Source organism: Mycobacterium sp. NGS27, from assembly GCF_059813005.1.
Genome location: NZ_JCALDT010000010.1, coordinates 1 through 57,671 on the forward strand (window position 1 = coordinate 1; position 57,671 = coordinate 57,671).

General features: G+C 65.6%; 50 protein-coding genes and 3 pseudogenes (1 of these 53 running past the window's edge). 29 read left to right on the forward strand and 24 right to left on the reverse strand.

Going from position 1 to position 57,671, the window contains the following annotated elements:
- Positions 1-481: 481 nt before the first annotated feature.
- A pseudogene (locus AC5Y30_RS22555) lies at positions 482-874 on the forward strand (IS21 family transposase); the annotation flags it as partial.
- A gap of 105 nt (positions 875-979) precedes the next feature.
- Here the strand turns inward: AC5Y30_RS22555 and AC5Y30_RS22560 are convergent.
- The gene (locus tag AC5Y30_RS22560; protein WP_499921136.1) at positions 980-2,131 is read right to left on the reverse strand and encodes an MFS transporter; all 1,152 of its coding nucleotides are present in this window, start codon (positions 2,129-2,131) and stop codon (positions 980-982) included.
- 335 nt (positions 2,132-2,466) lie between these two features.
- The gene (locus AC5Y30_RS22565) at positions 2,467-2,982 is read right to left on the reverse strand and encodes a Chromate resistance protein ChrB (RefSeq protein WP_499921137.1); all 516 of its coding nucleotides are present in this window, start codon (positions 2,980-2,982) and stop codon (positions 2,467-2,469) included.
- A 1,050-nt stretch (positions 2,983-4,032) separates the two neighbouring features.
- Between AC5Y30_RS22565 and AC5Y30_RS22570 the strand changes: the two genes are divergently transcribed.
- From AC5Y30_RS22570 to AC5Y30_RS22595, 6 genes and pseudogenes are all read left to right on the forward strand, one after another.
- Positions 4,033-4,296 carry a hypothetical protein gene (locus tag AC5Y30_RS22570; RefSeq protein ID WP_499921138.1) on the forward strand — a complete coding sequence of 88 codons (264 nt, stop codon included), beginning with the start codon at positions 4,033-4,035 and terminating at the stop codon, positions 4,294-4,296.
- A 321-nt stretch (positions 4,297-4,617) separates the two neighbouring features.
- A complete protein-coding gene (locus tag AC5Y30_RS22575; RefSeq protein ID WP_499921140.1) occupies positions 4,618-6,006 on the forward strand; it encodes an SIR2 family protein in 1,389 nt (462 codons plus the stop codon).
- A gap of 173 nt (positions 6,007-6,179) precedes the next feature.
- A complete protein-coding gene (locus tag AC5Y30_RS22580) occupies positions 6,180-8,072 on the forward strand; it encodes an ATP-binding protein (protein ID WP_499921141.1) in 1,893 nt (630 codons plus the stop codon).
- Between the two features lie 191 nt (positions 8,073-8,263).
- A pseudogene (locus tag AC5Y30_RS22585) lies at positions 8,264-8,464 on the forward strand (NAD(P)-binding domain-containing protein); the annotation flags it as partial.
- A gap of 568 nt (positions 8,465-9,032) precedes the next feature.
- Positions 9,033-10,445 carry a hypothetical protein gene (locus AC5Y30_RS22590; RefSeq protein WP_499921143.1) on the forward strand — a complete coding sequence of 471 codons (1,413 nt, stop codon included), beginning with the start codon at positions 9,033-9,035 and terminating at the stop codon, positions 10,443-10,445.
- Positions 10,442-10,618: a hypothetical protein gene (locus AC5Y30_RS22595; RefSeq protein WP_165576450.1), complete on the forward strand. Its 177-nt coding sequence runs from the start codon at positions 10,442-10,444 to the stop codon at positions 10,616-10,618. The genes AC5Y30_RS22590 and AC5Y30_RS22595 overlap by 4 nt, the downstream gene beginning before the upstream one ends.
- Before the next feature lie 232 nt (positions 10,619-10,850).
- Here AC5Y30_RS22595 and AC5Y30_RS22600 read toward each other — a convergent pair whose 3' ends face one another.
- The 3 genes from AC5Y30_RS22600 to AC5Y30_RS22610 are packed head-to-tail and all read right to left on the reverse strand — an operon-like array spanning position 10,851 to position 12,635.
- Entirely contained in the window at positions 10,851-11,243 is a 393-nt protein-coding gene (locus AC5Y30_RS22600; RefSeq protein ID WP_499921144.1) for a ubiquitination-like system serine protease family protein, read from the reverse strand.
- A complete protein-coding gene (locus tag AC5Y30_RS22605; RefSeq protein WP_499921146.1) occupies positions 11,240-12,358 on the reverse strand; it encodes a ThiF family adenylyltransferase in 1,119 nt (372 codons plus the stop codon). Before AC5Y30_RS22605 ends, AC5Y30_RS22600 begins: the two co-directional genes overlap by 4 nt.
- Positions 12,359-12,377: 19 nt before the next feature.
- Complete coding sequence (locus tag AC5Y30_RS22610) at positions 12,378-12,635, reverse strand: multiubiquitin domain-containing protein (protein ID WP_042792271.1); 258 nt, start codon at positions 12,633-12,635, stop codon at positions 12,378-12,380.
- 145 nt (positions 12,636-12,780) lie between these two features.
- Between AC5Y30_RS22610 and AC5Y30_RS22615 the strand changes: the two genes are divergently transcribed.
- On the forward strand, positions 12,781-13,155 hold the full coding sequence (locus AC5Y30_RS22615; RefSeq protein ID WP_042792272.1) for a helix-turn-helix domain-containing protein: 375 nt from the start codon (positions 12,781-12,783) through the stop codon (positions 13,153-13,155).
- Entirely contained in the window at positions 13,156-13,740 is a 585-nt protein-coding gene (locus tag AC5Y30_RS22620) for an ImmA/IrrE family metallo-endopeptidase (protein ID WP_499921148.1), read from the forward strand.
- Positions 13,741-13,999: 259 nt separating this feature from the next.
- Here the strand turns inward: AC5Y30_RS22620 and AC5Y30_RS22625 are convergent, their stop codons facing one another.
- The gene (locus AC5Y30_RS22625) at positions 14,000-15,367 is read right to left on the reverse strand and encodes an FAD-binding oxidoreductase (RefSeq protein ID WP_499921149.1); all 1,368 of its coding nucleotides are present in this window, start codon (positions 15,365-15,367) and stop codon (positions 14,000-14,002) included.
- Positions 15,364-16,629, reverse strand: a complete 1,266-nt coding sequence (gene tap / locus AC5Y30_RS22630; protein WP_499921150.1) for a multidrug efflux MFS transporter Tap — start codon at positions 16,627-16,629, stop codon at positions 15,364-15,366. The genes AC5Y30_RS22625 and tap overlap by 4 nt, the downstream gene beginning before the upstream one ends.
- Positions 16,630-16,691: 62 nt before the next feature.
- Here tap and AC5Y30_RS22635 point away from each other — a divergent pair, with 62 nt between their 5' ends.
- Genes AC5Y30_RS22635 through AC5Y30_RS22645 form a run of 3 tightly spaced genes read left to right on the forward strand, consistent with a single transcriptional unit; the run spans position 16,692 to position 19,721 of the window.
- Complete coding sequence (locus AC5Y30_RS22635) at positions 16,692-17,519, forward strand: uracil-DNA glycosylase (RefSeq protein ID WP_499921152.1); 828 nt, start codon at positions 16,692-16,694, stop codon at positions 17,517-17,519.
- A complete protein-coding gene (locus tag AC5Y30_RS22640; RefSeq protein WP_499921153.1) occupies positions 17,516-18,646 on the forward strand; it encodes an FAD-binding protein in 1,131 nt (376 codons plus the stop codon). The genes AC5Y30_RS22635 and AC5Y30_RS22640 overlap by 4 nt, the downstream gene beginning before the upstream one ends.
- 43 nt (positions 18,647-18,689) lie before the next feature.
- Positions 18,690-19,721, forward strand: a complete 1,032-nt coding sequence (locus AC5Y30_RS22645) for an LLM class flavin-dependent oxidoreductase (RefSeq protein ID WP_499921154.1) — start codon at positions 18,690-18,692, stop codon at positions 19,719-19,721.
- A gap of 33 nt (positions 19,722-19,754) precedes the next feature.
- On the opposite strand, the gene AC5Y30_RS22650 is transcribed toward AC5Y30_RS22645, so the two are convergent.
- Complete coding sequence (locus tag AC5Y30_RS22650; protein ID WP_499921386.1) at positions 19,755-20,189, reverse strand: HIT family protein; 435 nt, start codon at positions 20,187-20,189, stop codon at positions 19,755-19,757.
- Between the two features lie 83 nt (positions 20,190-20,272).
- On the opposite strand from AC5Y30_RS22650, the gene AC5Y30_RS22655 reads away from it, so the two are divergent.
- Positions 20,273-21,658 carry an amidase gene (locus AC5Y30_RS22655; RefSeq protein ID WP_499921155.1) on the forward strand — a complete coding sequence of 462 codons (1,386 nt, stop codon included), beginning with the start codon at positions 20,273-20,275 and terminating at the stop codon, positions 21,656-21,658.
- A gap of 84 nt (positions 21,659-21,742) precedes the next feature.
- On the opposite strand, the gene AC5Y30_RS22660 is transcribed toward AC5Y30_RS22655, so the two are convergent.
- A complete protein-coding gene (locus tag AC5Y30_RS22660) occupies positions 21,743-22,267 on the reverse strand; it encodes a DNA-deoxyinosine glycosylase (RefSeq protein ID WP_499921157.1) in 525 nt (174 codons plus the stop codon).
- Positions 22,268-22,307: 40 nt separating this feature from the next.
- Here AC5Y30_RS22660 and AC5Y30_RS22665 point away from each other — a divergent pair, with 40 nt between their 5' ends.
- The gene (locus AC5Y30_RS22665; protein ID WP_499921159.1) at positions 22,308-23,429 is read left to right on the forward strand and encodes an adenylate/guanylate cyclase domain-containing protein; all 1,122 of its coding nucleotides are present in this window, start codon (positions 22,308-22,310) and stop codon (positions 23,427-23,429) included.
- Positions 23,430-23,761: 332 nt separating this feature from the next.
- Complete coding sequence (abmR, locus tag AC5Y30_RS22670) at positions 23,762-24,343, forward strand: ATP-binding transcription factor AbmR (protein WP_499921161.1); 582 nt, start codon at positions 23,762-23,764, stop codon at positions 24,341-24,343.
- 29 nt (positions 24,344-24,372) lie between these two features.
- Here the strand turns inward: abmR and AC5Y30_RS22675 are convergent, their stop codons facing one another.
- The 5 genes from AC5Y30_RS22675 to AC5Y30_RS22695 all read right to left on the reverse strand — a co-directional run bounded on the left by AC5Y30_RS22675 (position 24,373) and on the right by AC5Y30_RS22695 (position 31,872).
- Positions 24,373-26,247: a serine/threonine-protein kinase PknH/PknJ gene (locus tag AC5Y30_RS22675; protein ID WP_499921163.1), complete on the reverse strand. Its 1,875-nt coding sequence runs from the start codon at positions 26,245-26,247 to the stop codon at positions 24,373-24,375.
- A gap of 172 nt (positions 26,248-26,419) precedes the next feature.
- Entirely contained in the window at positions 26,420-27,601 is a 1,182-nt protein-coding gene (locus AC5Y30_RS22680) for a BTAD domain-containing putative transcriptional regulator (RefSeq protein WP_499921165.1), read from the reverse strand.
- Between the two features lie 124 nt (positions 27,602-27,725).
- Positions 27,726-28,070 (reverse strand): DUF732 domain-containing protein, encoded by a 345-nt coding sequence (locus tag AC5Y30_RS22685; protein ID WP_499921167.1) that lies wholly within the window; start codon positions 28,068-28,070, stop codon positions 27,726-27,728.
- Positions 28,071-28,213: 143 nt separating this feature from the next.
- Positions 28,214-30,109 (reverse strand): ABC transporter ATP-binding protein, encoded by a 1,896-nt coding sequence (locus tag AC5Y30_RS22690; protein WP_499921169.1) that lies wholly within the window; start codon positions 30,107-30,109, stop codon positions 28,214-28,216.
- Entirely contained in the window at positions 30,106-31,872 is a 1,767-nt protein-coding gene (locus tag AC5Y30_RS22695; protein WP_499921171.1) for an ABC transporter ATP-binding protein, read from the reverse strand. Before AC5Y30_RS22695 ends, AC5Y30_RS22690 begins: the two co-directional genes overlap by 4 nt.
- Before the next feature lie 182 nt (positions 31,873-32,054).
- Between AC5Y30_RS22695 and AC5Y30_RS22700 the strand changes: the two genes are divergently transcribed.
- Entirely contained in the window at positions 32,055-32,612 is a 558-nt protein-coding gene (locus AC5Y30_RS22700) for a DUF3558 domain-containing protein (protein WP_499921173.1), read from the forward strand.
- An 8-nt stretch (positions 32,613-32,620) separates the two neighbouring features.
- The gene (locus AC5Y30_RS22705; RefSeq protein ID WP_499921175.1) at positions 32,621-33,181 is read left to right on the forward strand and encodes a DUF3558 domain-containing protein; all 561 of its coding nucleotides are present in this window, start codon (positions 32,621-32,623) and stop codon (positions 33,179-33,181) included.
- Between the two features lie 27 nt (positions 33,182-33,208).
- On the opposite strand, the gene AC5Y30_RS22710 is transcribed toward AC5Y30_RS22705, so the two are convergent.
- Complete coding sequence (locus AC5Y30_RS22710; protein ID WP_499921177.1) at positions 33,209-33,712, reverse strand: SixA phosphatase family protein; 504 nt, start codon at positions 33,710-33,712, stop codon at positions 33,209-33,211.
- Positions 33,713-33,728: 16 nt separating this feature from the next.
- Positions 33,729-35,099: an HNH endonuclease signature motif containing protein gene (locus AC5Y30_RS22715; protein ID WP_499921179.1), complete on the reverse strand. Its 1,371-nt coding sequence runs from the start codon at positions 35,097-35,099 to the stop codon at positions 33,729-33,731.
- Positions 35,100-35,338: 239 nt separating this feature from the next.
- On the opposite strand from AC5Y30_RS22715, the gene AC5Y30_RS22720 reads away from it, so the two are divergent.
- The 3 genes from AC5Y30_RS22720 (at position 35,339) to AC5Y30_RS22730 (ending at position 40,450) form a co-directional block, all read left to right on the forward strand.
- Entirely contained in the window at positions 35,339-36,490 is a 1,152-nt protein-coding gene (locus AC5Y30_RS22720; RefSeq protein WP_499921180.1) for a metallophosphoesterase family protein, read from the forward strand.
- Positions 36,487-39,105, forward strand: coding sequence for an AAA family ATPase (locus AC5Y30_RS22725; protein WP_499921182.1), 2,619 nt, complete (start codon positions 36,487-36,489; stop codon positions 39,103-39,105). The genes AC5Y30_RS22720 and AC5Y30_RS22725 overlap by 4 nt, the downstream gene beginning before the upstream one ends.
- A gap of 100 nt (positions 39,106-39,205) precedes the next feature.
- Positions 39,206-40,450, forward strand: coding sequence for an alpha/beta hydrolase (locus tag AC5Y30_RS22730; RefSeq protein ID WP_499921185.1), 1,245 nt, complete (start codon positions 39,206-39,208; stop codon positions 40,448-40,450).
- On the opposite strand, the pseudogene AC5Y30_RS22735 reads toward AC5Y30_RS22730, so the two are convergent.
- From AC5Y30_RS22735 to AC5Y30_RS22745, 3 genes and pseudogenes are all read right to left on the reverse strand, one after another.
- Positions 40,437-43,953: pseudogene (locus tag AC5Y30_RS22735) on the reverse strand (dipeptide ABC transporter ATP-binding protein). The gene AC5Y30_RS22730 and the pseudogene AC5Y30_RS22735 sit on opposite strands and share 14 nt — an antisense overlap.
- Entirely contained in the window at positions 43,950-44,876 is a 927-nt protein-coding gene (locus AC5Y30_RS22740) for an ABC transporter permease (RefSeq protein ID WP_499921187.1), read from the reverse strand. The pseudogene AC5Y30_RS22735 and the gene AC5Y30_RS22740 overlap by 4 nt, the downstream one beginning before the upstream one ends.
- Positions 44,873-45,850: an ABC transporter permease gene (locus AC5Y30_RS22745; protein ID WP_499921190.1), complete on the reverse strand. Its 978-nt coding sequence runs from the start codon at positions 45,848-45,850 to the stop codon at positions 44,873-44,875. The genes AC5Y30_RS22740 and AC5Y30_RS22745 overlap by 4 nt, the downstream gene beginning before the upstream one ends.
- A 211-nt stretch (positions 45,851-46,061) precedes the next feature.
- Between AC5Y30_RS22745 and AC5Y30_RS22750 the strand changes: the two genes are divergently transcribed.
- Positions 46,062-46,553: a beta-class carbonic anhydrase gene (locus tag AC5Y30_RS22750; protein WP_499921192.1), complete on the forward strand. Its 492-nt coding sequence runs from the start codon at positions 46,062-46,064 to the stop codon at positions 46,551-46,553.
- Between the two features lie 112 nt (positions 46,554-46,665).
- On the opposite strand, the gene AC5Y30_RS22755 is transcribed toward AC5Y30_RS22750, so the two are convergent.
- Complete coding sequence (locus tag AC5Y30_RS22755; protein ID WP_499921194.1) at positions 46,666-47,091, reverse strand: PaaI family thioesterase; 426 nt, start codon at positions 47,089-47,091, stop codon at positions 46,666-46,668.
- Between the two features lie 197 nt (positions 47,092-47,288).
- On the opposite strand from AC5Y30_RS22755, the gene cysD reads away from it, so the two are divergent.
- Genes cysD through AC5Y30_RS22770 form a run of 3 tightly spaced genes read left to right on the forward strand, consistent with a single transcriptional unit; the run spans position 47,289 to position 50,602 of the window.
- Positions 47,289-48,218, forward strand: coding sequence for a sulfate adenylyltransferase subunit CysD (gene cysD / locus AC5Y30_RS22760; RefSeq protein ID WP_499921195.1), 930 nt, complete (start codon positions 47,289-47,291; stop codon positions 48,216-48,218).
- Positions 48,218-50,059 (forward strand): adenylyl-sulfate kinase, encoded by a 1,842-nt coding sequence (cysC, locus tag AC5Y30_RS22765; protein WP_499921197.1) that lies wholly within the window; start codon positions 48,218-48,220, stop codon positions 50,057-50,059. Before cysD ends, cysC begins: the two co-directional genes overlap by 1 nt.
- Positions 50,060-50,116: 57 nt before the next feature.
- The gene (locus AC5Y30_RS22770; protein WP_499921199.1) at positions 50,117-50,602 is read left to right on the forward strand and encodes an Rrf2 family transcriptional regulator; all 486 of its coding nucleotides are present in this window, start codon (positions 50,117-50,119) and stop codon (positions 50,600-50,602) included.
- A 17-nt stretch (positions 50,603-50,619) separates the two neighbouring features.
- On the opposite strand, the gene AC5Y30_RS22775 is transcribed toward AC5Y30_RS22770, so the two are convergent.
- Both AC5Y30_RS22775 and AC5Y30_RS22780 read right to left on the reverse strand, forming a co-directional pair.
- A complete protein-coding gene (locus tag AC5Y30_RS22775; RefSeq protein ID WP_499921201.1) occupies positions 50,620-51,009 on the reverse strand; it encodes a VOC family protein in 390 nt (129 codons plus the stop codon).
- Positions 51,010-51,056: 47 nt separating this feature from the next.
- Positions 51,057-51,470: a VOC family protein gene (locus AC5Y30_RS22780; protein ID WP_499921203.1), complete on the reverse strand. Its 414-nt coding sequence runs from the start codon at positions 51,468-51,470 to the stop codon at positions 51,057-51,059.
- Positions 51,471-51,536: 66 nt separating this feature from the next.
- Between AC5Y30_RS22780 and AC5Y30_RS22785 the strand changes: the two genes are divergently transcribed.
- A complete protein-coding gene (locus AC5Y30_RS22785; protein WP_499921388.1) occupies positions 51,537-52,415 on the forward strand; it encodes an LLM class flavin-dependent oxidoreductase in 879 nt (292 codons plus the stop codon).
- 33 nt (positions 52,416-52,448) lie between these two features.
- On the opposite strand, the gene AC5Y30_RS22790 is transcribed toward AC5Y30_RS22785, so the two are convergent.
- A complete protein-coding gene (locus AC5Y30_RS22790) occupies positions 52,449-54,179 on the reverse strand; it encodes an NAD-binding protein (protein WP_499921205.1) in 1,731 nt (576 codons plus the stop codon).
- A gap of 329 nt (positions 54,180-54,508) precedes the next feature.
- Here AC5Y30_RS22790 and AC5Y30_RS22795 point away from each other — a divergent pair, with 329 nt between their 5' ends.
- From AC5Y30_RS22795 to AC5Y30_RS22805, 3 genes are all read left to right on the forward strand, one after another.
- Positions 54,509-55,519 carry a sensor domain-containing protein gene (locus AC5Y30_RS22795; protein WP_499921207.1) on the forward strand — a complete coding sequence of 337 codons (1,011 nt, stop codon included), beginning with the start codon at positions 54,509-54,511 and terminating at the stop codon, positions 55,517-55,519.
- 158 nt (positions 55,520-55,677) lie between these two features.
- Positions 55,678-56,160, forward strand: a complete 483-nt coding sequence (locus AC5Y30_RS22800) for an NUDIX domain-containing protein (protein WP_499921390.1) — start codon at positions 55,678-55,680, stop codon at positions 56,158-56,160.
- Positions 56,161-56,235: 75 nt separating this feature from the next.
- A complete protein-coding gene (locus tag AC5Y30_RS22805; protein ID WP_499921209.1) occupies positions 56,236-56,745 on the forward strand; it encodes an Rv2253 family sensor-like surface protein in 510 nt (169 codons plus the stop codon).
- Between the two features lie 14 nt (positions 56,746-56,759).
- On the opposite strand, the gene AC5Y30_RS22810 is transcribed toward AC5Y30_RS22805, so the two are convergent.
- Positions 56,760-57,434, reverse strand: coding sequence for a VldE C-terminal domain-containing protein (locus AC5Y30_RS22810; protein ID WP_499921392.1), 675 nt, complete (start codon positions 57,432-57,434; stop codon positions 56,760-56,762).
- A gap of 100 nt (positions 57,435-57,534) precedes the next feature.
- On the opposite strand from AC5Y30_RS22810, the gene AC5Y30_RS22815 reads away from it, so the two are divergent.
- Positions 57,535-57,671 carry the 5' portion of a nitroreductase family deazaflavin-dependent oxidoreductase gene (locus tag AC5Y30_RS22815; RefSeq protein ID WP_499921211.1) on the forward strand. The gene runs 364 nt beyond the window's last position, so only the first 137 of its 501 coding nucleotides appear in the window; it begins with the start codon at positions 57,535-57,537; its stop codon lies off the right edge, out of view.

Here is a 57,671-nt window from a genome sequence, read left to right on the forward strand (position 1 = left end):
ATCGTCCGCCGGAATTTGTCCCTCATGACTTGCGCGATGTCGAGCGCGTTCGTGCTGATCGCCACGTTCTCGAAGCGGGCAGGTGTGAATCGTTGCCCAAAAAGTCTGCTTCGGCTTCGAGACAATTGTCGCGCACGCCGTTGGGCCCGCGCGGCCAGGAATGGCAACCACGAGAAGGGGGATGGGCGAGTCCAACTTGAGCGACATAGTCGCCGCGAGAACCGAAGCGGCGATTTGTACGCCATGGACCTTCACGTTGAGCCTGCACGCCCACTCGATTCCCTTAGTCGGACCTGGTGAGGGTGAGAGGTTTGTCCATGGCCATGAGAAAGTCCCCATCTGTGGCCAGTAGGAAGTCCCCACTGGTGGCCATGTAGAAGTCCCCACTCCTTTGCGGGCTCGCGTGTCATTTCCGGGAGCTGAGGGCCTGGGCGGTGACGGTGATAGCGCCAACTGTCACCACACCGCCCAGGGAGCTCTATTGAAGTCTGCAAGGGAGCATATGAACATCATTTCGGCGTATCACCAGGTCGGGTCGTATCGCGGCGCGGCCGAGCTGTGCGGCACGACGCATAAGACGGTCAAGCGGGTCTTCGAGCGAGCCGAGGCCGGCGGGCCGCGGTCACGGGAACCGCGACCACGCAATGTCGATGCGTTCACCGAGCTGGTCGCTACCCGGGTTGAGAAGTCGAAGGGCAAGATGTCAGCCAAGCGGACGTTGCCGATTGCTCGTGCGGCCGGGTATCAGGGCTCGGCGCGTAACTTCCGCCGATTGGTGGCTGAGCAGAAAGTGTTGTGGCGCAACGCTAACCGGCATCAGCGGCGTCCTGCGGTGTGGTCACCAGGTGACTATCTGGTGATGGATTGGGCCGAACGGGTGGGGACTTTCCCTGGCCACCAGCGGGGACTTCTACTTGGCCATTGACAGAGGTTGGTGGTTGCTCGATCCGACATACGCTGGGGCTGTGCGGACCGACTGTCAGTGGTTCGGCAAGGCTGTGCTTGTGTGCTCGCGAAATACCACCAGCAGAGCAAGGACAGCCGCCAGTTCGGTGGCGACACTGAAGGCAACCACTGCCCCGAGCGAGACGCTGAATAAAGCCCCGATGGCGGTGCTGCCGGCGAACCAGGCGACACCATAGATCCCGGTGAAGAGTCCGTATGCCGAGGAACGTCGGCTAGGCGCGACCATCGGTGCGACTGCGGCGGGGATGATGGACTCGTGCACTCCCATGCCAAGGCCCCACAAGCATGATCCTGACAATGCTGCCCAGAAGCCGCCCAGGAAGGCAAGCGGTGCGTAGGCCGCGGTGATGACAGTGAGGGGCACCAGCAGCCCGATCCCGAATCGGTCGAATAAGCGACCGAATACGAGTGAGCCTGCGCCGGAGACCGCCATGGCCGTCGCGTAGAAGATGGCGGTTGTGTCGGTGGAGACCGTTTGGGTTTGTTGAAAGTGGTAAGCGATGACCGGGAAGTCGGCGAAGCCAGCCGCCACGAGCGCCGCGGCCGCCAGATAGATCCAGAATCTCACCGGGTACTTTCCGCTGTGCGGTGTGATGTGTTCAGGTTCGAGATCTTGAGGCCTGGGATAGAGCAACCTCGCCACCGTCAGCAGCAAAAGCATTATTGCGGCTGGAACTGCGAGGGCAGCAAAGGCCAACTTGTAGTTGTGCTGAGTGGTCGCGAGGATCAGTGCGACCAGAAGCGGGCCGAACATGGCGCCGAATTGGTCGAGCGCTTCGTGCACACCGAAACCCCAGCCGTAGCCCATCGATTTTGCCGCGTGCGAGAGCATGGCATCTCGGGGTGGGTTGCGAATGGCTTTGCCCACGCGTTCGAGAATGATCAGGACGGCGGCCAGCTGCCACGAACCTGCCAGCGCTAGAAGCGGAACGACCGACATTTGCAGGATATAACCGCTGATGGTGATGGGCCAGTACAGTCCGGTGCGGTCGGCGCCTCGCCCGGAGAAAAGCCGCAGCCCATAGCCGAGCAACTCACCGAAGCCGGTGATCATGGCAATGGCCAACGCCCCGGCTCCCAGCAGACCGAGGTATTGGCCGATGATGCTGCGGGCCGCCTCGTAGGTGAAGTCGGCGAAAAAGCTCATCACGCCAACGATCAGCACGAACTTCAGCGCTGGGGACCACCTGTTGGCGGGGTGGCGAGGGTGCTCCTTCCGCGCAGTCCCAAAGAACGCCGAGCGTTCTGGTATGCGAGTTTTTCGTTGTCCGTCTGGATTGTCGTTGTCGTGGCCACGGTTGAGGGCCCTGGATCTCCTCACCCACATGCCTGTCTGCACGCGTCCGCAGTTAATAACCTCACCGAAGCGGCAGTCACAGTTAAAAGCATAACCATGGTTAGGAACCATTCCCAACCCGCGTGACACATAAACGAGGATTACGACTCATCCTGCGCGGTTGCTGGGCTCACGGACGCCATGCCACGATGGTCGCTCGGAGGCTATTGTCGATCCTCGGCGAGGTAGACATTGTGGGCGAACCCCTCGAGTGCAGCGCGGCATTCGTCGAGTGCGGCTGCAGCATCGTTGCGCCGTGACGCGCCGAGTGTGTCCCGCTTAGTAACCTTGGCCAACCATGTGTTGAGCTTGATGAGATCTTCCTCGTTCTCTTCGAGCTCAGCATAGGTGAGATGACTTGCAGTAGTTTCCTTTTCGATCTCGTCCAGGAAGTCGCCGCATTTGTCGATGATTTCGGTGTACTCCTCATCACGGGCGGAGTTATACATCTCGACAAGATCGCCGGCACCGGCGAGGGCCTTCGCGCGCATAACCTGGCTAGCGCCGCCGAATTCAACAATCTCGCGGCGCAGCGAGCGCATCGCCCTTTCGTTGGCGGGAGAGTCGGGTAGCGCAGCGACGGAGTTTTGCACGTAGACCGCGCCTAGGGATTTGATCCTGCGCCAGACGGTGGCACGCAGCCGGGTCGGTTCACGGGGTACCCGGTAAGTCAGCAACAACCACCCAGTGTCATCTGTACTCGGTGACCCCATGCCCTCATGATCACATGGTTAAGAGCTTCCGTAGTACGCACATGACCCAATCTGCGGCCTCTTCTATCGGCGCTTCGCACTTAGCCGCGGGCATGAAGTGGCCCAACTGCGTGTCACGTCTGGACGCCATCATCTGCCTGGCCCAGAGCCGATTACCGTTGCAGCACCACATGCTTCGGTTCCGCAGTGCTATTGCCCGAAGGGATCGCTGTTGAGGTCCACGGTTTTGACAACCACGCTGACACGATCAATGCCCAACTCCGGCTGTAGTCCGATCAATCTCTAGACATGATGAGCCACTAAGTGAGGCAGCCCATTTCCGCCGCCTAGCTCACCCTGAGATTCGTTGGAACTAATCGGTGGAGTCGGTCATCGCCATCGACGAAGCTTTCTGTCTGTCGCGGGCTCGGCGTGACAACCAAGTCGCCGCGGCCGCACGAACAGACCCGTCGCGGTGGCCTGAAGGAATCGCAGGCGGCGCTGGTGCCTTTGTACCGCCATTAACAGCGAGCTTTTGATGTTTGGCCTTGAGTCTCATGCTAAGGCTTATCGACATTTTGCTGCTCGAAGATGGTAGTTCTGCGTAGAAATTGCGAGCCGAAAGTCGCGGCGATCGTTCGTCGGCACCTCAAGAGCGCTGCCGCGGCCCGTCGGCAGCCCTGCGTCACAGGGAGATTCAGAACCCCGTTGACGCTATTAGAACTTGCTGTTGGCTGCGGCCCGGTGAGGAGCGTCCTAGCTCTGTTAGCATCGAGTTTGGCGGATGGCATTCGGGATGCCCAAGACCGTCGTTTGTTCAAACGACCACGGCTCTGAGCTCGCACGCGACAGTGAGAAAAGAGCTGTATATTCTGGCCTCACACTGGTCCTTATTTTAGTGCTGACCGTGGTTTCGCCGAGAGCCCCGGGGGCTCAGGTCGTCTGAATTCGCTGCTGTCGCTGAATAAGCGGAGGAGTTCGACTTTGCCGCAAACGTTTGAGTGTTACAGGCCCACCCGGCTCGATCCAAGATGTTCGGTGGCTGAACAACGGCTTGAGCGCAGAACTCACGTCATCGCTCAGGTGCGAAAACACGCTGCGCGCGCGATCGTCGAAGCGTTCCCCGATCTCGACGGCGTTCGCTATAACAGCCGATTCGCCGGCCACCCCTGCACAGCCCTCTACTTGCCCGCCGCCACCGCCATGCCCCAACGGCCGACCATCTCCCTGCCCCTGACCCACCCCGCCTTGGTCTCGCGGCTCGCCGGCACCGCGGAACGGCTCGGCTACTCCGTCATCTGACCGTGCGCCCGAGCCGATAATCCGCCGGTTCTCCGGCCGCGTTGGGTTGACCATAGCTCAGGTATCGGCGTTCCCGAGTGGTGACCATGCCCATCAGCGTGAACCGTACTTGGCAGCGCCTCGCCGGCCACCGGGCCGCGGCGGCGCAAGCCTGTGGGCGTCGTCCGCCTCGTCGAAATCACCGCAGAACCAGAACTTGCGACGTGTCGGTCATACGTTGAGACGATTGAGTCGGACTAGCATTTCGAGGTTGAAGGGAGTGCGATGCCTGAGGCGCGAGAGTTGCCGGAGTCGGATACACGCGTCGGGGCAGACTGTGCCGTGTCTTCGGACGATGACTTATCGAATGTGGTCGCCCATCCCCGCGGACTCTTCTTAATCGGTGGAGTCGTAAAGCAGCTGATCACGACGGACAATGCCAATGTGGTACGTGAGCATCTGAGCTTACTGTTGCAAGTGCAGAACCTCGTCGTCCTTTTGGGATCAGGGGCGTCGTTTCACCTTGGGTCTCCGCAGACGCGCAACCTTAGCAATGAGAAGGTGCTCGAATTAATCACTATTGCCGGCGGCGAACCAACCGCTGCCGATAGCGAGCTCCTGAGCGTCATTAACCCCGCTGACAGTGGTGACTTGGAGCAGCTGCTGAATGGATTGCAACTTGCCGCCTCACTCGCAAGGCAAGCTGGCCAAGACGCGGTTGCGCTGGGGGCTTCCAAGACTTACCCGAGGCAGCTGGTCGAGAGTCTGCGCCGCAAAATCAACCGCGCGCTAGCGGGAGCTTGCCGCCTACCCGCGGGCGCACTCGAAGCGCCGTTCGATGTAGACCCGCTCCGCGCGCACCGCACATTCCTATCGCGGATTGTGCGCAATCGGCGGTCCAACCTTCCGCGCCCGCGCATATTCACGACTAATTACGATCTCGTGATTGAGCGAGCTCTAGACCAACTCGGTTTTCCCTATATCGACGGATTCAGCGGGACAGTGGATCGACGCTTGAACCTTGCCTTCTACGGGCTGGACTTTCATAGAGTCGAAACGACTACGCAAGCGGTAGTTGCACGAGCAGAGGGAGCCGTCTACCTCCACAAAGTGCATGGCAGTCTCAACTGGCGTTCATCTTTTGAGCAGGACCCGCTAACTGGTCTTGAATCGCTGGAAGTCAAGCAGAGTTCGGAGGAGACCGCAGGCGGTGAACTCGTGCTGATTTATCCGACGGCTGCCAAGGAGGCTGACTCCTTGGCCTACCCGTACTCCGACCTACTGCGTCTACTAGGAGATGCTGTACAGCAGGAGGACACCGCGGTCCTTGCGATTGGGTATGGGTTCGCTGACCCTCATATCAATCGTCTGTTGTTGCGCAGCCTTGCGAGCAATCCGGCGCTGAACGTTTTCGTCGCCGACCCGAAGGCGGTTCTCGGCGATGACGACTTGCTGACACTGAAGGACAAATCAGATGCTGTTGGAAAGCCGCTACTAGAAAGTGATGTGACACTAAAGTCGACCGCGATCGCAGCACTTGCGACGAGTTCCGACTCCCGGATCGCTGTTCTTACTGGAGATCTTGGCAAGTTCTCTGAATTAGCTGAACTAATGCCGGACGCCAGCACACATGGAAGCGCAAGTTCACCTGCAGCAATCACGAGTCTCATTCAGACTTTGGGCGAGGCGGGAAGTGGAGCAGCTCAAGTTCTTAGAGGTGATGTTGTTTGAGGGCTGTCGGTGTGATCGGCCGAGTCATCGATGTCCGAAGCACTACGATCCGTGTCGCGTTGGACGTGGGTGCAAAGGGATTCACCAAGGTCGGTCCCGATGGTCTGCAGACAGTAGGCGTAGTGAACTCCTACGTCACAGTGCCTGCGGGGGCGCACCGTGTAGTCGGAATCGTGACAGCCGTCTATATAAGCGGTCGTCATGAGGCCACAAACCGAGTTGAACTGCTTAGTCAAGACGACACGGCCACCTACGAGCTCGAAGCCACGGTGGTGGGCCGGTTTGAAGCGGATGCCTTCAAATCCGGGCTAACCGGTTACCCACCCCTGCATGCTCCCGTGCAGGCGGCGACTCCCCAGGAAGTCACGAACATCTTCCATCCGAAGAGCGGGCCAGCTTTGCGCATAGGGACGTCGGCTGTGGCCCCTGAGCAATCGGTCTACCTCGACGCGAATCTGCTACTCGGACACCATTGCGCGGTCGTCGGATCCACTGGGTCGGGCAAGTCGTGCACCGTGACGGCGGTCATCGATGGCTTGCTGGATCACCCAATACCCAACGGTCACATCGTAATTCTCGATATCAACGGGGAGTACGCTCAGTCGTTTCCCGCGTCGGCCAGCCGCGGCAAGCGGACGCGGCCCCTAATTCTCGGCCCGCGACCTGGAACATCGAGTGGACTATTCCTTCCGCATTGGTTTATGAACAACGAAGAGCATCTGGCCTTGTTCAAGGCAAGCGAAGGAGTTCAAGCGCCGGTTCTGCAGCGCTCGATCGCAGATGCACGAGTTGCCGGCGTATCAACGAATATTGAGATGCTCCGGCTCCAGAATCTTCTGAGCTCGTTGGCGATCATCGAGGGAGCCTTTGCCAATACTAGAGGAGGTTCCGACACCGCGTTTGCGCAACTTGCCGGACTGCAGAACTTAGTGGAGGACCAGGCTGGCCGGACGAGCGCCTGCTCAGCGCAGTGGTCGCAGATCAAGGTAATCCTCGACGCAGGCATCCCTCAGGCCGACGTCCGCAACGTCCAGTGGACGCCCCTTACGGCGCCGCAGCGGGACATTCTCGCGCGCATGTTTGTGGCCATTCGAAGGGAAGTTTCTGCCGCCTTCGGGGCTCTGGGTATGGGAAGCGCCCGGGCGATGGCTGACTTCGATGCGCCTGTGTACTACTCGCTCCAGGAGCTATGCGACTTCTTCCTTCCCAACCGAATTCAGCTAGAACAGGCGGCAGATAACAAGATTGCCGGCTACGTGTCAACGCTCCAGATGCGTCTGAGCCGGCTTCTCGCTGACGGGCGCTATGACTTCATGACTCGTATCGAGAAGCATGCCGATCCGCTAGGCAATTACCTTAAGGCGCTCATGGGTGTCGATCCGACTGCGGGAGAGGAGAATTCGGACTGGCCTGCGACAATCGCTTACCAATCGCAAGCGACACACCACGACTCGGGACCGTCAGTGACGATCTTCGACCTGAGTCTCGTCGCGAACGATGTGCTTGAAAACGTCACCGCATTGCTCGGTCGGATTCTGTTCGACTTCGCAGTGCGAAGCAAGCCTCGTGCAGAACATCCACTCTTGCTGGTCCTAGAGGAGGCCCACCGGTTCATTCCATCGCGGCGAGACGCGAGTGGGACTAGCACCCGGTCAGCATCGGTATTCGAGCGGATAGCGAAGGAGGGCCGCAAGTTTGGGCTGTCCTTACTGCTAGCGAGTCAGCGACCGAGCGAATTAAGCGAGACAGTCGTCGCTCAATGCGGCACCGTGATTGCACACAGACTCACTCATGAAGCGGACCAGAGCTTGTTGCGTCACGCGACAGCATTGAGTTCCCGCGCGCTGCTCGATCAACTACCCAGCCTGGCGCAACAACACGCTCTTGTGACCGGCGTTAGCAGTGGCGTGCCAGTCGCCGTCCGGGTTCGCGATGTCAATAACCCCCCAAAGAGTGACGATCCAGACTTCATCACTATTTGGGGGGATGCCGGCAGATTGCCGCTGCTCGCGGAGCATATCGATCGGGTAGTCGAGGACTGGCAGGGAGACGCACCGTCGACGTAAGGGTCTGCGATCTGGTCGGCTCGGCGTCGCGGTGCTGGGCATGCTCGACCGTGCGTGGCACGCGGTGCAGGAGCAGGCAGTGCCGGTCGAAAAAGACGAGGTGATCACCGCGCTCGCGAACATGATCAACCGACTGGTCCACCGTTAACCGGCATCGTGACGATCGGTTTCCTCGCGCCGGCCAGCTTGGAGAGCCCATGGTTCGGCGTCTCCTGGCTGCCGGGCACGACCTGGCCGTGTACGCCCGCCGCGATGAGGTGCGATCACGTTTGCGCGACGGTGGCGCATTGCTGGCGGAGTCGGTGGCCGAACTCGCCGAACGCAGCGGCATTTTGATCTGCTGCTTGTTCTCACATGCCCAGCTGCGCGAAACAGGCACGGGGCCAGACTGATTCATTGTGCAAACCAATCCCGCCTGTGGTCGTCTCGCAACACAACCGGCGCCATTGCCACGTTGACGGAACTGATGAACAGCTCACAGAGGCCGCCGGTCATTCTGGATGCTCCAGCAGCCCTAACCCACCAGGTCGAGGCAGCTAGTCACTTGACCCGGACGCCACCATATTTATGGAAACTGACGATTATCCATCAGTCCACATCGAATGTGCTGTCGTACAATATCTTCAATACCGCAGCAATCGCTTATCGGCGCAGGACTTTGCCGGCCCCGGGGGAAAGGCGCAATTATCGGCGAATTCGGTTGTGCAGCAGAGGTGATAGTGATTGTCGGCGCCGGCCGCACAACCACATGCGACACAAGGTTCGATCTGTTGCGATAGGCCTGCAACGCGACGCCGTCAAACTTCTACCCTCGACGGCATCAGTGTGGCGCCGTTTTGCGGTGTACCGAGAGTCGCAGCATCGGAAGGCTCTGATTGCGGCGCGCGGCCGTTCTGGTCGCTACGTGTGTCCGCACGAGTGACAGTAATTGGTCCGCTATTGGTTGGGTACGCTGCGGTCATGGCTACCAATGATCCGGAGCTGGTCATCGGTTTAGTGGCGCCGCTGGGAACGAGTACCACCGATCTGACTAAAGAGATCCGAGGGTCGTTGTCGCGCTTCGGCTATAAGGCTGTACCGATCAAGGTGTCGGAGCTACTACCGACTGCTGTGCCGGCGCCTACCGGTGAGGCCGAGGATCTGCGGATCCGGCGGCTGATCGATGCTGGTAACCAATTTTGCCGGGTCAACGAGGATGCCGCCGCGGTTGCGCGTTTGGCGGTGAGCGCCATTCGAGCTCGACGGATCGAGCTGATTCGGGCGGACGGCGATCACCGGCCGATCGACGAGATCGCCGGTCGGCCGCGGACGGCCTATGTTGTGCAGTCGCTAAAGCGGCGGGAGGAGGTGCAGCTACTGCGAGAGGTCTACGGCAGCCGGTTCATTCTGGTCGGCAGCCAGGGAAGTGTCGCCGAGCGCACGGGGAGCCTGCTGCAACTCAATCTGTCCTCGGCTGATGACGCGGAGAAGAATGACATAGTCGAGAAGCTGATCGAAATCGACGCCGACGAGCGGGAACAGCTGGGGCAGAACGTCAACCGCACCTATCCGCAGGCTGACTTCTTCATCCGAAACAACGAACGCGCGGATATCGACCGAATGTTCGACTTGCTGTTCCAGAAGCCTGAGGCGCCAACGATCGGCGAGTACGCGATGTATGTGGCGTTGGCCAGCAGCGCCCGCTCCCTGGCCGCCAGCCGCAAAGTCGGCGCTGCGATCGTCGTCGACGACGCGGTCATTGCCACCGGATACAACGATGTGCCCCACGGTCAGGTTCCAGACGTCTTGGAGGGTGAAGACACCAGCGAACTGTTCAAGCGCGAAAACCTACGGGATACCCTGAAACGATTGAAGGAAGCCGGTCTTCTCGCAGACACGCTTGACGCCGATGACGAGGGGGTGACGCATGCGGCAGCGGCGCTCGATAAGGGCGAGTTGCTGAGCGTCATTGAGTACCAGCGTGCGGTGCATGCTGAGGCCAGGGCGATCGACGACGCCACAGTCCGTGGAGTATCACCTGCTGGTGGAACCCTCTTCGTCACCACCTATCCATGCCACCTGTGCTACAAGCACGCATTATCGGTGCGCCTGGACCATATTGAGTACATCGAGCCGTACCCGAAGAGTCGCGCGGTTGCGATGTTTTCCAAGGGGGCCGAGGACAAGTTGGTCCCGTTCGCCGGCGTGGCGCCGCGCCGCTACATGCAGATTTTCGGCGACCGCCCAGCGTTTGTCGCAGATGCCTCTGGGAAATTCCCCACGTATGACCGGAGGGCCGCACAGCCACTTGTCGGTCAGGTGCGAGAAGATGAGGACCAAGCCGATAGGGAGCGTCGAGCGATTAACGCTTTGAAGAAGGAGTTCCGGATATGACCTCACCGTTGTCGCGATTGACACCAGAAGATCGTGCGGCCCTGAGTAGGTCGGCCGATGACCTCAGCGACATTGATGATCGCCGCCTGGCGCGCATCGACGCAGGGTTCGAGCGCGCATACGAGACGGCACGAGGTATCGCCAACGACACCCTCAACCCGCTTACACACTGAACCGGCGGTGTTTGCGGGGCAGAAGTGTCACTGGAATGCCGGGCATGCGTCGATCATTGGGGTCATTGAATCCACCTGCACTGTCCTGTCAGCGGTTATCGATGAAAAGAGACTCTCTACGGCATGGTAAACGTGTTGCAGGACAGTATCTTTAACGTCAACTCAACGGTCGGGTCGTCAGTGACCGCACGCTGACATTACGCTGAGGTGCCGCAGAATCGTTGACTACGTGTTATCGCCGCATTCGCAGACGCCGCCAGAGCCGCTTTGCGAAGCCTTCGTTTCTCGTCCGGTGGCTGTCTACTGCATGCCTATCGGCTTCCCGCGCCCGTGCTGTCTGGATACTGGTGAGGTTATGGCGCCAGTCGACTTCACCACGAGTAATGAAGTAGTGGGAGTTACACGGCAGCCCGGTGGCTGCCACCGATGGCCAGAGTGACACTTCGCCGTCGAATGTGATTCGCCATCTGGCAGGGGAAAGCTTCGTGACGACTTCGCGGCTGCATCCGCATGGGCAGAGGTGGCCTGCGGTGGAGTACTTGCTGGAGATATAGAGGATGCCGGGTTCCATTGGCGTGGGGAATTTCTCGACGAATTCGGCGGCGTAGCGCGGTGTGCGACTCATATCGCGTCGCCGTTTCGAAGTTCGTTGAGGTATAGCTTGTAGACCGTCTCGTTGGCCAGGCTATGGGTTGCGTAGAAACCGAGATAGCGCTTCCAGCCGATCACTGCGAGCAGTGCGTTGAGGGCGTTGAGGTCTGCAACTTGGATGTTGGTGCTGTACTCGTCTTCGCCGGGCGTCGGCGCCGGCTTTGTCGGCAAGCCGATGCTGCCGCCCGGAAGGTACGTGGTGGATTTCAGGAGCCCGGTGAGGCCCCCGTCTACCTGATGGAGTCCCATGCCGACATCGATAAAGGGGATGTCGTGATCGCGCAGCCATGCCATAATCATCGGCCGCTCGTGAGCGTCCGCCGCTGCGAGGAAGACAAACGTGGCGTTTGCGAGTAGGTGGATGTTGTCCAGGCTGAGGTGTTCGGGATGGGCGGTGATCCCGGTGTGCATGCGGGAGTACTCCTCGGCGAAGTACTCCGCCTTGTTCCGCCCAGCCTGAAGCGTCTCGTGTGCGGCAGCGCCGGGTGCGCGGAACGCGTTGTGGTTCTCGAACACGTCACCGTCGAAGAGGTCGATGCAGTCAACCCAGGTCTTGGCGACTTGGTCGAGGATGTAGCTGCCGCTGCCGCCGACGCCGACAATGGCGATTCGGTGGCCGCGGAAGACAGTGTTGAGTGCCGTGAGTCCCGCGCGAGTCGTGTTGGTATCGCGGTACACCAGCGGCAGGTCGTCTTCGACGACCTGGAAGGCCGCTCCGGGTGTCGCGGTCAGCGTCGGGTCGATGCCTCGAGCCGGAGTGCTGAGAATGCTGGCATAGGTTCGCACCTTCTCGTACAGGCTGGCATAGCTGCCGCCAGGCGGCTTGAAGGACAACATGAAGCTGACTTTGTCCCCATCGCCGATATCACGCACACTTGCACTGCCGAGAGGTGCGCTGCGTTCGTCGCGGGGTTCTTCGCCGGCGAACCAGATGGTGTGATCGCCGATGGCATCAGCCATCACACCACCGCTGTCATTCACGGGTAGAACCAACCGTCCGTCGGTGCGCGCCCCGCTGGGCGCGAGATAGGGAATGCGACGGACGATAAGGTGCCCGTTCTGCATTACCAGGTCGTAGCCGTCGGTCAATAAGCCACTAACGGGGTCCTCAGGACCGGTTGGTGGGTTCGACATCGAAGATCATTCCATCCTTGACGTGAACGCTTTGGCCCGGGCGCAGCGACTTGTCGGGACCATGACCGCGGCTGTACTCCACCGTGGTGCCCGCCGGGTCGTACGGCTGCCCTGGGGAGGCGAGTTCGACGACCTGCTCGAACGTGATGTCTTTTTCGCTCCACCTGTGTGCCTTTGTGTTCACGATGATCGTCACCGTCTTGGTCTTTTCGGCTGCCTCGACTGCGGTCATGTCGTAGTTCTCCTGTCAACGTTCGCTAGTTAACAACTGCTGTGTGTCACTTTCGACCCACCATTTCGAGTTTAGAATATTAACGCGTCGAGTTTCAAGCAGTGCGCCGGAAGTGCGACACTGATGGCGACGATAGAGGAGACCCATGACAAGAACGCGAATCAACGTGGAGGGCCTGTACGCCGCATTGGATGCTGAGCGCACTACCCGTGGCCTGTCTTGGCGCCAGCTCGCGAAGGAGATCGGAGTTAGCCCATCCCTGTTGTCGCGCCTGGGCAACAACCTTCGTCCGGACGCCGACGGATTCGCGACGCTGGTCCGCTGGCTGAACATGCCGGCCGAGCAGTTCATGGTCGACATCGACGCTGAGTATCGCCCACAGTCTGAACCCGACCTGGTCACGCAGTTGGCACCGTTACTGCGCGCGAGTCGCGACCTCGGCAAGCGCGATGTCGCCTACCTCGAAGAAGTTATCCGGGCAACAATCCGTCATGCCCACGCGTCACGGGAGGAAGCCTGAGTGTCCAGAAGCCGCAGTTTCAACAAGGCCGCTTGTAAGCGGCTTGCTGCTGAGCTGCGCTCCGAAGTCGGCCTGCACCCGATGGACGCCCTCGATCCTTGGAAGCTCGCTCAGTTGTACGGGATCGATGTGATCCCACTGAGCAGTCTTGCCATTAGCGGCGATATCCGCGACCACTTCACTCTGGCCCGTCCCGAAGTGTTTTCCGGTGCGTTAGTGCCAGTCGGTAACGGTGCAATCATCGTCGAGAATGATTCGCACCCTCCGGTACGCAGACGTTCAACGATGGGTCACGAATTGGCACATGTGTTCGGCGAGCACAAGTTCGATACCAGCCTCGTGAACGAGCGGGGCTGCCGGCTAGCGAACCAGGTCCAAGAGGACGAAGCGGCTGAGATCGCCGGCGAGCTTCTCGTCCCATTCGAATCTGCCAAGCTGCTCGCCAGACGGAAGGCGACGAATGAAGAGGTCGCGCTCCAGTTCGGCGTCAGCGTCGATCTGGCGCGCTGGCGAATGGACGCAACAGGTGCGCGCCTGATTGCACGGCGCCGTGCGGCAGCGCGGAGCCGGGTCAGCGGCGGTTAACACCAGTTCGCGGCTGGCCGCAGCGGACGTGTGCGGATCAGTGTCGGGTCGGCGGCACCACTCTTTGAAGTACTTCAGGGAAAGCGGGACTGCGCATCCACATGGTTCTAGGATCCGCCACGAAGATGAGAAAAATGCCTCCGCCATTTTGTTGAGAATTCAGCAAACTCGCAGCTAGGGGCATCGCAATCCGCCACATCAGATGGGAACCTACAGCTCGGCGGCGGACGCCACGCTGGCGTGACGCTCGGTGAACGAATTAGATACCCGCGCCGGGATTGAGGATGCCCTGCGGATCCAGCGCCTCTTTGATCCGCCGGTTGAGGTCCATCACGTCGGGTCCCAGATAGCCGGCCAGCCACGGCCGCTTCAGCCGGCCGACGCCGTGTTCCCCGGTGATCGTGCCGCCCAGTCCGACGGCGAGATCCATGATCTCGCCGAACGCCAGGTGGGCGCGCTCGGTCATGTCGGCATCGGCGGGGTCGTAGACGATCAGCGGGTGGGTGTTGCCGTCGCCGGCGTGCGCGATCACCGAGATCATCAGGTCACGCTCCGCGGCGATGTGCGCGATCCCGGTCACCAGCTTGCCCAGCGCCGGAAGCGGCACCCCGACATCCTCGAGCAGCAACGACCCCTTGGCCTCGACGGCCGGGATGCAAAACCGCCGTGCGACGACGAACGCCTCGCCCTCGTCGGGATCGTCGGTTGAAAACACCTCCGTCGCAGCGTGTTCCGCGAAAACCTCGGCCATGATTTCGGCGTCCTCGCTGCCGGCGCGGCCGCGCTCGTCCGATCCGGCCACCAGCATGGCGGCCGCCCCGCGGTCCAGATCCATGCGCAGGGTGTCCTCGACGGCGTTGATCGCCACCGAGTCCATGAACTCCAGCATCGACGGACGAAGCCGCGCGGTGACGCCGAGCACCGCCTCGACCGCGTCCTCGACGGTCGCGAAGCTGGCCACCACAATGCTGGACGCGTTCTGCTTGGGCACCAGCCGCAGCGTCACCTCCGTGACGACGCCCAGCGTGCCCTCGCTGCCGACGAACAGTTTGGTCAACGACAACCCCGCGACATCCTTCAGACGCGGGCCGCCCAGCCGCACCGCGGTGCCGTCGGCCAGCACCACCTGCATGCCCAGCACGTAATCGGTGGTGACGCCGTACTTCACGCAGCACAGCCCGCCGGCGTTGGTGGCGATGTTGCCGCCGATGCTGCAGATTTCGAACGACGACGGGTCCGGCGGATACCACAGGCCGTGCTCGGCCGCGGCCTTCTTCACCTCAGCGTTGAACAGCCCGGGCTGGCATACCGCGGTCCGCGTGACCGGGTCGACGGCGATGTCGCGCATCTTCTCGGTGGACAGCACGATCCCGTCGTCCAGTGCGGTCGCCCCGCCCGACAGGCCGCTGCCGGCGCCGCGCGTCACCACGGGCACCCGGTGCGCGGCGGCCCAGCGCAGCACCTTCTGCACCTCTTCGGTGTGCCGCGGCCGCACCACGGCCAGCGGCTTGCCGGCCGCCGGGTCGAAGGCGCGGTCCTGCCGGTAGCCCTCGGTCACGGTCGGGTCGGTGACCACCATCCCGTCGGGCAGGTCGGCGATCAGGCTGGCCAGGGCGTCAGAGCTCACGGCCCGATACTAAGCCCGCCTGACGGGCCGGGGTCTTGCGCGAGCTCCGGCGCGCGGTCCAGTTCGTGCAGCGACGGCAGGCGGCAGGCGACGAGGCCGATCAGCAGGATCGGTACCGCCAGCACCAGGAACGTGACCTTGAGCCCCGCCGCGTCGGTCAGCGGACCGGCGACCACCAGGCCCAACGGGCCCGCCGCGTAGGTCAGCCCGGTCATCACCCCGACCACCCGGCCGCGCAGCCGATGCGGGGCCCGCGTCTGCATCATGTAGTTGTAGATCGGCTGGATCGGCCCGTAGACCACGCCGGTGACCGCGCACAGCACCAGGATCACCGGCAACGGCGGCAGGAACGCGATTCCGACGGTCGCCGCCCCGAAGGTGAGGGTCGCCGTCAGCACGGCCGTGCGCCGTCGCAGGTGTTTCGACAGCGCCGCATATCCGAGAGCCCCCGCCACGCCGCCGAACCCGATCGCCATCAGCGCCCATCCCAGTTGCGCCGGTTGGTGGTGGTCGGAGAAGTACTTCGGAAACAGCACGCTTTCCATCGGCAGGTAGAGCGCGGTGACGGCCAGGTCGATCAGGCCGAGCGTCCGGAGCACCCGCAGGTTCCAGACGAAGCGCAATCCTTCGGCGATGCCGGACATCCACCCGCCGGGCCGGGTCGCACGCTCGGGCTTTCCGCTGCCCTCGAGCCGCAGCGACCCGATCGTCAGGATGGACAACCCGAACAGCCCGGCCGTCATCCACATCGTGGTGATGCCGCCGACGGTGGCGATCATCAGGCCGCCGATGCCCGGGCCCACGATGAACCCCAGGTTGAGAATCGCCTCGTACATGCTGTTGGTTCGGGCCAGCGACCAGCCCGCGCGGGCGGCGGCCTCGGGCAGCATCGACTCGCGCGCCGTCGTCCCGGCCGGGTCGAACGCGGCCGCGAAGAAGGCGAGGACGGCCAGGACCGCCAGGTTCAGCGCGTCCGCGCCGAGTCCCCACGCGATCAGCGGCACCGCGGTCACCGCCGTCCCGGACAGCGCATCGGAGACCAGCGACACCCGGCGGCGGCCGAAGAAGTCGACCGCGGCGCCGGCGACGAGGGTGGACAGCACCAGCGGCAGCGTCATGGCCAGGGCCACGGCCGAGGCGTCGCGCGCGCTGTTGTGGTGCTGCAACGCCAGCCACGGAAACGCGACTATCGAGATGCCGCTGCCCGCCGTCGCCATCAACGTGGCGAACAGGATCAGGAATGCTGGGCCGCCGCTTTTCATTGGAAGATCGCCGCTGAATGTATGCCAAAGCGGTATTTGCGGCGACCGAATTTTTTCGACTCGTGCAGGATGTTCGTGTGCTCGCCCACCCACGTACCGGCCAGGCGTTCAGCTCTCCGGTCGGCGCCGGCACCGGATGGCCCAGCGATCCGGCAACACCGCAGACGCCCGTGGCGGCCGACGCCGCCGCGGTTGTCGACCTCGCCGAGCGCGCCGGCTCGATTCCCGAAATCGATGCGCTGGTCAGCGTCTGCCGGGCCTGCCCGCGCCTGGTCGGCTGGCGCGAGGATGTCGCGGTCGTCAAGCGCCGAGCGTTTGCCGATCAACCGTATTGGGGGCGGCCGGTACCGAGCTGGGGGTCGGCGCGGCCGCGGCTGCTGATCGTCGGATTGGCGCCCGCCGCGCACGGTGCGAACCGCACCGGACGGATGTTCACCGGCGACCGCTCGGGGGACCAGTTGTACGCGGCGCTGTACCGGGCCGGACTTGTGAACCAACCGACGAGTGTCGACGCCGCGGATGGGTTGCAGACCAAGAAGATTCGCATCGTCGCCCCGGTGCGGTGCGCGCCCCCCGCCAACGCCCCGACGCCGGAGGAGCGGGACACCTGCTGGCCGTGGCTGCAGGCCGAATGGCGGTTGGTGTCCGAGGATGTTCGCGTGGTCGTGGCCCTGGGCGGATTCGGCTGGCAGATCGCGCTGCGGCTGCCGGGCACCTCGACCGGGCGCAAGCCCCGGTTCGGCCACGGCGTCGTTGCCGACCTGGCGCCCGGTGTGCGGTTGCTCGGCTGCTACCACCCGAGCCAGCAAAACATGTTCACCGGTAGGTTGACACCAGCAATGCTCGACGACGTCTTCCGCGACGCAAAGGAACTGGCAGGGATCACGTGACCGAGGTTCTGGTATCCGGCGCCAGCGTGGCGGGTACGGCGGCGGCTTTTTGGCTTGGGCGGCATGGGTTTTCGGTGACCGTGGTCGAGCGGCATCGGGGGCCGAGGCCGGGCGGTCAGGCGATCGACGTGCGGGGGCCGGCGCTGACGGTGCTCGAGCGCATGGGGCTGTTGGGCGCGGCCCAGAAGCGCAGGACGCAAATCCGGGGCTCGTCCGTCGTGGACCGCGACGGCAACGAGCTGTCCCGGGACACCGAATCGACACCGACCGGTGGGCTTATCGATAGCCCCGACATCGAGCTGCTGCGCGACGATCTAGTCGAATTGCTTTACGGCGCAAGCCAATGGACGGCCGAATATGTTTTCGATGACACCATCACAGCCCTCGATGACGACGGCGAGGCGGTCCGCGTCACCTTCGAGCGCGCCGCGCCGCGCAGTTTCGACCTGGTCATCGGCGCCGACGGATTGCACTCCAATGTGCGGCGTCTGGTGTTCGGCCCCGAAGAGAATTTCATCGAGAGGCTGGGCACGCACGCGGCGATCTTCACCGTGCCCAACTTCTTGGACCTGGACTACTGGCAGATGTGGCACTACGGGGACTCCACCATGGCCGGCATCTACAGCGCCCGCAACAACGCCGAGGCGCGGGCCATGGTCGGCTTCATGGACACCGACCTGCGGATCGACTACCGCGACACCGAGACCCAATTCGCCGAGCTGGAGCGGCGGATGGCCGGCGACGGCTGGGTTCGCCCGCAACTGCTGGAGTACATGCGCGGCGCGCCCGATTTCTATTTCGACGAGATGGCGCAGATCAAGATGGATCGCTGGTCGCGGGGGAGGGTGGCGCTGGTAGGCGACGCCGGATACTGCTGTTCGCCGCTGTCGGGTCAGGGGACCAGCGTCGCGCTGTTGGGCGCCTACATCCTGGCCGGTGAGCTCAAGGCGGCCTCCCAAGACGGGACCGTCGACCACGAAGCCGGCTTTGCCAACTATCACCGCGAGTTCAACGACTACGTCAAGCGCAATCAGTGGCTGGTCGTGGACAACATTCCGGGCGGTGCGCCGATACCGCAAGAGGTATTCGACCGGATCGTCGCCTCGATCACGCTCAAGGAGTACTGAGCCGGGCGGGAACGTTTGCGGGCCCGCGCGCGTTGACGCGATCGTGCGTCTTTCCGTCCTCGATCTCATTCCGGTGCGCACCGACCAGACGACCGCTGCCGCGCTGGCGGCCACCGTGCAGCTCGCGCAGGCCGCGGATCGGCTGGGTTTCACCCGTTACTGGGTGGCCGAGCACCACAACATGCCGTCGGTGGGTGCCACCAGCCCGCCGGTGGTGCTCGCCTACCTGGCCGCGCAGACCTCGCAGCTGCGGCTGGGCTCGGGTGGTGTGATGCTGCCCAACCACGCGCCGCTGGCGGTGGCCGAGCAGTTCGCGCTCTTGGAGGCCGCCGCCCCGGGCCGGATCGACCTCGGCATCGGCCGGGCGCCCGGCTCGGATCCCGTGACCTCGTATGCGTTGCGCGGCGGCCGGGACGACCGCGACATCGAAAACTTCCCGGAGTATCTCGACGACGTGGCCGCGCTGATGGGCGCACGCGGCGTGCGGGTTCCGTTGCGCTCGGGTGATTACACGCTCAAGGCCACCCCGGCCGCGGCCGGCGAACCGCGCCTGTGGCTGCTGGGGTCGTCGATGTACTCGGCGCATCTGGCCGCCGCCAAGGGGTTGCCGTATGTGTTCGCACATCACTTCTCCGGCAACGGAACCGAGGAGGCGCTCGAGGTCTACCGTTCGCGATTCAAGCCGAGTGCGCTGACGGATCAGCCCCTGACCTTTTTGACGGTGAACGCCGCGGTGGCCGAAACCCGGGAGGAGGCAACGGCATTGATGTTGCCCAACCTGCAGATGATGGCCCGGATTCGGACCGGGCAACCGCTCGGGCCGGTGCCGCTGGTCGAGGAGGCTGCGGTTGCCGAATTGACCGGACAACAACAGCGGATCGTCGAAAGCGGCTTCCAGCGTGCCGTTTTGGGGGCGCCGGCCGAGGCCGCCGATCAGATCCGAGCGCTGGCCGACCGGTTCGGCGTCGACGAAGTCATGGTGAACCCGGTGGCCTCGGCCCGCCGCGGAACCGAACCCGACACCGCGCCGGGGCGGGTCGCGACGCTCGAGCTGCTGGCCAAAGAGCTGTTCTAGCCCTCGTCCGATCGCGCCGCCACAACGCCGGGCTCAATCCGACCGACTCGCATCGATACGGGCCAGTGCGGTGCGAAGAATCTGGCCGGTGGCCTCCCGGTCGGGGTCGCGGCGCAGCACCAATCCCTTGGCCACCGACAGCTTGTCGCCGTTGCGGCGGGGCAAAACGTGCAAGTGAATATGGAAGACGGACTGGAAAGCGGCGCTGCCGTCGTTGACGGCGATATTGGTAGCGTCGGCCAATTCGGTGGTGCGCGCGGCTCGGGCGATGCGTTGGCCCAAGGTGACCATCCCGGCCAGCGTTTCCGGCGCGGTGTCGGTGAGATCGACGCTGTGCCGTTTGGGCACGACCAACGTGTGGCCCCGGGTGAATGGGCGAACGTCGAGGATGGCCAGGTAGTCGTCGTCTTCGAAGATCCGGATGGCCGGGGCCTCGCCGGCGACGATCGCACAGAACACGCAGGACATGTCGCCCACGGTACTGGTTGCCGCGTCATGGCGGCGCCGAGACCAGTCGGGGTCTGCCACGATTGGCGGGATACGCTGCCGCGATGGACGATCTCGCCTTCGCAGGCGCGGCTGCACACGCGCGCATGCTCGCCGACGGTGAACTGACCGCGCCGGAGTTGCTCGAGGTCTACCTGGAGCGGATCGCGAGGCTGGACGCCCAGCTGCGCTGCTACCGAGTGGTGCTCGCCGACCAGGCTCGGTATGAGGCCGCGGCGGCGCAGGAGCGCCTTAATGCGGGCGAGCGGCTGCCGCTGCTCGGGGTGCCCATCGCGATCAAAGACGATGTCGACGTCGCCGGCCAGGTGACGACGTTCGGCAGCGGCGGTCACCGGCCCGCCGTCACCTCCGACGCGGAGGTGGTCCGCCGGTTGCGTACCGCTGGCGCGGTGATCATCGGCAAGACCAATGTGCCCGAGCTCATGATGCTGCCCTACACGGAGTCGACATCCTTCGGAGCCACCCGTAATCCGTGGAATCTCACCCGCACTCCGGGCGGCAGTAGCGGCGGCAGTGCCGCCGCGGTCGCTGCCGGATTGGCTTCCCTGGCATTGGGATCCGATGGGGGCGGGTCGATTCGCATCCCGGCGACCTGGTGCGGTCTGTTCGGCCTGAAGCCACAACGCGACCGCGTGTCGCTGGAGCCGCACGACGACGCCTGGTACGGGCTGAGCGTCAACGGCCCGATCGCGCGAACGGTGATGGACGCCGCCGTCTTCCTGGATGCGACGTCGACGCTGCCCGGTCCCGAAGGCGAGTTCGTGAGTGCGGCGGGGCGCAGTCCCGGCCGGTTGCGAATTGCGTTGAGCACCAAGGTTCCAACCCCGCTGCCGGTCAGGGTCGGCAAGGCGGAGTTGACGGCGGTCGACCAGGCCGGCGCCTTGCTTCGCGACCTCGGCCATGACGTCATCACCGCCGACCCCGAATATCCGATTTCGACGATGGTCACCAACTATCTGCCCCGCTATTTGCGCGGTATCTGCGACGACGCGGACGCCCTCGCCCACCCGGAGTGGTTGGAACCGCGCACCCGCACCATGGCCCGCTTGGGGTCTTTCTTCTCGGACAGGCGAATGGAGGCCATCCGGGCGAACGAGGGCGCCGTCGTCTCGCGGATTCAGGCGATCTTCGACGATGTCGACGTCGTCGTCACCCCCGGGACCGCGACAGGCCCGTCCCGGATCGGTGCGTATCAACGCCGCGGCGCCGTGTCGACGCTGCTCAGGGTGGGACAGTACGTTCCCTACCAACAGGTTTGGAACCTGACCGGACAGCCCGCGGCAGTGGTGCCGTGGGACTTCGACGGGGACGGCCTGCCGATGTCGGTCCAACTCGTCGGCAGGCCATCCGACGAAGCGACCCTGTTGTCGCTGTCGGCGCAGATCGAAGCGGCTCGCCCGTGGGCCGTTCACCGGCCGCCGGTGTCATAGTCTCGCGCTCGCGATCACGCGCTGGGTCTATGGGCGGTGACCCGCTTCGCCCGGCTGCGCCGCGCTCGCGATCACGCGCTGGGTCTATGGGCGGTGACCCGCTTCGCCCGGCTGCGCCGCGCTCGCGATCACGCGCCAGGCCGCCAGCTTGGCACCCGACCGCATCGCGTTGGCCGGGCTGGTCGACGGCAGGCGCTCATACCGGATCCGATCGGGCGCCTCCGCCAGCCGAGCGAATAGGCCGGCGGCCTTGGCTCCGTTGAAGTACACCGTCGTAATGGTCGGATGCTGCGCGAACAACTCATCAAAATCGTTGATGGTCAAACTCTTTGGCTCGATCGCCGAGTCCGCGCTGCCGACCCGCCGGCACGCGTGAAGCACATCCCAAAGCGCGACACCATGGGACTGCAGGGCCGCCACCCGTCTGTCGTAGGGTGCGGTCGCGTCGAAGCCGAACAGTTCACCGGTGATCGCCCAGAACGCATTGCGGGGATTGGCGTAGTACTGGCCCGCCGCCAGTGATTGCGCGCTGGGAAACGAACCCAGGATCAGCGTCCTGGCGCGCTCATCGACGACCGGCGGGAACCCCCGCAGCAGCGGTGTGCTCATCACCTCACATCATCGCTTGCCCGCGTTGTACGTTTGCGAAGTGCAGGACGGGGCCGACGACAATATCGACGAACTGCTGGAGGGACTCGAGGGGAGCGCACGCACCGAACGGGCCGAGCTTGTGAAATGGCTGTTAGAGCAGGGCGTGACCGCCGACGAGATCCGCGCGACGAATCCGCCCCTGCTGCTGGCCACGCGCCACCTCATCGGCGACGACGGCACCTACGTGTCCACCCGCGAGATCAGCGAGTCCCACGGCATCGACCTTGGGCTCTTGCAACGCGTGCAACGCGCAATCGGCCTGGTCCGCGTGGACGACCCCGACGCCGCGGTCCACATGCGCGCCGACGGTCAAGCCGCCGCCTTCACCCAACGGTTCGTGGAGCTGGGACTGGATCCCGAACAGCTGGTTCTGGTAGTCCGGGTGCTGGCCGAGGGCCTGTCGCGGGCGGCTGAGGTCATGCGGTACACGGCGCTTTCGGCGATCATGCGGCCTGGTGCCAGCGAGCTCGAAATCGCCAAGGGTTCAAAGGCTTTGGTGACCGAGATCGCGCCCCTGCTGGGCCCGATGATCGAGCACATGTTGTTCATGCAGTTGCGGCACATGATGGAGACCGAGGCGGTCAATGCCGCCGAGCGCGCGGCCGGTAAGCCACTTCCCGGAGCCCGCCAGATCACCGTCGCGTTCGCGGACCTGGTCGGCTTCACGAAGATCGGCGAGGCGGTGTCGCCCGAGGAGCTTGGGCACCTGGCCAATCGGCTGGCGATCCTCGCGCGGGACATGACCGTGCCTCCCGTGCGCTTCATCAAGACCATCGGTGATGCGGTGATGTTCGTCTGCCCCGATCCGCTGCCGTTGCTCGACGTCATCCTCAAACTCGTCGAAGCCGTCGACACCGACAACGACTTTCCCCGATTGCGAGCGGGGTTGGCCTCCGGCATGGCGGTGAGCCGGGCCGGAGACTGGTTCGGCAGTCCGGTCAACGTGGCAAGCCGCGTCACCAATGTGGCGCGCCCAGGCACCGTCCTGGTCGCGGATTCGGTCTGGGACGACATCGGCGACAACGGTCAGTTCTCCGCGTCGTTCGCCGGCGCCCGTCACCTCAAGGGCATCAAGAACGAGGTGAAACTCTTTCGCGTCCGGCGGGGCAACGGCGACTGACGAGACGCTGTCCAGCCGGCCAACGGCGTCCACACATGGGCAGGCCCGGCGCGACTCTAGGGGGCGTCTGACTCCGTCTTACGCGTGTCCTACGCGGCCGGATTCCTACCCCGTGTTCCGGCACTTCGAATTGGTCGCTTCCGGGCCTGCTTCGCCACCCAAATTTACGCCGTCGAACAGCCCAGATCAACGGGTTTCCCCGGTCGGCTTCTGTCCTCGGGACGCCCCTTGACCGGGAAGCGAACCGCCCGAGGCGGCTGCTTCTCTGGTCCGTTGTTCGCCGCCGGTGAAACGCTGTTTCCCTAACGTTGTAACGGTGTAATCATGTAATCATGAAAGCTCATCACGCACATAGGCGCTACGGCCGGCCCGGGGGCTGGCAGCAAGCCCAGCAGCCCGACGCCAGCGACGCCGCGGAATGGTTCGCCGGACGTCTTCCGGATGGTTGGTTCGACGGCGACCCCACGGTGGTCGTGGACCGCGAAGAAATCACCGTCATCGGGAAGCTCCCGGATCCGGCGAGCACCGAAAGCGAAGCGAGCGAGGCCCGTGCGGCCGGGCGAGCTTCACGGTTCCGCGAGGACACCCGGTCCGAGCGAATGCACATCGCCGACGAAGCGCAAGATCGATACGGTCGCAAGGTTTCCTGGGGTGTGGAGGTCGGCTCCAAGACGGGCACCGAGCGAATTCTGTTCACCCACATCGCCGTTCCGGTCATGACGCGGCTGAAGCAGCCCGAACGCCAGGTGCTGGACACGTTGGTCGATGCCGGTGTGGCCCGCTCCCGCGCCGACGCCCTCGCGTGGTCGGTGAAACTGGTCGGTGAACACGCCGACGAGTGGCTGGCCAAATTGCGCGACGCGATGTCGGCGGTCGACGACCTCCGCGCGCAGGGGCCTGACCTTCAGTCGTGACCGAGCCGCCGCCGTAGCGGCGCGGCCGGTCAGCCTTCCGGCTTCTCGGCGTCGATCTTGGTGACGATCTTGTCGGCGATCTGGCCGCCCTGGTCGCTGATGTGGTACCCGCACGCGTTGATGTCGACGACCACGTTGTTGGCCACGCTGAGCGCGCGCTGGCACTCCCAGCCGTCCGCGGCCTCCTGGGTGTCCATCAGGGTTATTTTCGGTGGGGCGCCCTGAACCTGGGCGAACGTCCACCGATAGGTCTTGTTCTTGTTGGTGACGGTCACCGTTTTTCCGGCGCAGCCCTTCCATTTCTCCGCGGAGTTCTCGACGAAGCTTTTGGCCTTATCGGCGGACGGGAACAACACGACGGCCTGGTTGACCCAGTGATCGTAGTTATCGCCCGCCTCCGAAGACACCAGTCCGCTCACCGCCGAGTAACCGGTGCCCGCATAGACCGGATCCTGGGTGGTGTAGAGCGCGCCCTGGCAGTCGGGCACGGACACCGTCACCGAGGAGGTATCCGTCGACGTGATCGGTTTGCCCGGCTGCATCGATGACGAGCCCATCACGGTGTTGACATCGGCGGGGCTGAGCAGCAGTCCGCTGAGGCGTTCGGGACCCAGCGGCGCGGCCTGGGGTGGTTCCGGTTTGGGCCGAACCACCAGCCAGATACCCACCCCACTCGCGATGACCACGAGCACCACGGCGACGGCCGCAACGATGGGCCAGACATTGCGGTGCGGCTTGGGCGCGGGCTGACCCCAGGGCGTCGAGCTGGTGAACTGTGGCGGGCCGCCCCAATTGGCATTGCCGCCTTGGTAGTAGGGCGGCGCGGGCTGTCCGGCCGACGGGATCGGGCCGCTGGTGGGGGTCCACGATTGAGCGCTCTGCGACGGTATCGGACCGGAAGTGGCCGCCGACGGCGGATCGAATGGCGATGGCGGCGGTGTGTTGAACGTGGGCTGGTACGCCGGCGGAGGCGCCGCGGCGGCGTGGGCCTGCGCGCCGGGGAATTCCGCGGTGGGCAGTGCGGCTTCCTGGCTGCGGCGCAAGATGGTGGCGGCGCGGTCTTGATCGGGGTTGCTGAGCGCTTCCTTGGCGGCCAGGGCCAAGTCGCCCGCGCTGGCGTAGCGGTCCTCAGGCTTTTTGGCCATGCCGCGGGCGATCACCGCGTCGAAGGCCTTGGGGACGCCCGGGCGCTGCTCGCTGGGCGCGGGGATGGGGTCCATCATGTGGGCGGAGACCAGGACGCCCGCGCTGTCGGCCCGATAGGGCGGGGATCCGGTCAAGCACTCGAACAGCACGCAGGCCAGTGCGTAGATGTCGGCACGGTAGGTGACTTCTGCGTCGGAAAACCGTTCTGGCGCCATGTATTTCCAGGTGCCGACCGCGGTGCCGAGCTGCGTGAGCTTCTCGTCGGTGGTGGCGCTGGCGATGCCGAAGTCGACCAGGTAGGCGAAGTCGTCGCGGGTGACCAGAATGTTCTGCGGTTTGATGTCGCGGTGCATCACCCCGGCGGCGTGGGCGGCGTCGAGCGCGGAGGCGATCTGGGTGATGATGGCGACCGCGCGGGGTGGGGTCAGCGGGCCGAAGCGTTTGAGCACGCTGTCCAGGTCGGTGCCCTCGACCAAGCGCATCTCCAGAAACATCTGGCCGTCGATCTCGCCGTAGTCGTGCACCGGCACCACGTGCGGTTCCTGCAAACGACCGGCGGTGCGGGCTTCGCGCTTCAACCGCTCGCGAAACACCGGGTCTCTGCTGAAGCTTTCGGAGAGAAGTTTGACCGCAACCGTCCACTCCTTGACGGTGTGTTCGGCCTCGTAGACCTCACCCATGCCACCGCGGCCCAGCAGCCGCTTTAGGTGGTAAGGGCCGAACATCGACCCCGCCCGTGAGGACTGCTCGTCACTCATTCCTCATCCTTCCAACCCAACCCCTGGCCCGCCGGTCTCATCCGAGACTTTGCGGACCGACACATGATCGCAACCGTGACTGAGCAATCATGACGGTAAGCGCGCAGGCGTCCCACCGCACGATAACGGGAACAATTGCCGCTCGTGTCAGCGCGGGTCGGCTTGCCGGGGGCTATCCCTCGTCGCCGTTGTCAGCGGCGATCTGGAAGGTGAACACGCGGTCGCAGATGCGGACGCGGTCGCCGTCTTGCAAGGTCGCGGCCGAGCGGATTCGTTGGTCCTGCACGTGCACGCCGTTGGAGGACCGCAGGTCGTCGATGATGTAACCGGTTCCGGTATCGACGATGACGGCGTGGTGGCGACTCACCTTGGGGGAGTCCAGGACGATGTCGTTGTCGCCAAGCCGCCCAATCGTTGTCGACCCGTGCAGCGGATACCGGCGGCCGGACGGCTCGTGCAGATAAGCGACGGCTTTGTTGTCTGACGTGTATTGCTCGAGCACGGTGATCTCGACGGCCGCGGTCGTCATGGCGTTCTTCTTGGCGTCCAGCGGTTCTTGGCGCAGGATCCGGTCATTGAGGGTCCGCAAATTCTGGCCCGGGTCGATTCCGAGGTCATCGGCAAGCGACTTCTGCACGCGGCGGTAGGCCGCCAGCGCATCGGATTGGCGATCGGTGAGGTAGTAGGCGGTCATCAACTGAGCCCACAGCTGCTCGCGGTAAGGATGTTCTGCCGTCAGGGCTTCCAATTCGGCGATCACGGTAGCGGCGCGTCCGCAGGCGATTTCGGCCTCGGCTTGCGCCGTGTGGGCCAGCACCTTCTCCTCGATGAGGGAAGTGGTGAAGGCGTTGACGAAACGGAAGTCTTCCAGGTCGGCGAGCACCGGGCCGCGCCATTCGGCCAGGGCGGCCGACAGGTGCCGGCTGGCCTGCTCGAAGCGGCCCGCGGCTATCGCGTGCACGCCGGCGGTCTTTTCGGCGGTGAAGCGGTCGAGATCGCAGGCGTCATTGGGGATATTGAGCCGATAACCCGGCGGCGCCGCGAACAACACCGTGCGCGAGTCGACGCCGGCGCCGGTCAGCAGCTTGCGCAGGTTGGACACGTACGAGTGAATGCTGGCTCGCGCGCCCGACGGCGGCGACTCGTCCCAGAGCGCGGTGATGAGCCGGTCGACGCCGACCGGGCTGTTGCGGTTGATCAGCAGCATGGCCAGCACCGCCCGCTGTTTGGGCGTGCCCAACGGCACCACAGCACCGTCAACGCTCATCTGTAACGGTCCGAGCAGGCCGAAGTCGAGACGTTCGTCCGCCATCGCGCTTACCAGCCTTTCCCAGTACGCGGCGTCGGATGCCATGAGGTCACTTGTGTGATTGTGACGCCAAGTGCGCGGATTCGTTGACGATCCCGGCAAACCACCGTGCTGAAATGTGTTCTGACGCAGCGTGAAGCGCGAGTTTGCTCCAGTGCCTGTTGATCGCCTAGGCGGGCTGGCCGGAGAATTGCGGGCAGTAGGCGTTGGTCGCCGCGGCCACCAGGCCGGCCGCCTGCGGGGGAGTCAGGTTGGTGTGGCGGAAGATCTGGACGGTGACGGCGGTCGGGGTCTGTCCGGCGGCCAGTTCGGTGCACACCTGGTGGCCCGCTCGCACGGCGGCTTGCGTCGACGGGAAAGTGACGCCGAGGCTTTGCATCTGGCCCAGGAACGCCTGATCGGCGGTCTGAACTGACATCGCTGCTGCGGTGCCGGCCATGCCGACGGCCCCAAGCCCGATGGCGGCGGTGCCGATGGCGGTGCTGGCCATTGTGATGATGCGGCGGGAGAACATTGCTGCCACCCCTTTCAAGTGCGTTACCGAGTAGGACGATCCCAGGGTTTCGTTTGTTCCGTGGTGTCTTCTCAATAACTTCTCGGTAGCGATCGCGACCGCTTATCATTTGCTTTTCTCCGGGCGCCCGCCGACGCGCGGCGTTACGCCTGAGTCATCGCGTAGTACGCGCCGTGGCGCGCCAGCAGCTCGGCGTGATTGCCCTGTTCGACAATCCGGCCGGCCTCGACCACCAAGATCCGGTCGGCATCGCGGATCGTCGAAAGCCGGTGCGCGATGAGGAAACTCGTGCGATCACGACGCAGCTCACACATCGCGTGCTGGATAAGCGCCTCGGTGCGGGTATCGACCGAACTGGTTGCCTCGTCGAGGATCAACAATTGCGGCCGCGCGAGAAATGCCCGCGCGATGGTGATCAGTTGCTTTTCCCCGGCGCTGATGTTGCCGCCGTCGCCGCTGATTCGGGTCTCATAGCCGGCCGGTAACGTTCGCACAAAACGGTCGACGTAGGCGGCCTTGGCGGCGTCGAGAACCTCGTCCTCGCCGGCGTCGGGGCGACCGTAGGCGATGTTCTCCGCGATCGTCCCTTCGAAAAGCCAGGTGTCTTGGAGCACCATGCCGATTCGCGACCGCAACGACTGGCGGTCCATCGTGGTGATGTCGACACCGTCGAGCAGGATCTGGCCCGCGTCGACGTCGTAGAACCGCATCAGCAGGTTCACCAGCGTGGTCTTGCCCGCCCCAGTCGGACCGACGATCGCCACCGTGCTGCCAGGTTCGGCGACCAAGGACAGGTCCTCGATCACCGGGGTGCCCGGGCGGTAGGCGAAGCTCACGTGGACGAATTCCACGCGGCCACCCGGCTGCGGGGTGCTCGCCGGGCCCGGTTGGGCGAGGGGCGCCGGGGATTCCTCGGGTTCGTCGAGCAGCGTGAAGACGCGTTCGGCGCTGGCGGCCCCGGATTGCAGGGTGTTGTACATCCCGGCCAACTGGTTCAGGGGTGAATTGAATTGCCGCACATACTGAATGAACGCCTGGATGTTGCCCAGGGTGATCTGGCCCGTGGCGACCTGCAGACCGCCCACCACGGCGACGGCGACGTAGCCGAGGTTGCCGATGAATGTCGTCGCCGGCCCCACCAGCCCGGAGAAGAATTGAGCGCCGAAGCTCGCGTCGTAGACGTCTTCGTTGAGGGCGCGGAATTGCTCGCGCGCCGCGGCCTGGTGGCCGAACGTGGTGACCACGGTGAAACCGCTGTAGGTCTCCTCGATGTGGGCGTTGAGGCGGCCGATGCTGGTCCACTGTGCGACGAACAGCCGTTGGGAACGTCGCGCGATCGCCCGCGTCGCCAACAATGACAACGGCACCGTCAACACCGTGATCACCACCAGCAGCGGCGAGATGGAGAGCATCATCGCCAGCACCGCCACCACGGTCAGCACCGCTGTCAGCAGCTGGCTGATCGTCATCGACAACGACGATTGGATGTTGTCGATGTCGTTGGTGACGCGGCTCAGCACTTCACCACGCTGACGTCCGTCGAAATAGGACAGCGGCAACCGGTGAATCTTGTCCTCGACATCGGCACGCAGCGCCACCATGGTGCGCTGCACGGTGACGTTGAGCAGCCGGGCCTGCGCCCAAATCAGCACCGCGGAAACAAGATAAAGGCCCAGAGCCAGCGCCAGGGTCCGGGCGACAGCACCGAAGTCCACGCCGTGGCCGGGCACCACGTTCATTCCCGACAACAAGTCGGCGAAAGTGTTGGCGCCTCGGCTGCGTGCGGCGGCGACGGCCTGCGCCTTGGTGATTCCGGCCGGGAGCTGACGCCCGATGACGCCGTTGAACAGCAAATCGGTGGCATGCCCCAGGATTCGCGGGACGACCACCCCGATCGCCGTGCCGGTGATTCCCAACGTGATCACCGCGACGCACAGCCGCCGTTGCGGCGCAAGTTGTTTCACCAGGCGCGCGGACGAGCCCCAGAAGTCACGCGAACGGGTGGCGGGTGCGGCCCGACTGGCTGCCGCGCGGGTCACGGCGTGCCCCCGGCTTGGCCCGAGCGCACGGCACCGACCGACTGCGAGTCGGCGAATTCGGCGTAAGTAGTGCAGTCGGTCAGCAGTGATTCGTGCGTGCCCGCGCCCACCAGGTTCCCTTTGTCGATCACGATCACCTGGTCGACTTTCGCCGCGATGGAGATACGTTGGGTGACAACGATGATGGTGGCATTGCCGGCAGCCTCCTGCAGCGAGGCGCGGACACGGGCGTCGGTACGCGCGTCGAGCGCGGCGAACGAGTCGTCGAATAAGTAGATCGCCGGGCGGCGGATCACCGCCCGGGCGATCGCGAGCCGTTGCCGCTGCCCGCCAGAGAAGTTGATGCCGCCTTGCGCCACGCGCATGTGTAGCCCGTCATCGTGGGCTCGCACGAAATCGTCTGCGGCGGCTACCCGCAACGCTTCCCACATCTGTTCGTCGGTGACTTGCTGGTGCGGTACGGCGCCGTAGCGCAGGTTGTCGGCAACCGTGCCGGCAAACAGGTAGCCGCGCTGGGGCACCAGCCCGATCGCCGACCACAACCGCTCGGTCCGGTAATCGCGGACGTCGATGCCGTCGACCGTGACGGCTCCGCCGGTGACGTCGTAGAGCCGGCAGATCAGCGAGACCAGCGTCGACTTGCCCGAGCCGGTGCTGCCGACGATGGCGGTGGTGGTGCCGGGCAGCGCGGTCAGGGAAATGCCCTGCAGCACTGGCCGATCGGCGCCAGGATAGGTGAACGTCGCGCCGGCCAAACGCACCGTTCCGGTGATCGCGCCGCGCGGGGATCGCGGATTCGGGGGATCGGTGACGGCGGGGGATGTGGCAAGTACCTCGGTGATCCGCTCGGCGCAGACGGCGGCCCGCGGCAACACCACCAGCGTCATCGTCGCCATCAACACCGCCATCAGGATCTGGGTGAAGTAGGCCAGGAAGGCGGTCAATGAGCCGACCTGCATCTGGCCGCGGTCGATTCGCAACCCGCCGAACCAGATCAGCGCGACGCTGGACACGTTGATCGTCAGTGTCGTGACGGGCAGCATCAACGCCTGCAAGTTGCCCGCCGTCAGGGCGGTCGTCGACAACGCGGTGTTGGCGCGAGCGAAGCGGTCACGCTCGAAATCTTCGCGGGCGAACGCCCGGACCACCCGGACGCCGGCCAGCTGGTCGCGCATCACCCGGTTGATGCCGTCGATCAGGCCCTGCATGCGGCGCAACAGGGGCAGCATGCGCGACATCACCAGGTAGTTGGCGACCGCCATGATCGGCACGCTGACCAACAGCAGCCACGTCAGCGCCGCCTCCTGGCGGACGGCCATGAAGATCCCGCCGAGGCACATGATCGGAGCCGTCACCAGCACCGTGCCGGTGATCTGGACCAGGTATTGGATCTGCCGCACGTCGTTGGTGCTGCGCGTCAGCAGCGTCGGAGCTCCGAATCGGGCGGTCTCGGGCTCGGAAAAGGTGGTGACGTGTTCGAACACCGCGGCCCGCAGGTCGCGTCCGAAGCCCATCCCGGTGCGCGAGCCGAAATAGACCGCTCCGACCGAGCACAACACCTGCAACGCGGTGACCCCGAGCATCACCATGCCGAGCCGGACGATCGTGGCGGTGTCGCCCTTCGCAACGCCCTGGTCGATGATGGCGGCGTTGACCGTCGGCAGATACAGCGACGCGAGGTTGCTGATCAGCTGCAGCGCCATCAGCACCGCTACCAGCCGGCGATACGGCTGGATGTACTGGCGCAGCAGTGCCAGGAGCATTGGGTAACTGTCGCATACCGTCCGCCCGGGCGTCCCGGCCAACCGCCGGACCGTCGAAGTCCGCGCCACACTTGTTGGCGGCTTCGAATTACCTGCTCAGGCGCGTCGGTGGTTGACCCGCTGGGCTGCCGCTACAGTGCATCGTGTGGACCAGCAGCGGGTGGAACGGAAGCAGGGTAGCGGTGCGGCGTGACACGAGGGCGCTGGCTCTTGTGGCGTCAGCATTGACGATCCTGATCTCCGCGCTCGCCGGCTGCTCGGATTCTGGCGGCAACAAACCGGGGGCGACGGCGTCGTCGACGCCGCAGAACGGCCAGGGCAGCCATGGTGCGATGTTCCCGCAATGCGGCGGCATCAGCGACCAGACCGTAGCGGAGCTCACCAAGGTCAGCGGACTGATCAACACCGCCCGCAACTCCGTCGGGTGCCAGTGGCTCGCGGGCGGCGGCATCCTCGGGCCGCACTTCTCCTTCTCCTGGTATCGCGGTAGCCCCATCGGACGCGAACGCAAGACCGAGGAACTCTCGCGTGCCAGCGTCGATGACATCAACATCAACGGCCACGGCGGTTTCATCGCTGTCGGCAACGAGCCCAACCTGGGCGACTCGCTGTGCGAGGTCGGCATTCAGTTCCAAGACGACTTTATTGAATGGTCAATCAGTTTCAGCCAGAAGCCGTTCCCGCCGCCGTGCGACATCGCGAAAGAATTGGCCCGTCAATCGATTGCGAACTCGAAATGATGGGCGCGATGCGCGCCGAATCGCGCAGCGGAAGGACCGCCCGCATTGCCGCGGCGGTAGTGATCGCCGCGTTGCTGGTGTTGACCGGCTGTTCCCGCTCGATTGGCGGCAACGCGGTCAAGGCGGGTGGCAATATGCCCCGCAACAACAACTCCCAGCAGCAGTATCCGAACCTGCTCAAGGAATGCGAGGTCTTGACCAGTGACATCCTGGCCAAGACCGTGGGTGCGGACCCGCTCGACATTCAGAGCACGTTCGTTGGTGCGATCTGTCGCTGGCAGGCGGCCAACCCAGCAGGCCTGATCGACATCACCCGGTTCTGGTTCGAGCAGGGCAGCCTGTCCAACGAGCGCAAGGTCGCCGAATTCTTGAAGTACAAGATCGAGACGCGTTCGATCGCCGGCATCGACTCGATCGTGATGCGGCCCGACGACGCGAACGGTGCGTGCGGCGTGGCCAGCGACGCGGCCGGGGTGGTCGGATGGTGGATCAACCCGCAGGCGCCGGGCATCGACGCGTGCGGGCAGGCCATCAAGCTGATGGAGCTGACGCTGGCCACCAACTCCTGATCGCGGCTCAGCGCGGCACCTCGAACCTCAGCGCGGAACCGCGAAGTCGATCAGCGTCGCCACGCCCAGTTCCAACGCTTTCCACGCGCTCGGCACGGTGAGCACCGCGATCGCCGACGTCGGAAACTTGGCCGTAATTCGTTCGGCTGCAGTGGAATTCGTACCTTCGGCATGACCGAGTCCCAGCGCCAGCGCCGACATCGTTGGTTCGTGCCCGATGACCAGCAGCGTGCCGACGGCGTCGTCCACCGTGTTGATCTCGTCGATGACCGTGCCCGGCGTGGTCGCATACAGGCGATCGCTGTATCGCACCGGCGCATCGATGCGGGTGTTCCGTAACGTCTCGCGGGTGCGTGTCGCAGTGGAGCACAACACGCCGTCGATGGCGGGGGCGTTCGCGCGCAGCCAGTCGCCGGCCAGTCCGGCCTGCCGGATGCCGCGGGGCGCCAACGGTCGATCGTGGTCGGCGACGCCGGGCGGGTAATCGGACTTCGCATGCCGCATCAGCAGCAGGGTGCGCTGGCCAGTCACGAGCAATCAGAGTAATTCAGTGCGGCGGCACATCGTTGTCATCACCATCGCCGTCGAGCAGCTTTTCCGGATGGTGGAAGGTGTTGGTTCGGGGTCGGCCCCGTTCGAGGTGCGGAGGTGGAATCCATTGGGTATCGCCTTTGGCGTTTTTGCGGGTCATCCAGCCGCCGGGTCGTAGGAGGCGGTGATGGGGTCCGCAGGCGAAGGTGAGGTCGTTGATGTCGGTGGTGTGGCAGGTGGCGTAGTCGGTGACGTGGTGGACTTCGCTGTAGTAGCCGGGCACGGTGCAGCCGGGGGCGCTACAGCCGCGGTCCTTGGCGTACAACACGATTCGCTGGCCCGGTGAAGCGAGTCGTTTGGTGTGATACAGCGCCAGCGCCTTGCCCTTGTCGAAGACCGCCAAATAGTGGTGGGCGTGGCGGGCCAGGCGGATCACATCGCTCATCGGCAAGAGGGTGCCGCCACCGGTCAGGCCGCGCCCGGCGGCGGCCTCGAGCTCTTGGAGTGTGGTGGTGACGATGATGGAGGCCGGTAAGCCGTTGTGCTGCCCGAGTTCTCCGGATGCCAAGATGCCGCGCAGTGCTGCGTTGAGTCCGTCGTGGTTGCGCTGGGCCGCCGATCGCGGGTCGTGTTCGATGGCCTCTTGGGTGGGTGCGCCGTCGATGCAGGGGGTGTCGTCGAGGGGGTTGCACATGCCCGGCGCGGCGAGTTTGGCCAAGACGGCTTCCAGGGTGGCGCGGGCCTCGGGGGTCAGCCAGCCGCGCAGCGCTGACATGCCGTCGGCTTGCTGGTTGCCCAGCATCAGGCCGCGCTGACGCGCCCGGTCCTCGTCGCGGTAGGTGCCGTCGGGATTGAGGCAGTCGGCGAGCGTCTTGGCCAGCGCCGCCAGTTGTTCTGGCCGAAACCGGCTGCCCTCCTTGGCCAACCGCGCCTCGGCCTGCTCGCGGGTGGCGGCGTCCACCCAGCCGGGCAGGCGGTGGTAGAACGTGCGGATCACCGCCACCTGGCCCGCGCCCAGCGTGCCGTCGCGTTGGGCCGCGGCGGTGGCGGCCAGGGCGGGTGGGATCGGTTCGCCGGTCAGGCCGTGGCGCGGGCCCAGGTCGCGTGCCTCGCTGATGCGTCGGTTGGCTTCGGTGCGGCTGATCAGGGTGGCCTCGGCGATGGCATGGGCCACTGTGCCGCCGAGCTCGAGGGAGGGGGCTTGGCGGGCCAGGGAATTGATCAGTGGATGCTCGACGGCCGGGATGCGCCGGCGTTGCTGTTCGCAGCGCTGTAACACCGCCAGCAGTTGGCGCGAGTTGAGCGCGTCGAGGTTCAGCGCGCAGGCGCGATCCCAGGCGGCATCGAGCGCGTCGAACACCGCGTCGACATCCTGCTGATCACTCACACCGCCAAACTAGCCACGCCCACCGACAAAAGCCGGGCCCGAATCGCCATAGATTCACACTCGCGCAATTCATTTGGAATTCGTGACCGCCCCCGCTCGACGCGCGGCACAGGCCCAGGCCGATCTCGCGAGATTCTCTGACCAAGACCTGCCGACCGAGGTCCCGCGTCTTGTCGGTGCGCAGACCTAAACTCGCGATGCCCTGGTAAACACACACTTCGAAGGGGGGTCAAGCGGGCATGCGATTTCTGCACACAGCCGACTGGCAGCTGGGCATGACCAGGCACTTCCTCGCCGGTGACGCGCAGCCGCGCTATTCGGCGGCGCGCCGCGACGCGGTCGCCGGTCTGGGCGCGCTGGCCGCCGAAGTCGGCGCCGAGTTCGTCGTGGTTTCGGGTGATGTCTTCGAACACAATCAGCTTTCGTCCAAGGTGATCGGGCAGTCGCTGGAAGCCATGCGCGCCATCGGAATTCCGGTGTACCTGTTGCCGGGCAACCACGACCCCCTGGACGCCTCATCGGTGTACACCAGCACACTGTTCACCGCCGAGCGTCCCGAAAACGTCGTTGTGCTCGATCGGGCCGGCGTGCATCAGGTGCGTCCCGGGCTGGAGATCGTCGCCGCGCCGTGGCGGTCGAAGGTGCCGACCACCGACCTGGTCGCCGACGTCCTCGACGACCTGCCCGCAGCCGCAGTTACCCGCATCCTCGTCGCGCACGGCGGTGTCGACGTCCTGGATCCCGATCGGGACAAGCCCTCGCTGATCCGGCTGGCAAAGGTCGACGACGCGCTGAGCCGCGGCGCGGTGCACTATGTGGCGCTGGGGGACAAGCACTCACTGACCCAGGTTGGCGACAGCGGCCGGGTTTGGTACTCCGGCTCCCCGGAAGTCACCAACTTCGACGACGTCGAATCGGATCCCGGTCATGTTCTGATCGTCGACATCGACGAGGCCGACCCCCAGCGGGCCGTCGCCGTCACGCCGCGGCACATTGGCAGCTGGCGGTTCGTCACGATGCACCGACAGGTCGACACCAGCCGCGACATCGCCGACCTCGACATGAACCTCGACCTGATGACCGAGAAGGACCGGATGGTGGTTCGCCTGGCGCTGACCGGTTCACTGACGGTCACCGACCGCGCCGCGCTCGATTCCTGCCTGGACAAATACGCGCGCCTGTTCGCCCACCTGCGCACGTGGGACAGCCACACGCAGCTGGCGGTGATGCCGGCCGACGGCGAATTCAGCGATCTCGGCATCGGAGGTTTCGCCGCCGCGGCGGTCGAAGAGTTAGTGGCGACGGCGCGCCAGGAGGACTCCGCGACCGCCGTCGACGCGCAGGCGGCGCTGGCGTTACTGCTGCGTCTCACCGACCGGGGCGTGGCGTGAAGCTGCACCGGCTGACCCTGACCAACTACCGCGGCATTGCGCACCGCCAAATCGACTTCCCCGACCACGGCGTCGTGGTGGTGTGCGGCGCCAACGAGATCGGCAAGTCGTCGATGATCGAAGCCCTGGACCTGCTCCTGGAAGCACGTGACCGCTCGACGAAGAAGGAAGTCAAGCAGGTCAAGCCGACCCACAGCGATGTGGGCTCGGAGGTGTCCGCAGAAATCAGTTGCGGCCCTTACCGTTTCGTATACCGCAAGCGCTTTCACAAGAAGTGCGAGACGGAGCTGACGGTAATCCGGCCGTGCCGCGAACAGCTGACCGGCGACGAAGCCCACGAACGGGTCCGCGCGATGCTGGCCGAAACGGTTGACAGCGACCTCTGGCACGCCCAGCGGGTTCTGCAGTCGGCCTCGACGGCTGCGGTGGACTTGTCCGGGTGCGACGCGCTCTCTCGAGCGCTTGACGTGGCCGCCGGAGACAGCGGGGGGCTTTGCGGCACCGAGCCTTTGCTCATCGAACGCATCGATGCGGAGTACGCGCGCTACTTCACGCCGACCGGACGGCCGACGGGCGAATGGGCGGCCGCGATCACCCGGCTGGCCGACGCCGAGGCCGCGGTCGCCGAGTGTGCGGCCGCCGTCGCCGAGGTCGACGACCGGGTAGCTCGCCATGCCGTGTTGACCGACCAGGTGGCCGACTTCTCGGAACGCCAAATCGCCGTCGCGCCGCGGCTTGCCGCCGCGCAGGGGGCCGCCGACGAAATCGCGGCGCTGGCCGCGCAGCGGCGCGAAGCTGAGCTTGTCGCCGAGGCCAGTGCCGCCACCGCGGCGGCGGCCAACGGCGCCCACACCGCACGCCGGCAACTGCTCACCGAAATCGACGCGCGCGCCGGCGCCGTGGCCGAAATGCAAACGCAGGCGAGGGAAGCCGACGAAGCCCAGGCCGCGGCCCATGCGGAGGCCGAAGCGGCCGGCGCCGCCCTGCAACGGGCCACCGAGGCCCTTGCCGAGCTGCAACTCCGGACCGAATCGGCGCGATGCAAGGTCGACCAGCTCGCCAACCGCGAAGAGGCCGACCGGTTGACCGCCCGGTTAGCGAAGATCGACGCCATCGAGCGGGATCGCGTGCGGGTCTGCGCCGAGCTCAGCACCATCGCCGTCACGGAGGCGGTGCTGCGACGAATCGAGGACGCCGCGGCCGCCGTCGACCGCACCGGCGACCAGCTGGCGCTCACCTCGGCGGCCATCGAATTCAGCGCTGCAGCAGACATTCAACTGGTCGTCGGCGGCCGGGAGATCTCGCTGCGGGCCGGACAAAGCTGGTCGATAACCGCCGCCGGGCCTACCGCGGTGGAGGTTCCCGGCGTCCTGACCGCCAAAGTCACGCCGGGCGCGACCACGCTGGACGTGCACACCAAACATGCTGTGGCACAAGAGGAATTGGCCGCGGCGCTGGCGGCCGGTGAGGTGAGCGACCTCGCCGCGGCGCGATCCGCCGATCAGCGTCGCCGCGAGCTGCAGAGCACCCGTGATCGGCTCGCCGCGACGCTGGCCGGCCTGTGCGGTGACGAACAGGTTGACGCGCTGCGGTCGCGGCTGGTGCAGCTGCGTGACGACCTCGCCGGGACCGAACCCGTTCTCACGGATATCGACGCCGCCCGCGCCGAACTCGCCGCGCTCCTGCAGGCCCAGGCGGGCGCATCGAGCGAATGCGAGGCCCACCGCCAGGCCGCCACCGCAGCCGCGGCCGGTCTGGCTGAATTGTCAACGCGGGCAACGGTTCTACAGAACACATTGGATACTCAGCGCGCGGAGCTGGACGCCGCTTCCGAGCGGCTGGCGGCCGAACGCTCCTCGGCCGGTGACGACGAGCTCGCGGCCTCTTCGGCTACGGCGATGGCCGCGGCGGAGGCCGCGCGACAACGCGTCACCGAACTCGCCGACGCGCTGGCCGCGGCCGCGCCCGATGCGGTCGCGCGCGAATTGGCCGATGCCAAGAGGGAAGCCGACTCGGTGCGCGAGTGCTACGAGGAAGCCGCCCGCGCGCTGCGTGAGGTCACCATCGAACTCTCGGTGTTCGGCGGTGAGGGACGCCAAGGCAAGCTCGACGCCGCCCAGATCGAACGCGAGCACGCCGCCGCCGAACACAGCCAGGTAGGTGGCCGCGCGCGGGCTGCGCAGCTGCTGCGCTCGGTCATGACGCGCCACCGCGACACCACCAGGCAGCGTTACGTCGAGCCCTACCGCGCGGAACTGCAGAGGCTCGGCCGCCCGGTGTTCGGCCCGAGTTTCGAGGTCGACATCGATAGCGACTTGTGCATCCGCAGCCGCACCCTGAATGGCATCACGGTGCCGTACGAATCCTTATCGGGTGGCGCGAAGGAGCAGCTCGGCATCTTGGCGCGGCTGGCCGGCGCCGCCCTGGTCGCCAAGGAGGACGCCGTCCCCGTGGTGGTCGACGACGCGCTCGGTTTCACCGACCCGGACCGGTTGACCAAGATGGGGGAGCTGTTCGACACCGTGGGAACCCACGGGCAGGTGATCGTGCTCACCTGTAGCCCCGATCGCTACGACGGTGTCAAGGGCGCGCACCGGATCGTGCTCAGCGCTTAGCCGTGGTGGCCGCCCGCCGGCCGGTGCCGCTGGTCAGGTCGATTCAGTGCGGCGCGCTGTCGCCTTGCCTGCAGAATGGGCTCATGGTGGATCCACGCTGATGACGATGAACGCGAAGCGCAGCCGGATACAGGAGAAGCTGGCGGAACTGCCGGGCGTACGGCCGGTGCGCCGGCCGATCTCCCCGCACAGTGCCGAAGAGTTCGATCTGTACTACGTTCGCGCGGGCCGCAAATCCGCCCAACCGCTGGTCATCATTCCCGGGGGGCCGGGAGTCGCCTCGGTGCAGATGTACAAAGGGCTGCGGCGGCGCGCCGCGGCGTCCGGTCTCGACGTCATCATGATCGAGCACCGCGGGGTGGGCATGTCGCGCCACGACGATTCGGGCGGCGATCTGCCGCCGCAATCGATGACCGTGAACCAGGTGGTCGACGATGTGGTCGCGGTGCTCGACGACGCCCAAGCCGAGTCGGCCGTCATCTACGGGGCGTCCTACGGCACCTACATCGCGGCGGGGGTGGGGGTGCGGCATCCGCGCCGGGTGCGCGGCATGGTGCTTGATTCACCGCTGCTGTCGCGGCACGACATAGTCATCGTGCGCCGCGCGATCCGCCGGTTGCTGCTGAAGGGCGACAGCCCCGAAACCGCTTCGGTAGCACCGAAAATGCGCAAACTCGTTGACGCAGGCGCCATGGATGCGGCGGCAACACAGGTCGTCGCGACGATCTACGGCTATGGCGGAACCGACCTGCTCGAGCGGCAACTCGACCTACTCCTCGATGGCCGAAAATTGCTGTGGTGGGCGCTGTCCCGGTTCAACACCCTGAGCAACCTGCCTTTCCGGTACGAAGAGGATCTGGTGAGCCGCATTGCGTTTCGCGAGCTGGACTATGCGGCCGAACCCGACGGCTTACCACTCGATCCCGCGGTCGCCGAAAGCCGGGCACGCACGCACCGGGTGACTTTCGAGGACGAGCCCTATGACCTGCCGGCCGAGATGCCGAAATTCGACTGGCCCACCGCGGTGGTCTCTGGAGGCCGTGACCTGATCACCCCGCCGGCCGTCGCGCAACGTGCCGCGTCGCTGCTGCCCAATGCGGTGCTGCTGAGCTTGCCGAACATGGCACACAGCGCGCTGGACTTCCGTGAGCCCGTGGCGCTGGCCAGTGCCGACGCGGTTCGGCGAGGTGACCTCAATGGTCTTGCGGCACAGGCATCGGCGTTGGACGCGCTGCCGCCGCGGCCAGAGGTGCAGCTGCTGTGGAAGGCGCTCGGGGCGGCGGCGGTCATCGAGGGCGCCCTGCCGATCCCGAACCGCCTGCGGCGGCGGCTCAACTCCGCGTGAAACCGATGGCGGTGTAGTCGAGGTCGGCGAGACCGGCGGCGCCGAAATTGGCGAGCGAGCTGCGCACCGCGACATCACCGGGCGACTGGGTCAGCGGAAGGCTGAATCCCTGCGCCCAGATCATCTTGTCCAGATCGTTAGCCAATGCACGCGCCTTGGCCGGATCGAGTTCTTCGAGTGTGTTCTCGATGGCGGCGTCGATCTGCGCGCTGCCGATCTTGCCGAAATTGCTCTCCCCGTCGGACTTGTAGATCTGGGTCAGTGCCGAGAGCGGGAAAGCGTCTCCGAGCCAACCGAATTGGGCCATATCGAAATCGCCGACGTTAATGTAGTTGGTGAAGAAGCCATTGCCCGACCGGGAGACGAGTTCGAGCTTGACACCGATCTGGGCGAGGCTGTGCTGGGCGATCTGGGCGAACTGTCGGCTGCCCTGGGCGTCGTAGAACAAGTCGCGGATGACCAGCCGCCGGCCGTCCTTCTCGCGGAACTGCCCGACCCGCTTCCAGCCCAGCGCGTCAAGCTCTCGGTCGGCCGCGGCCGGATCATAGGGCAGGACCGAGCTGTTGTCCTGATAGCCCTGCTGCCCGGCGACATAGATGTGATTGCCCAGTGCCACAGGGTCACTGGTGAGCCCGTACTGGACGACCTTGGCGATGGTCTGCCGGTCGATCCCCTTGGCCACCGCGACGCGCAGCGCCTTGTCGGCCAGGATCGAACCCGGGGCGCCGTTGAACGTGAAGTGCGACCAGGCCGGGGCGGGCGCGCGCCGGATCGAGATTCCCTTGGTGCGCTGCGCGATGGTCAGCTGGTCGATCGTGCCGACTCCGGTGGCGTCGATCGTGTTGTTCTGTAAGGCGGGCAGCCGCGCGGCATCGTCCAGCACCAGGTAGGTGATGCTGTCCAGGCGGGGCCGCGCGCCCCACCATTTCGGGTTGCGGCTCAACACGATCCGCTGGGTGGTCCGATCCAGTGACGAGACGACGAAGGGGCCGGCCGACGGGCCGGGGCCCTCCAGTTGGCCCTTGTTGAACGCCTCTGCGGTGGCGGTCACGCTCTTGGGCAGCAGCATTCCGTTGCCGGCGAACATGCCGCGCCATTCGGCGTAGGGCTTGGCGAACGTCATGACGGCCTGGCGGTCGTCGACGCCGCGGGTCACCGACGCGACGCGGTCGGCACCGCTGGGCCCGGCGATCTCGAACGCCTTGTCGGCGCCGCTCAGGGCGTGGATCTGGCTGGCGATGTCCTCCCAGGTGATCGGCGTGCCGTCGGACCACACCGCCTTGGGGTTGATCGTGTACGTAACCACCTGCGGCGCAATGCCGGTGAGCTCGATGCTGGTGAAGTAGTCGGTGTCGACCGTCGTCGAGCCGTCGGGCCCGATGACGAACGCCCGGGGCAGGGTGGCCTTCATTATCGCGGAGACGTCGACCGAGTTGCCGTCGATATGCAAGACGTTGAAGTTCGGCGGAAATTCGGTCAGCGCCAGTCGCAGGTCGCCGCCGTCTCGCAGGGTGGCGGGGTCACGCGGGTTGACGTCGCTCGTCGCGCCGATCTGCGCGTTGTGGCCGGTCTCCGGAATCAAATTGACGGCCGGCGAACAGCCCGCGAGCGCAAGGGCCATCGCGAGAAGCACCGCGGCGACCCGCGCACCCTCCTTAACCGCCCGCCTAGGCACGTCTGCCCGGATCCGGTTGCGGCACCGCGTTCAGCAGCCGCCGAGTGTATTCGTGTTGCGGGTCGGCGAAGACCCGGCGGCTGTCGCCCTGCTCCACGATCGCGCCGGCATACATCACGACGACGTCGTGCGCCAGGTGTTTGACGACCGAAAGATCGTGGGAGACAAACAGATAGGAAAGACCCAATCGCTCCTGTAGGTCCAGGAGCAGGTTGATGATCCCCGCCTGAATGGACACGTCGAGCGCGGAGACCGGCTCGTCGAGTGCGAGGATCTTCGGTTGCAAAGCCAGCGCGCGGGCGATGCCGATGCGCTGCTTTTGCCCGCCGGAGAATTCGGCGGGGTAACGGACGGCGTCGGCACGACGCAGTCCCACGATGTCGAGCAGTTCGGCGACGCGCACTTTGGTACACCCCTTGTCGAAACCGTTGGCCCGCAGGGGCTCCGCGAGCAGATCGAACACCGGTAGCCGTGGGTCGAGCGAAGCGACCGGGTCCTGAAATACGACCTGGATGTCGCGCCGCAGCGATCGCCTGCGCGAGGCGCTCAGCGCGGTGACATCGGTGCCCAGGACTTCGATCGAACCCGACTGCGGCCCGGCCAGTTCCAAGATCTCGTGCAGGGTGGTCGACTTGCCCGACCCGGATTCGCCGACGATGCCCAGGGTGCGGCCCTGCCGCAGTTCGAAACTGACGCCGTCGACGGCGTGAACCGCACCGGCGCTGCGGCGGAACACGCCTTTGGTCAGCCGATAGGTCTTTGTCAGATCACGCACCCGGACGACGACCGATGTGTCAGCGGGTTCCGCTTGCCGGGCTTCGGTGCTGACCCCGTAGATGTCCGCGGCGCTGCGCCCGTCGACCTCGTCGGTGCGGATGCAGGCGGCCCGGTGATCGGCCCCCACGGAAAGCAATACCGGCTCCTCGAGCCGGCATTCGTCGATGGCCAGCGGGCAGCGCGGAGCGAAGGGGCACCCAGTGTCCAGCGCCGCCAGCGATGGCGGCGCCCCGGGGATCGGCACCAAGCGGGTGCCCTGGGCGGCGTCGAGCCGCGGGACCGAACCCAGCAGCCCGACGGTGTAGGGCATTCGGCGATCCCGGTAAAGCGTTTGCACGTCGGCGGATTCGACAACCCGCCCGGCGTACATCACCAGGGCGCGGTCGGCGAATTCGGCGACGACGCCGAGGTCGTGCGTGATGATGAGCACCCCGGCGCCGGTGAGGTCGCGCGCCGTTTTGAGCACCTCGAGGATCTGCGCCTGCACCGTGACATCCAGAGCGGTGGTGGGTTCGTCGCAGATCAACAGGTCGGGGTCGTTGGCGATGGCGATCGCGATGACCACCCGTTGTCGTTCGCCGCCGGAGAGCTCATGCGGAAACGCGCGGGCTCGTCGCTCCGGCTGCGCGATTCCGACCAGCTCGAGCAATTCCACCGCCCGCCGGCGGGCGGCCTTCCCGCCCACCCGCGGCTGATGGATTTCGATCGCTTCGGCGATCTGGTCGCCGACGGTGTAGACGGGCGTCAGCGCCGACATCGGATCCTGGAAGACCATGCCGACCGTCTTGCCGCGAAACCGCGACATCGCGTCATCGCCGAGGCCCAGCAGTTCGGTGTCGTGCAACCGCACCGAGCCGCGCACCCGCGCGTACTCGGGCAACAGACCGATCGCCGCCATCGCCGAAACGGACTTCCCCGAACCGGATTCGCCGACCATCGCGACGACTTCTCCGGGTTCGATGTGGTAGCTGACACCGCGCACCGCGGAAACCGGCGTGCCACCCGTCGGGAAGGTGACCGCCAAGTCGGTCACCTCGAGCAGCGCGCTCATCGGCCGCCCCCGCCCAGCACCGCGCTGCCCGGGTCGAACGCATCCCGCAGGCCATCACCGGTGAGGTTGGCGCACACCAGGATCAGCACCAGCACGCCCGCGGGAAACAGAAACACCCAGGGAAAGGTGGTCGCCGATTGGGTGCCGTTGGCGATCAGCGTTCCCAGCGACACGTCCGGTGGCTGGATGCCGAAACCGAGGAAGCTCAGGCCGGTTTCGGCCAGGATGGCCGAGGCGACGTTGAGCGCGGCGTCGATGATCAAGATGGACGCCACGTTGGGCACCACGTGACCGATGATGATGCGGCGGCTGGACACCCCCATATACCTTGCGGCCCGGATGAATTCGCGTTCCCGCAGACTCATGGTCATGCCGCGCACCATGCGCGAGCTGACCATCCAGCCGAACCCGGCGAGCAGCAGGACCAGCATCAACACGTTGGCCGAGTTCTTGATTCGGGGTGTCACGATCGCGATGAGGATGAAGGCGGGCACCACCAGCAACAGGTCGACCACCCACATCAGCGCGCGGTCGCGCCAGCCGCCGAAATAGCCCGCGACCGACCCGACGGTGGCGGCGACGCCGGTGGAGATGACCGCGACGCAGACACCGATCAGCATCGACTTCTGCGTGCCGCGCAGGATCTGCGCCAGCAGGTCTTGACCCAGCGCGTTGGTGCCGAGCCAGTGGCGCGCGTTCGGCGGCTGCAGCAGGGCGGTGAAATCGAGATCGTCGTAGGAATAGGGCAACGCCGCGGGCAGGGCGTAACAACCGACGAACAGCAATACCAAGAACGTCAGCGATGCCACAGCGAACCTGTTTCGGGCAAACCTCCGAAGGACCAGGGTGCGGCGTGAGGTGAAGTCCGCGACTTCGTGACCCGAAAACCCGTGCGCGGCATCGACGTTCGGCTGGGACGTCATGACACCCGCACCCGCGGATCGAGGGCCGCGTAGAACACGTCCGACAGCAGGCCGGCCAGCAGCACCACCGCGCCGGAGAACACGGTGATCGCCGCGATGATGTTGGTGTCCTGCGTCGCGATGCCGGCCACCAGCCATTCGCCCATGCCGTGCCAGCCGAAGATCTTCTCCACGAACACCGCGCCGGTGACCAGGCCGGCCACGCCATAGGCGAACAGGGTGGCCAGCGGGATCAATGCGGTGCGCAGCCCGTGCTTGACCAGCGCCCGCCGGCGCGTGAGGCCCTTGGCGCGCGCCGTGCGAATGAAATCCTGGCCCAGGACGTCCAGCATCGCGTTGCGCTGGTAACGGCTGTATCCCGCCGCGGCGGCCAGCGCCAGGGTCAGGGACGGCAAGACCAGATGCCGCAACCGGTCGAGCAGTTGCGCGCCCGTCCCGCCGCTCACCCCCGGTGAGGTCTCGCCGGTGTAATCGAAGATGTGGATGCCCACGGCCCAGTTCACCCGCAGCGCGCCAAGGATCAGCAGGCTGGCGATCACGAATGTCGGCGTGCTGAGAACCAGCAGTGCCACCATGGTGACGACGCGATCGCTGAGTCGATACTGGCGGATGGCGCCCCACGCCCCGGCCGCTATGCCCAGCACGGTGCCCACCAGCGAACCGATGACCAGCAAGCGCAGGGTTACCCCGATGCGACGCCACAGCGTCGTCCCGACGGGCTGCCCGGTGACGGTCTTGCCGAAGTCCCCGCGCAGGGCGTGCGACGCCCAATGCGCGTAGCGGATCGGTATCGGCTCATCCAGACCCAGCGTGTGGGCCTTGGCGTCGATCACGGCTTGTGGCGGGCGCGGATTGCGCTGCAACAGGCTGTCCAGAGGCCTGAAGGCCACCGACGTCAGGCAAAACGTCAGAAACGATGCCAGCGCCAGCAGCACAACGTAGTTGAGCAACCGGCGTGCCAGGAACCGAGTCATGTCCGCCCGCACACCCCACGTCGCATTGGGACAGGCTATCGATCCCGCAGCACAGCGTCGTCCCGCGGCGCGCGGGGCATTGGTCTCGCCTTCGGATCCGGTTGATTCTCATGCGTGAATCGCGTGTGATCGGTTGTTAGGATCCACCGCGGTGCGAGCCGTGCAGCAAACGCAGCACGGCTCAGGCCGCGACCGTGTGAGGGAGGCCTGCGTGACGGTTACCGATGAATACCTGGCCAACAACGCCGATTATGCGAGCACTTTCGAGGGCCCGCTGCCGATGCCGCCGGGCAAACATGTCGCGGTCGTCGCGTGCATGGATGCCCGCCTCGACGTCTACCGCATCCTCGGACTGGGCGAGGGAGAGGCCCACGTCATCCGCAACGCCGGCGGAGTCGTCACCGACGACGTCGTCCGCTCGTTGGCCATCAGCCAGCGCCTGCTGGGAACGCGGGAGATCATCCTGATCCACCACACCGATTGCGGCATGCTCACCTTCACCGACGACGACTTCAAGCGCAGCATCCAGGAGGAGACCGGGGTCAAGCCGCCATGGGCGGCAGAGGCTTTCGGCGACCTCGCCGAAGACGTCCGGCAGTCGCTGCGCCGCATCGAGGGCAGCCCGTTCGTCACCAAGCACGTCTCCGCGCGCGGATTCGTCTTCGATGTGGCCACCGGCAAGCTCAACGAGGTCACGCTCTAGGGCTCAGCCGAGCCCTTTTCGCCGAGCGTGTTGTCACGGCGAAAAATCGGCCGGAATCTCGCCCTGAGCGCACGCTCGACGACGCGTCGGCTCGAGGCTGCTGCCCGCGGGCTCAGCCGACCTTGTAGGTCGCCAGCGCCTTGGCGACAAGTGTGCCCTGGGCGTCGACGATCTCGGCTTCGCAATTGACCAAGGACCGGCCGCGCCGCAACACCCGGCCGACGCCGATCAGGTCGGTGGCCCGGGCCGGCGCCATGAAGTCCAGCGCGATCGACACCGTGACGCCCCGCAGCTCGGGAGGGGCCTGCGCGCCGCACCATGCCGCCGCCATGACGGTGAGATCGGCGAGCGTGGCGATGGCGCCGCCGTGGACCATGTCGCCGATGGTCACGTTGGAAGGGTCCCAGGGCAGCCGGAGCCGCACTTCGTCCTCTTCCAGCCGGTCGGCGACGATGCCCAGCTTGACGACGAACGGGGACTGCGGGAGGAATTGCGCGATGACGTCACGGCCGCTCGGCGCGGAGGGGGAGGCTGGCATCCGTCCATGTTTGCGCACCCCCATCCGGGCGCAAAAGTGTCGTCGTGGCCCTTGGCGCGATGTGTCCGGTGGCTGGCGCGCACGCCGCGGACCGGGCGCTGGCAGGCCCCGAGGTTGACAGCGCCGGGCCGGCCTGGTGTCATTGCTTGCTAAGATGCTAAATCTGGTCAGTTCTGCCAGGTTTTACGAAGGAAGCTATGACCGGTGATCTGAAGGTGGCCCCCGCCGCAGGGCAGTACGAATTGAGTCATCTGCGCTCGCTGGAGGCAGAGGCGATCCACATCATTCGCGAGGTGGCCGCAGAGTTCGAGCGGCCGGTGCTGCTGTTTTCCGGCGGCAAGGATTCCATCGTCATGCTGCACCTGGCGCTGCGGGCGTTCCGACCCGGCCGGCTGCCCTTCCCGGTGATGCACGTCGACACCGGACACAACTTCGACGAGGTGATCGCGACCCGCGACGAGTTGGTGGCCGAGCACGGCGTGCGCCTGGTGATCGCCTCGGTCCAGGACGACATCGACGCCGGGCGCGTCGTCGAGCCGCGCCAGGGACGCAACTCGATTCAGACCGTGACATTGCTGCGGGCCATCGGGGAGAACAAGTTCGACGCCGCGTTCGGGGGAGCGCGCCGCGACGAGGAGAAGGCCCGCGCCAAGGAGCGCGTGTTCAGCTTCCGTGACGAATTCGGTCAGTGGGATCCGAAGGCCCAGCGCCCCGAGCTGTGGAACCTCTACAACGGCCGCCATCACAAGGGCGAGCACATTCGGGTGTTCCCGCTGTCCAACTGGACCGAATTCGACATCTGGTCCTACATCGGCGCGGAGAACATCGCGCTGCCGTCGATCTATTACGCGCACCGGCGCAAGGTGTTTCGCCGCGACGGCATGCTGCTGGCGGTCGACCGCAACATGCAGCCGGGCGCGGACGAGCCGGTGTTCGAAGCGACTGTGCGTTTCCGCACCGTTGGGGACGTCACCTGCACGGGCTGCGTGGAATCGCAGGCGGCCACGGTCGACGAGGTCATTGCCGAGACCGCAGTGTCGCGGCTGACCGAACGCGGGGCCACCAGGGCCGACGACCGGATTTCGGAAGCGGGCATGGAAGACCGCAAACGGCAGGGATATTTCTGATGACGACGTTATTGCGCTTGGCCACCGCGGGTTCCGTCGACGACGGCAAGTCCACCCTGATCGGTCGCCTGCTGTATGACTCCAAGGCCGTCATGGAAGACCAGTGGGCCGCGGTGGAGCAGACGTCCAAGGACCGTGGACACGACTACACCGATCTGGCGTTGGTGACCGACGGCCTGCGGGCGGAGCGCGAACAGGGCATCACGATCGACGTCGCCTACCGCTACTTCGCCACTCCCAAGCGGAAATTCATCATCGCCGACACCCCCGGTCACATCCAGTACACCCGCAACATGGTGACCGGCGCATCGACCGCACAGCTGGTGATCGTGCTGGTCGACGCGCGACACGGCCTGCTCGAGCAGTCCCGCCGGCACGCCTTCCTGGCGTCCCTGCTGGGCATCCAGCACATCGTGCTCGCGGTCAACAAGATGGACCTGATCGGTTGGGACAGAGAGAGATTCGAGGCGATCCGGGACGAATTCCACGCCTTCGCCGCCCGCCTGGACGTGCACGACGTGGCCACCATCCCGCTTTCGGCGCTACACGGCGACAACGTGGTGACCAAGTCGGACCACACGCCCTGGTACGAAGGCCCGGCGTTGCTGTCGCACCTCGAAGAGGTGTACATCGCGGGCGACCGCAACATGGTCGACGTGAGGTTCCCGGTTCAATACGTCATCCGTCCGCACACTCGCGAACACCAGGACCACCGCAGCTACGCGGGCACCGTCGCCAGCGGGGTCATGCGTCCCGGCGACGAGGTGGTGGTGCTGCCGGTCGGCAAGCGGACCCGCATCACCGCCATCGAGGGGCCGAACGGCCCGGTGGAAGAAGCCTTTCCGCCGATGGCGGTTTCGCTGACTCTGGCCGACGAGATCGACATCTCGCGCGGCGATCTGATCGCCCGCACGCACAATCAGCCCCGCGTCGCGCAGCAGTTCGATGCGACGGTGTGCTGGATGGCCGACAATGCGGCACTCGAACCCGGGCGCGACTACGTCATCAAGCACACCACCCGCACCACGCACGCCAAGGTGACTGCGCTCGACTACCGGCTGGACGTCAACACGCTGCACCGCGACAAGGCGGCAACGGCGCTGCAGCTCAACGAACTCGGCCGCATCTCGCTGCGCACCCAGGTGCCGCTGCTCCTCGACGAGTACACGCGCAACCCCAGCACCGGGTCGTTCATCCTCATCGACCCGCACACCAACGGCACGGTGGCGGCAGGCATGGTGTTGCGCGACGCATCGGCGCAGGCGGCGAGCCCGAACACCGTGCGGCACAAGTCATCCGCCATCGCCGAGGCCCGGCCCCGGGGCAAGACGGTGTGGTTCACCGGTTTGTCTGGATCCGGCAAGTCGTCGGTGGCCATGCTGGTCGAGCAGAAGCTGCTCGAAAAGGGTTCTCTGGCATACGTTCTCGACGGCGACAACCTGCGGCACGGTTTGAACGCCGACCTGGGCTTCAGCATGGCCGACCGGGCCGAAAACCTGCGCCGGCTGGCCCATGTGGCGGCGCTGCTGGCCGACTGCGGCATCGTCGTGCTGGTGCCGGCGATCAGTCCGCTGGCCGAGCAGCGCGCACTGGCCCGCAATGTGCACGCCGACGCCGGCTTCGATTTCTTCGAGGTCTTCTGTGACACCCCGATCGAGGAATGCGAGGCGCGCGATCCCAAGGGTTTGTACGCCAAGGCGCGCGCGGGGGAGATCAGCCAGTTCACCGGCATCGACAGCCCGTATCAGGCGCCGGTGAACCCCGATCTTCGGCTCACCCCCGACGCCACCGTCGAGGAGCAGGCGCAGCGGGTCGTCGACCTGCTCGAATCACGCGGGTAGCCGCCGGATCAGCCAGGCTGCGCCGAAATCGTGTCGTCGGGTGGCACAATCCTGTGCGTGCGCATGTCGGCGAAGGCGGAATATGCCGTGCGGGCGATGGTTCAGCTTGCCACGGTGCCCGACGGAACGCTGGTGAAGACCGACGATCTGGCCCACGCCCAGGGCATTCCGCCGCAATTCCTCGTCGACATCCTGACCAACCTGCGTACCGACCGGCTGGTGCGAAGCCATCGCGGTCGCGAGGGTGGCTATGAATTGGCCCGTTCGGGCAAAGACATCAGCATCGCCGATGTGCTGCGCTGCATTGACGGACCGCTGGCCAGTGTCCGCGACATCGGGCTCGGCGACTTGCCGTACTCGGGACCGACGGCGGCGCTCACCGATGTCTGGCGCGCGCTGCGCGCCAGCATGCGTTCGGTGCTGGAGGAGACGACGCTGGCCGACGTCGCCTCCGGCGGCCTGCCCAAGCATGTCGTGCAGCTGGCCGACGACTATCGCGAGCAGGAAAGCCGGCGGCACGGCACAGCGCGCACCGGCGACTAGGCGCAGCGGTTGCTCGCTCAGCCCGCCGATCCGTACGGGCTGGTAAGGATCTCCATGGCGTGGCCGGAGGGATCCAGGAAATAGACCCCGCGCCCGCCGTGATTGTGGTTGATCTCGCCGGGACGCTTGGCGCCCGGGTCGGCCCAGTGCTGCAGGCCGCGTGAGCGGATCCTGTCGTAGATGGTGTCGAACTCCTGCTCGGACACCAAGAACGCGTAGTGCTGCCGTGCAATGTCCGCGCCTTCGGGTGCGTCAGCGTAGTCGAGACTCACGCCGTGCTCGAGTTCGAGAACCATGAAGTGGCCGAAGGGCTTTGGGCCGGGCAGACCGAAGAGATCGGCGAGAAACCCGGCGGATTCCTGTTTGTCGCGTGACGCGACGATGGTGTGGTTGAAACTGATGGTCATAGTTCTTTCCAGTCAACCACTCCGATGCCCGGCCCGCCAACGCCGCGCTACTTCGGCGCGGTTAACTCCAAGGCGATGTTGTCGGGGTCGCGGAACTCCAATATGTAGGACGGCCCGATGTCTTTGAGCGGCTCGTGAACGACGCCGAGCTCATCGAGATGCGCTGCCGCCGAATCCAATTCATCTTTGCTGGCGAGGCGGAAGGCGATGTGGTCCAAGCCGACTCGGTCCTCGTCGAAGCGGTCATCGGCGACCGGCCGCAGCCCGAGCAGCGTGCCACCGAGGTCGTAGATGACGCCGCCGTACAGGAAGCTCAACTGGTTGCGGGCGGATTCGTCGGCGTTGTCGGGGACTTCCAATAGCACCGGCCAACCGAACACGCTCTCGTAGAACTGCCGCGACCGCTCGATATCGGTGACGGTCAGTCGGACATGTGCGATGGAACTACTCGTGAACGCCATTCGCCCCATGGTTCCACTGAAAGGCCGCATGGGAAACATGCCAGAATCGCCGTCGTGCGGATTGCGATGACCATGCCGGTGATGGAGCCGGATCTGGACGCGACGGTGCTCGAGACGTGGGCGCGCGCCATCGACGAGGGCCCGTTCTCCTCGCTGTGCTGGGGCGAACGGATCGCCTTCGACAACCCGGACAACTTGACATTGCTGGGAGCGCTGGCCGCCTGGACCAACCGGGTGCGGCTGCTGACGACCGTCATCGTGCCGCAGCTGCACGATCCCGTGCTGCTCGCCAAGGGGCTGGCGACCGGGGATCTGCTCAGCGGCGGCCGGTTGACCGTGGGCATCGGGGTGGGCGGCCGGCACGAGGACTACCACGCCGTGAGTGCCGATCCGGCAACCCAGACGATGCGCGGCATGGCCGAACGCGTGGCGGTGATGAGGCGCGTGTGGGCCGGGGAGAAGACCTCCGACTCGGTGCTGCCCGTCGGGCCTGCGCCGGTGCAGCCCGGCGGTCCGCCGTTGTTCGTCGGCAGCATCGGACCGAAAACCATCCGCAGTGCGGCCGCGTGGGCCGACGGGCTGGCCGGCACCACCCTCGACCTCGACGTCGCCAAGCAGAACGAGCTGTTCGACGTCACCCGGGACGCCTGGGCCCGGGCCGGCAAGCCCAAACCCCACCTGATCACGTCGTTCTGGTTCGCGTTCGGGTCACCCGAAAAATCCCGCGCCCAGATCCACCGTCATCTGCGCCGCTACATGAACTGGATTCCGGCCGAATACGTCGACGCGATGGCGCCGGCGACGGGCTGGGCCGGCAGCGAAGACGAGCTGCTGGCCGTGCTGCGGGGCTTCGAGGAGATCGGCACCGACGAGGTACAGCTCATCCCGACGAGCTCGGACGTCGATCAGCTTCGTCGCGCAGCGGACGTTGCCGCACGGCTGTAGTCGCCGTCGCTTCGCCGGCCGAACCGCCAAGCCTCAGGTCGCCGCCTTATCCGTCCGGCGCTCGTCGTTCGCGGCAGGCTCCTCCTGGGGTGGCTGCCCCTTGCGCAGCGTCTCCAGCAGCTCGCGGTACGGCCCCACCAGGTAGACGGTGTCGCCGCCGCGAAGCCACGCGTCCCGGCGTGGGTGCAGCTCGAGGGGCGTGTCCCGGCGGGTGATCGCGATGACACGGGTCTGGGTGGACATCTCGAACATCCGCAACCCGTCTAGTTCGCTACCGGCCGCCACGTGCATGGCGCCGACCATGAACGAACGCTGGCCGACCGAGAACGTGCCCAGCACCTGCAGGCCCATCGCGGCTCCGATGAACCAGGGCGCGGCCAGGTCGACGGTCGAGCGAACGTTCTCGAAACCGAACCGCTTGGCCACCGCGTCGCCGAGGGTGCGGTCATAGATTCGCAGCACGATCGGCACGTCGGGCCGGTTGACCTCGGGCATCACCCGGGGACCGAGCATCTCGCGCAGCACGATTCCGGTCTCGATGTTGACCATGTCGTCCTGGGTCAGCACCGCGACGGCGCGGGCGCGGTCGACGCGGGCCGCCTCCAGCGTCTGGCGCAGCGTCGCGTCCCCGAAGATCACCGGCACGTCGAGTTCGTCCGCGGTCGACAGGAACCGGTTGTTCTCGTCGCGCTCGATCACCGCGACGTCGTACCCGGCGGCGGTCAGGTCGCCGACGACGCGGCTGCCGAACGAGCCCAGCCCGACCACGATGATGTGGTCGCGCAAATGGCGTGCCCGCCGTTCCCCGGCCGACTGCAGGAAGCGGCGTGACAGCAGCAGGTCCGCCAAGAACGCGACGAGCAGCGCGGTGGTTGTCACGCCGGCGAACATCAAGGCGACGGCGAATATCCGCAACCACGCCGACTGGTGGGCGAAGCCGAATTCGCCATAACCCACGGTGGTGATGGTCTCCGCGGTGAAATACAGCGCGTCCAGCCAGGACAGGCGCGGCCTGGTGTAGGAGAAGTGCACGACCACGGTCGACGCGAGCAACAGGGTGATCGCGAGCAGGATCGCGGGGAACAGCATGGGATTGACGTCGTCGCGCATCGCCCGCGCCGCGTCCGAGAGTCGCCGCATCCACGATTGGCGAGAGCGTGTCGCGCTCGGCCGGGGCGTCTTTATCCCGCGCGCGGCCAGCTCATCGGCGCTGCCGATCATGGCCGTCCAGTCACCGGCACGCACCTCATGGTCTCGCCCCGGGCATGGCACCACCTCGGCGGGCGTAGCGGAGTTTTCGCCGTGGATCACCGCTACCGGTGCCAGGTCGCCGTAGATCTCGCGAAGCGTCGCGTCGCGGGGCGCCTCGGCTCCCGACACCAGAAATTCGATCCCGGCCGCCTCGACGGGGTGCGTGTGGCTTGACAGGCAGGCCTCGACGACCGACGGTGCCGCGAGATCGGCGACGTCCAGAATGGCGCCAGGACCGTTGTCGGCGGCCACCGCTGCACGCAGCACGTCGTTGCCCAGGCGGGCGACCACGCGCACGTTCGGGTTCGTTTTCCTTGCCAGCAAGGCGATTTCGAGATTCTTCGCGTCATCAGCACCCGCGCACACGATCGCGCTCGCGCGGGCAAGATCGGCACCGCTGAGCTCCTCGCTGTGCAGCTTGACGATCGTGGCGCCCGCGCGGTTCAGTTCCTCGGCGATCGTGGTCGCGAGCACGTCGTCGCCGCTGACGATGATGTGGCGGCGCGTGCTCATATGCGTTCCGCCGCGACGACCCCGGCACGATCGCGGTCGTTCCAGCATGGTGAGTCGTCACGCATAAACCCCACCTCTGATGACATCGGCGCTCACTTGTTGTTACGACTATCGGGCACTATGCCCACTGACGCCAGCGCGACATGTCCTCAAACGTGAAGATGGTTCGCCGAGGAGGTCCATCACGCGGTAAATGCGCTGAAGTCGACGAAGGGGTCGGCTGAATTCTCAAGCCCGTCAACCTCACTTAAGATCACGACATTCTGTGCTTCGCCTTCGAGCGCGCGAAGTCCAACGGGAGGCCACGACACTGACTACGACCCGCTCCTATGACCGCTAGCTGGCCGGGCCCGAGTTGGCCCAACCCCTTCGACCCCGGCGCGCCGCCGCCTCCGCCGCCGGGCCCACCGCCCCCGCACCCGCCATCGGATGAAGTGAACACGCTGGCGACGCTGTCGGTGGTGTTCGCATTTCTGCTGGCTCCGGTCGGAGTGGTGTTGGGGCACTTCGCCCTTAGGGATATCCGCCGGCGCGGTGACCGCGGCCGCAATCGCGCACTGGTCGGACTGACGCTGTCGTACGCGTTCACCGTGCTCGCCGTCGTCGCACTGGTGTTGTGGGCGACCCTCGGCAACCATCACGCCGGACAGCCGACGGCGCACTCCGGGGGAACCACCGCCGGGGGCGCGGTGAAGCCGAGTGCCACCACGGCCGCACCGCCGGAACCGTCGGTGACGCCCGAGGGCCTGCAATCGCTGGTGCTCACCGGCGAAGACGTCGCGGGCCTCATCAAGGCGCCCGGCATGTACGTCAACAAGACGTGGACCCAGACGCACGAGCTGCAGCCCGGCGACAGCTTTGTCCCCCCGGAATGCACCGAAGCGGTATTCAACGGCTTGACGGCGTCTTATCGCGACAGCGCTTATCGTGCGATCTACGGCGTGGACCTGGGTCAGCACACCAATGGTTTCCCGCACGGGGTCTCGGAGTTCGTCGCGACATTCGACAATGCCGCGGCCGCAAAGAGTTTCGTCACCGGCGCGGTCAATCACATCAACAGCTGCGCCGGAAGACAATTGACGTACTCGCACGGCGGCGTGTCCGGTATCTACAGCGTCGGAAACCCGGTGCAAATTGGGCCGGTGACATCGGTGCGCAGCACCCTGGGGGCCGTGCAGGACAATGGGCGGACCACCGACGTCGGCAACCAGCACACCAGCGCGCTGCGCGCCGTGGCGGCCAAGGCCAACGTCGTGGTCGACGTCGATGTCATCGGACGCGATCTCGGCGACGACGCCACCACCCTGGTGCAGGCCATCCTCGGCCGAATTCCGAGTTGAGCTCTCGGGCAACGAAATCGGCGAGCCTCGATCTATAGGACCTGGATGTCCGCGGGTGACCAGAACGCTCGCATCGACGTGATCTTGGCGTCCCCCATACTGGCGTCGTGACTTTCATCGAACGCCTCGCGAGCCGTGAGATCTATCGGAACGCGTGGATGGTGCTGCGAGAAGATGACATCCGTCGCGCCGACGGCAGCGTGGGCATCTACAGCGTCGTCGACAAGCCGGCCTACGCGCTCGTCATGCCCTACGACGGGCAGCGCTTCCGTCTGGTCGAGCAGTTTCGCTATCCCCTCGATGAGCGGCGCTGGGAGTTTCCGCAAGGCACCGCTCCCGATCTGGCCCACGCCGAACCGGCCGAACTGGCCGAACGCGAGTTACGCGAGGAAACCGGGTTGCGCGCAACGTCCTTCGAAGCGCTCGGCCAGCTCGACGTCGCCCCGGGAATGACCAGTCAACGCGGCTGGGTCTTCTTGGCGACGGGTATCGCCGAAGGAGAAGCCGACCGAGAGCTCGAGGAGCAGGACATGCGCAGTGCGTGGTTTTCGCGTGCAGAGGTCGAGCAGATGATTCGCGGGGGAGTCATCGCCGACGCGCAGTCGGTCGCCGCCTACGGGTTGTTTCTCCTGCGGGGGTGATGAATCCCGCGAGGACACCGTGATCGTGTCCGCGCCGAGATCGCGCCGCGTCATCGAACGCCCACCATTGACGCAATGCGGCCGGGGTTTCGGGTAGTTGCGATGGTTGCCGCCGTCGCCGCGTTGGTCGTCGGAGCACCCGGCGGGTGGGCGAATGCCCTGTCGGCATCGTGGAACGGGAAATACTCGCTGGTGCGGTATGCGGTGAGTAAATCCGGCACCAGCGTCGCCGCCAAACAAGCCGAACCGACCTTCAGCGCGGATTACGTGTTCGTCACCGCATGCTCGTCGGGTACATGCGTGGCCACCGCTACCAACGGCCCCACGCCGAAGAACCCGACGCTGCCCCAGCCGTCGCACTACGTCTGGGACGGAGCCAAGTGGGTCGAGCGCTTCGACTTCCAGTGGGATTGCTATATGGGCGAAGGCGTTCCGAAGGTGTGGGCACCGGCGAGGTCGTGGGCCTTTTACGCACCGCAGCCCGATGGGTCGCTACGCGGAACATGGCACACGGACATCATCAGCGGTCCCTGCCAGGGGAGCGTCGAAATGCCGGTGGCGGCGTTCGCCGCCGGGCCGGCATGACGGAGCCGCCTCGATCAGTCCGGCGGCGCCGGGGTCATCGAGGCGATGTAATACGTTTCGTGCCCGGTCGGGTAGCCGCCGCCGCCGGTGGCGATGTGAACATGGTCGTAATGGTCGGCGGTCTCTGAGCCCAGGTCCGCCATCCAGTTCCCGCCGCCGACGCCCGGGTAGATCTTCTGCCGCCAGATCACGTGGTTGATGCTCCAGCGTTTTGCGTTCGCCAAGGCGTAGCCGGCGATCTGGTTGCCGAGCTCGATGCCCTCGGGGCTACGGAAGTTCGGGATCATCACGTCGATCGCCAGCCCGTTGGGATGCCACGGCAACGGGTCCTCACGGTATCCGCCGATGGTTTTGATCTGAGGAAAGAGCACGCTGATGACGCGGGCCGCCCAAATGGTCTTGACCTGCAACCGTTCCTCGGACGCGACGCCGCGCGGCAAGGCGAGCTGAAATTGCGTGCCTGCGGAAGGCGCGGGGGGTGCCATCGCCGTCAAGGCCTCTACCTCGGCCGGGGTGGCGGCGCGCGGCGCGCCGGGGGGTGGCGGAGCCGCCACCGCGCTGGTGCTGGGAGCCGCTGCGGGGGTCTCGACGCAGCACCGTGGCTTGGTGCCCTGCGCGTGGATCATCGCGGCGGAGACGACGAGCGAAGCCGCGATCGCCAGCCATCGCCAGCGGCCCTTAGCGAACACCTTCGCCCCCACGACCAGCAGCTTAGTGTCGTTTGTGACGCGTGGGGTGCGTTTTTCGGATTGCTTGTCCACTATCGGGCGCAGGCACCACAATGGCAGCATGGCCGAGCGATCGTTTGACGACGCAAATGCCTTCCATCGAGCGATGCGCCGCTTCGCCTCCACGACCGTGGGTGTGGCGCTGCTTCGCCCGACCGCGCACCACCTCGACCGCCTCATCACCAAGGCCACCGGTGG

What these genes read in the sequence shown, in the direction of transcription:
- AC5Y30_RS22790 (WP_499921205.1), bottom strand. Translation starts at nt 54,179, where the DNA reads ATGAGCACGCGCCGCCACATCATCGTCAGCGGCGACGACGTGCTCGCG.
- AC5Y30_RS22695 (WP_499921171.1), bottom strand. Translation starts at nt 31,872, where the DNA reads ATGCTCCTGGCACTGCTGCGCCAGTACATCCAGCCGTATCGCCGGCTG.
- AC5Y30_RS22805 (WP_499921209.1), top strand. Translation starts at nt 56,236, where the DNA reads ATGCGGCCGGGGTTTCGGGTAGTTGCGATGGTTGCCGCCGTCGCCGCG.
- cysD (WP_499921195.1), top strand. Translation starts at nt 47,289, where the DNA reads ATGACCGGTGATCTGAAGGTGGCCCCCGCCGCAGGGCAGTACGAATTG.
- AC5Y30_RS22775 (WP_499921201.1), bottom strand. Translation starts at nt 51,009, where the DNA reads ATGACCATCAGTTTCAACCACACCATCGTCGCGTCACGCGACAAACAG.
- AC5Y30_RS22600 (WP_499921144.1), bottom strand. Translation starts at nt 11,243, where the DNA reads ATGAGTCGCACACCGCGCTACGCCGCCGAATTCGTCGAGAAATTCCCC.
- AC5Y30_RS22675 (WP_499921163.1), bottom strand. Translation starts at nt 26,247, where the DNA reads ATGAGTGACGAGCAGTCCTCACGGGCGGGGTCGATGTTCGGCCCTTAC.
- AC5Y30_RS22800 (WP_499921390.1), top strand. Translation starts at nt 55,678, where the DNA reads ATGGTGCTGCGAGAAGATGACATCCGTCGCGCCGACGGCAGCGTGGGC.
- AC5Y30_RS22795 (WP_499921207.1), top strand. Translation starts at nt 54,509, where the DNA reads ATGACCGCTAGCTGGCCGGGCCCGAGTTGGCCCAACCCCTTCGACCCC.
- AC5Y30_RS22680 (WP_499921165.1), bottom strand. Translation starts at nt 27,601, where the DNA reads ATGGCATCCGACGCCGCGTACTGGGAAAGGCTGGTAAGCGCGATGGCG.
- cysC (WP_499921197.1), top strand. Translation starts at nt 48,218, where the DNA reads ATGACGACGTTATTGCGCTTGGCCACCGCGGGTTCCGTCGACGACGGC.
- abmR (WP_499921161.1), top strand. Translation starts at nt 23,762, where the DNA reads ATGAAAGCTCATCACGCACATAGGCGCTACGGCCGGCCCGGGGGCTGG.
- AC5Y30_RS22740 (WP_499921187.1), bottom strand. Translation starts at nt 44,876, where the DNA reads ATGACGTCCCAGCCGAACGTCGATGCCGCGCACGGGTTTTCGGGTCAC.
- AC5Y30_RS22685 (WP_499921167.1), bottom strand. Translation starts at nt 28,070, where the DNA reads ATGTTCTCCCGCCGCATCATCACAATGGCCAGCACCGCCATCGGCACC.
- AC5Y30_RS22730 (WP_499921185.1), top strand. Translation starts at nt 39,206, where the DNA reads ATGACGATGAACGCGAAGCGCAGCCGGATACAGGAGAAGCTGGCGGAA.
- AC5Y30_RS22745 (WP_499921190.1), bottom strand. Translation starts at nt 45,850, where the DNA reads ATGACTCGGTTCCTGGCACGCCGGTTGCTCAACTACGTTGTGCTGCTG.
- AC5Y30_RS22785 (WP_499921388.1), top strand. Translation starts at nt 51,537, where the DNA reads ATGACCATGCCGGTGATGGAGCCGGATCTGGACGCGACGGTGCTCGAG.
- AC5Y30_RS22705 (WP_499921175.1), top strand. Translation starts at nt 32,621, where the DNA reads ATGCGCGCCGAATCGCGCAGCGGAAGGACCGCCCGCATTGCCGCGGCG.
- AC5Y30_RS22780 (WP_499921203.1), bottom strand. Translation starts at nt 51,470, where the DNA reads ATGGCGTTCACGAGTAGTTCCATCGCACATGTCCGACTGACCGTCACC.
- AC5Y30_RS22610 (WP_042792271.1), bottom strand. Translation starts at nt 12,635, where the DNA reads ATGACCGCAGTCGAGGCAGCCGAAAAGACCAAGACGGTGACGATCATC.
- AC5Y30_RS22755 (WP_499921194.1), bottom strand. Translation starts at nt 47,091, where the DNA reads ATGCCAGCCTCCCCCTCCGCGCCGAGCGGCCGTGACGTCATCGCGCAA.
- AC5Y30_RS22615 (WP_042792272.1), top strand. Translation starts at nt 12,781, where the DNA reads ATGACAAGAACGCGAATCAACGTGGAGGGCCTGTACGCCGCATTGGAT.
- AC5Y30_RS22595 (WP_165576450.1), top strand. Translation starts at nt 10,442, where the DNA reads ATGACCTCACCGTTGTCGCGATTGACACCAGAAGATCGTGCGGCCCTG.
- AC5Y30_RS22655 (WP_499921155.1), top strand. Translation starts at nt 20,273, where the DNA reads ATGGACGATCTCGCCTTCGCAGGCGCGGCTGCACACGCGCGCATGCTC.
- AC5Y30_RS22720 (WP_499921180.1), top strand. Translation starts at nt 35,339, where the DNA reads ATGCGATTTCTGCACACAGCCGACTGGCAGCTGGGCATGACCAGGCAC.
- AC5Y30_RS22660 (WP_499921157.1), bottom strand. Translation starts at nt 22,267, where the DNA reads ATGAGCACACCGCTGCTGCGGGGGTTCCCGCCGGTCGTCGATGAGCGC.
- AC5Y30_RS22590 (WP_499921143.1), top strand. Translation starts at nt 9,033, where the DNA reads ATGGCTACCAATGATCCGGAGCTGGTCATCGGTTTAGTGGCGCCGCTG.
- tap (WP_499921150.1), bottom strand. Translation starts at nt 16,629, where the DNA reads ATGAAAAGCGGCGGCCCAGCATTCCTGATCCTGTTCGCCACGTTGATG.
- AC5Y30_RS22650 (WP_499921386.1), bottom strand. Translation starts at nt 20,189, where the DNA reads ATGTCCTGCGTGTTCTGTGCGATCGTCGCCGGCGAGGCCCCGGCCATC.